The sequence below is a fragment of the Streptosporangium pseudovulgare genome (genome assembly GCF_014648055.1).
Lineage (GTDB): Bacteria > Actinomycetota > Actinomycetes > Streptosporangiales > Streptosporangiaceae > Streptosporangium > Streptosporangium pseudovulgare.
The window spans coordinates 1-57061 of record NZ_BMQJ01000015.1; the positions used below are offsets into that span (position 1 = coordinate 1).

48 protein-coding genes (1 of these 48 cut by a window edge) are annotated in these 57061 nt (G+C 73.4%); 28 read left to right on the forward strand and 20 right to left on the reverse strand.

The window, feature by feature from the left end:
• The 3 genes from IEZ10_RS26645 to IEZ10_RS26655 form a co-directional block, all read left to right on the forward strand.
• A partial coding sequence (locus IEZ10_RS26645) for an FGGY-family carbohydrate kinase (RefSeq protein WP_268246375.1) occupies positions 1–264 on the forward strand: 264 nt, incomplete at its 5' end.
• Positions 265–448: 184 nt separating this feature from the next.
• The gene (locus tag IEZ10_RS26650) at positions 449–2080 is read left to right on the forward strand and encodes a glycerol-3-phosphate dehydrogenase/oxidase (protein ID WP_189249472.1); all 1632 of its coding nucleotides are present in this window, start codon (positions 449–451) and stop codon (positions 2078–2080) included.
• 182 nt (positions 2081–2262) lie between these two features.
• Positions 2263–2493 carry a DUF2277 domain-containing protein gene (locus IEZ10_RS26655; protein WP_189249272.1) on the forward strand — a complete coding sequence of 77 codons (231 nt, stop codon included), beginning with the start codon at positions 2263–2265 and terminating at the stop codon, positions 2491–2493.
• 132 nt (positions 2494–2625) lie between these two features.
• Here the strand turns inward: IEZ10_RS26655 and IEZ10_RS26660 are convergent, their stop codons facing one another.
• On the reverse strand, positions 2626–3513 hold the full coding sequence (locus tag IEZ10_RS26660) for a slipin family protein (protein ID WP_189249273.1): 888 nt from the start codon (positions 3511–3513) through the stop codon (positions 2626–2628).
• A gap of 153 nt (positions 3514–3666) precedes the next feature.
• Between IEZ10_RS26660 and IEZ10_RS26665 the strand changes: the two genes are divergently transcribed.
• The 8 genes from IEZ10_RS26665 to IEZ10_RS26700 all read left to right on the forward strand — a co-directional run bounded on the left by IEZ10_RS26665 (position 3667) and on the right by IEZ10_RS26700 (position 9944).
• Positions 3667–3939: a DUF1876 domain-containing protein gene (locus IEZ10_RS26665; protein ID WP_189249274.1), complete on the forward strand. Its 273-nt coding sequence runs from the start codon at positions 3667–3669 to the stop codon at positions 3937–3939.
• A gap of 161 nt (positions 3940–4100) precedes the next feature.
• The gene (locus tag IEZ10_RS26670) at positions 4101–5399 is read left to right on the forward strand and encodes an extracellular catalytic domain type 1 short-chain-length polyhydroxyalkanoate depolymerase (protein WP_189249275.1); all 1299 of its coding nucleotides are present in this window, start codon (positions 4101–4103) and stop codon (positions 5397–5399) included.
• A 381-nt stretch (positions 5400–5780) separates the two neighbouring features.
• Entirely contained in the window at positions 5781–6035 is a 255-nt protein-coding gene (locus IEZ10_RS26675) for a DUF6400 family protein (protein ID WP_189249276.1), read from the forward strand.
• Positions 6022–6252: a hypothetical protein gene (locus IEZ10_RS26680; protein WP_189249277.1), complete on the forward strand. Its 231-nt coding sequence runs from the start codon at positions 6022–6024 to the stop codon at positions 6250–6252. Before IEZ10_RS26675 ends, IEZ10_RS26680 begins: the two co-directional genes overlap by 14 nt.
• A 111-nt stretch (positions 6253–6363) precedes the next feature.
• Positions 6364–7221 (forward strand): DUF72 domain-containing protein, encoded by an 858-nt coding sequence (locus IEZ10_RS26685; protein WP_189249278.1) that lies wholly within the window; start codon positions 6364–6366, stop codon positions 7219–7221.
• Complete coding sequence (locus IEZ10_RS26690) at positions 7202–8401, forward strand: aminotransferase class V-fold PLP-dependent enzyme (protein WP_189249279.1); 1200 nt, start codon at positions 7202–7204, stop codon at positions 8399–8401. The genes IEZ10_RS26685 and IEZ10_RS26690 overlap by 20 nt, the downstream gene beginning before the upstream one ends.
• A gap of 84 nt (positions 8402–8485) precedes the next feature.
• Positions 8486–9085, forward strand: a complete 600-nt coding sequence (locus tag IEZ10_RS26695) for a hypothetical protein (protein WP_189249280.1) — start codon at positions 8486–8488, stop codon at positions 9083–9085.
• Between the two features lie 181 nt (positions 9086–9266).
• Entirely contained in the window at positions 9267–9944 is a 678-nt protein-coding gene (locus IEZ10_RS26700; RefSeq protein ID WP_189249281.1) for a restriction endonuclease, read from the forward strand.
• A 128-nt stretch (positions 9945–10072) separates the two neighbouring features.
• On the opposite strand, the gene IEZ10_RS26705 is transcribed toward IEZ10_RS26700, so the two are convergent.
• Positions 10073–11776, reverse strand: coding sequence for an AMP-binding protein (locus IEZ10_RS26705; RefSeq protein ID WP_189249282.1), 1704 nt, complete (start codon positions 11774–11776; stop codon positions 10073–10075).
• Between the two features lie 251 nt (positions 11777–12027).
• Between IEZ10_RS26705 and IEZ10_RS26710 the strand changes: the two genes are divergently transcribed.
• The 6 genes from IEZ10_RS26710 to IEZ10_RS26735 all read left to right on the forward strand — a co-directional run bounded on the left by IEZ10_RS26710 (position 12028) and on the right by IEZ10_RS26735 (position 20856).
• Positions 12028–12690, forward strand: coding sequence for a P-loop NTPase family protein (locus IEZ10_RS26710; protein WP_189249283.1), 663 nt, complete (start codon positions 12028–12030; stop codon positions 12688–12690).
• Complete coding sequence (locus tag IEZ10_RS26715; protein ID WP_189249284.1) at positions 12674–13987, forward strand: hypothetical protein; 1314 nt, start codon at positions 12674–12676, stop codon at positions 13985–13987. Before IEZ10_RS26710 ends, IEZ10_RS26715 begins: the two co-directional genes overlap by 17 nt.
• The gene (locus IEZ10_RS26720; protein ID WP_179817860.1) at positions 13984–15762 is read left to right on the forward strand and encodes an ABC transporter permease subunit; all 1779 of its coding nucleotides are present in this window, start codon (positions 13984–13986) and stop codon (positions 15760–15762) included. Before IEZ10_RS26715 ends, IEZ10_RS26720 begins: the two co-directional genes overlap by 4 nt.
• 50 nt (positions 15763–15812) lie before the next feature.
• On the forward strand, positions 15813–18023 hold the full coding sequence (locus IEZ10_RS40055; protein ID WP_189249285.1) for a tetratricopeptide repeat protein: 2211 nt from the start codon (positions 15813–15815) through the stop codon (positions 18021–18023).
• Between the two features lie 147 nt (positions 18024–18170).
• On the forward strand, positions 18171–19607 hold the full coding sequence (locus tag IEZ10_RS26730) for an MBOAT family O-acyltransferase (RefSeq protein WP_189249286.1): 1437 nt from the start codon (positions 18171–18173) through the stop codon (positions 19605–19607).
• 112 nt (positions 19608–19719) lie between these two features.
• Entirely contained in the window at positions 19720–20856 is a 1137-nt protein-coding gene (locus IEZ10_RS26735) for an alginate O-acetyltransferase AlgX-related protein (protein ID WP_189249287.1), read from the forward strand.
• 25 nt (positions 20857–20881) lie between these two features.
• Here IEZ10_RS26735 and IEZ10_RS26740 read toward each other — a convergent pair whose 3' ends face one another.
• Together IEZ10_RS26740 and IEZ10_RS26745 are read right to left on the reverse strand one after the other, a co-directional pair.
• Positions 20882–22510 carry a penicillin-binding transpeptidase domain-containing protein gene (locus tag IEZ10_RS26740; RefSeq protein ID WP_189249288.1) on the reverse strand — a complete coding sequence of 543 codons (1629 nt, stop codon included), beginning with the start codon at positions 22508–22510 and terminating at the stop codon, positions 20882–20884.
• 107 nt (positions 22511–22617) lie between these two features.
• Positions 22618–23220 carry a phosphoribosylanthranilate isomerase gene (locus tag IEZ10_RS26745; RefSeq protein WP_189249289.1) on the reverse strand — a complete coding sequence of 201 codons (603 nt, stop codon included), beginning with the start codon at positions 23218–23220 and terminating at the stop codon, positions 22618–22620.
• Positions 23221–23491: 271 nt separating this feature from the next.
• Between IEZ10_RS26745 and IEZ10_RS26750 the strand changes: the two genes are divergently transcribed.
• The gene (locus IEZ10_RS26750) at positions 23492–24160 is read left to right on the forward strand and encodes a CBS domain-containing protein (RefSeq protein WP_229811674.1); all 669 of its coding nucleotides are present in this window, start codon (positions 23492–23494) and stop codon (positions 24158–24160) included.
• A gap of 27 nt (positions 24161–24187) precedes the next feature.
• Here the strand turns inward: IEZ10_RS26750 and IEZ10_RS26755 are convergent, their stop codons facing one another.
• Positions 24188–24952 carry an SDR family oxidoreductase gene (locus tag IEZ10_RS26755; RefSeq protein WP_189249290.1) on the reverse strand — a complete coding sequence of 255 codons (765 nt, stop codon included), beginning with the start codon at positions 24950–24952 and terminating at the stop codon, positions 24188–24190.
• Between the two features lie 68 nt (positions 24953–25020).
• Here IEZ10_RS26755 and IEZ10_RS26760 point away from each other — a divergent pair, with 68 nt between their 5' ends.
• Positions 25021–25638 (forward strand): TetR/AcrR family transcriptional regulator, encoded by a 618-nt coding sequence (locus tag IEZ10_RS26760; protein ID WP_189249291.1) that lies wholly within the window; start codon positions 25021–25023, stop codon positions 25636–25638.
• 270 nt (positions 25639–25908) lie between these two features.
• Here IEZ10_RS26760 and IEZ10_RS26765 read toward each other — a convergent pair whose 3' ends face one another.
• From IEZ10_RS26765 to IEZ10_RS26780, 4 genes are read right to left on the reverse strand one after another with little or no spacing between them, the layout of a single operon-like run.
• Entirely contained in the window at positions 25909–26709 is an 801-nt protein-coding gene (locus tag IEZ10_RS26765) for an amino acid ABC transporter ATP-binding protein (protein WP_189249292.1), read from the reverse strand.
• Positions 26706–27614: an amino acid ABC transporter permease gene (locus tag IEZ10_RS26770; protein ID WP_229811675.1), complete on the reverse strand. Its 909-nt coding sequence runs from the start codon at positions 27612–27614 to the stop codon at positions 26706–26708. The genes IEZ10_RS26765 and IEZ10_RS26770 overlap by 4 nt, the downstream gene beginning before the upstream one ends.
• 2 nt (positions 27615–27616) lie before the next feature.
• Entirely contained in the window at positions 27617–28573 is a 957-nt protein-coding gene (locus IEZ10_RS26775) for an ABC transporter substrate-binding protein (RefSeq protein WP_189249294.1), read from the reverse strand.
• Between the two features lie 13 nt (positions 28574–28586).
• On the reverse strand, positions 28587–30155 hold the full coding sequence (locus IEZ10_RS26780; RefSeq protein ID WP_189249295.1) for an amidohydrolase: 1569 nt from the start codon (positions 30153–30155) through the stop codon (positions 28587–28589).
• A 114-nt stretch (positions 30156–30269) separates the two neighbouring features.
• On the opposite strand from IEZ10_RS26780, the gene IEZ10_RS26785 reads away from it, so the two are divergent.
• Positions 30270–31145 carry a LysR family transcriptional regulator gene (locus tag IEZ10_RS26785; RefSeq protein ID WP_189249296.1) on the forward strand — a complete coding sequence of 292 codons (876 nt, stop codon included), beginning with the start codon at positions 30270–30272 and terminating at the stop codon, positions 31143–31145.
• A gap of 142 nt (positions 31146–31287) precedes the next feature.
• Positions 31288–32469 (forward strand): amidase, encoded by a 1182-nt coding sequence (locus IEZ10_RS26790; protein ID WP_229811715.1) that lies wholly within the window; start codon positions 31288–31290, stop codon positions 32467–32469.
• Between the two features lie 3 nt (positions 32470–32472).
• On the opposite strand, the gene IEZ10_RS26795 is transcribed toward IEZ10_RS26790, so the two are convergent.
• A complete protein-coding gene (locus IEZ10_RS26795) occupies positions 32473–33513 on the reverse strand; it encodes an Lrp/AsnC family transcriptional regulator (protein WP_229811676.1) in 1041 nt (346 codons plus the stop codon).
• Positions 33514–33759: 246 nt separating this feature from the next.
• On the opposite strand from IEZ10_RS26795, the gene cuyB reads away from it, so the two are divergent.
• Together cuyB and IEZ10_RS26805 are read left to right on the forward strand one after the other, a co-directional pair.
• Positions 33760–34488 carry a cysteate racemase gene (cuyB, locus tag IEZ10_RS26800; RefSeq protein WP_229811677.1) on the forward strand — a complete coding sequence of 243 codons (729 nt, stop codon included), beginning with the start codon at positions 33760–33762 and terminating at the stop codon, positions 34486–34488.
• Positions 34489–34503: 15 nt separating this feature from the next.
• A complete protein-coding gene (locus IEZ10_RS26805; protein WP_189249299.1) occupies positions 34504–36249 on the forward strand; it encodes a sensor histidine kinase in 1746 nt (581 codons plus the stop codon).
• A 131-nt stretch (positions 36250–36380) separates the two neighbouring features.
• Here IEZ10_RS26805 and IEZ10_RS26810 read toward each other — a convergent pair whose 3' ends face one another.
• The 8 genes from IEZ10_RS26810 to IEZ10_RS26845 form a co-directional block, all read right to left on the reverse strand.
• Positions 36381–37193, reverse strand: a complete 813-nt coding sequence (locus IEZ10_RS26810) for a PIG-L family deacetylase (protein ID WP_189249300.1) — start codon at positions 37191–37193, stop codon at positions 36381–36383.
• Positions 37194–37347: 154 nt separating this feature from the next.
• Positions 37348–38370 (reverse strand): ROK family protein, encoded by a 1023-nt coding sequence (locus tag IEZ10_RS26815; protein ID WP_189249301.1) that lies wholly within the window; start codon positions 38368–38370, stop codon positions 37348–37350.
• Positions 38367–40829, reverse strand: a complete 2463-nt coding sequence (locus IEZ10_RS26820) for a glycosyl hydrolase 2 galactose-binding domain-containing protein (protein WP_189249302.1) — start codon at positions 40827–40829, stop codon at positions 38367–38369. The genes IEZ10_RS26815 and IEZ10_RS26820 overlap by 4 nt, the downstream gene beginning before the upstream one ends.
• A gap of 54 nt (positions 40830–40883) precedes the next feature.
• Positions 40884–41855 carry an ABC transporter ATP-binding protein gene (locus IEZ10_RS26825; protein ID WP_189249475.1) on the reverse strand — a complete coding sequence of 324 codons (972 nt, stop codon included), beginning with the start codon at positions 41853–41855 and terminating at the stop codon, positions 40884–40886.
• Positions 41855–42796 carry an ABC transporter ATP-binding protein gene (locus IEZ10_RS26830; protein WP_189249303.1) on the reverse strand — a complete coding sequence of 314 codons (942 nt, stop codon included), beginning with the start codon at positions 42794–42796 and terminating at the stop codon, positions 41855–41857. The genes IEZ10_RS26825 and IEZ10_RS26830 overlap by 1 nt, the downstream gene beginning before the upstream one ends.
• Positions 42793–43704 carry an ABC transporter permease gene (locus tag IEZ10_RS26835; protein WP_189249304.1) on the reverse strand — a complete coding sequence of 304 codons (912 nt, stop codon included), beginning with the start codon at positions 43702–43704 and terminating at the stop codon, positions 42793–42795. The genes IEZ10_RS26830 and IEZ10_RS26835 overlap by 4 nt, the downstream gene beginning before the upstream one ends.
• Positions 43701–44696 (reverse strand): ABC transporter permease, encoded by a 996-nt coding sequence (locus IEZ10_RS26840; RefSeq protein ID WP_189249305.1) that lies wholly within the window; start codon positions 44694–44696, stop codon positions 43701–43703. Before IEZ10_RS26840 ends, IEZ10_RS26835 begins: the two co-directional genes overlap by 4 nt.
• A gap of 72 nt (positions 44697–44768) precedes the next feature.
• Positions 44769–46529, reverse strand: a complete 1761-nt coding sequence (locus IEZ10_RS26845) for an ABC transporter substrate-binding protein (protein ID WP_189249306.1) — start codon at positions 46527–46529, stop codon at positions 44769–44771.
• A 471-nt stretch (positions 46530–47000) separates the two neighbouring features.
• On the opposite strand from IEZ10_RS26845, the gene IEZ10_RS26850 reads away from it, so the two are divergent.
• From IEZ10_RS26850 to metH, 5 genes are all read left to right on the forward strand, one after another.
• Complete coding sequence (locus IEZ10_RS26850; protein WP_189249307.1) at positions 47001–48023, forward strand: LacI family DNA-binding transcriptional regulator; 1023 nt, start codon at positions 47001–47003, stop codon at positions 48021–48023.
• A 58-nt stretch (positions 48024–48081) separates the two neighbouring features.
• Positions 48082–48750 (forward strand): HEAT repeat domain-containing protein, encoded by a 669-nt coding sequence (locus IEZ10_RS26855; protein WP_189249308.1) that lies wholly within the window; start codon positions 48082–48084, stop codon positions 48748–48750.
• Between the two features lie 6 nt (positions 48751–48756).
• Positions 48757–49761: a MerR family transcriptional regulator gene (locus IEZ10_RS26860; protein WP_189249309.1), complete on the forward strand. Its 1005-nt coding sequence runs from the start codon at positions 48757–48759 to the stop codon at positions 49759–49761.
• Between the two features lie 179 nt (positions 49762–49940).
• Positions 49941–52073, forward strand: a complete 2133-nt coding sequence (recD2, locus tag IEZ10_RS26865) for an SF1B family DNA helicase RecD2 (protein ID WP_189249310.1) — start codon at positions 49941–49943, stop codon at positions 52071–52073.
• Between the two features lie 303 nt (positions 52074–52376).
• The gene (gene metH / locus IEZ10_RS26870; RefSeq protein ID WP_189249311.1) at positions 52377–56213 is read left to right on the forward strand and encodes a methionine synthase; all 3837 of its coding nucleotides are present in this window, start codon (positions 52377–52379) and stop codon (positions 56211–56213) included.
• An 80-nt stretch (positions 56214–56293) separates the two neighbouring features.
• Here metH and IEZ10_RS26875 read toward each other — a convergent pair whose 3' ends face one another.
• Positions 56294–56500, reverse strand: coding sequence for a 4-oxalocrotonate tautomerase family protein (locus IEZ10_RS26875; RefSeq protein ID WP_189249312.1), 207 nt, complete (start codon positions 56498–56500; stop codon positions 56294–56296).
• Between the two features lie 59 nt (positions 56501–56559).
• Positions 56560–57061: the 3' portion of an SDR family oxidoreductase gene (locus IEZ10_RS26880; RefSeq protein WP_189249313.1), read on the reverse strand. 233 nt of this gene lie beyond the right edge of the window; 502 of the gene's 735 nt are visible here — the last part of the coding sequence; its start codon lies off the right edge, out of view — the gene reads right to left on this strand; it ends in the stop codon at positions 56560–56562.

Genomic DNA, 57061 nt, shown 5'->3' on the forward strand with positions numbered 1-57061 from the left:
GCCAACGACCTGTGCATGCAGATCCAGGCCGACGTGCTCGGCGTGCCCGTCTCCAAGCCGGTCGTCGCCGAGACCACCGCCCTGGGCGCCGCCTACGCCGCCGGCCTGGCGATGGGCTTCTGGAAGTCCACCGACGGGCTGCGGCAGAACTGGAACGAGGAGCGGCGCTGGGAGCCGAGATGGAGCGACGAGCAGCGCGAGCACGGATACACGGGCTGGAAGAAGGCCGTGGAACGCACGTTCGGCTGGGTGGACGTCGACTGACCGCGCGCCCCGCCGTACCCCGGCCGGGCGCGCCGCCGGACGCGCCGCCCGCCACGGCCGGACCGCCCGGTCCGGGAGGTCCGGGAACCACGCCCGCCCCGCACAGGCGGGGCGACGACACGGGAGGTGCCCGTTGAACGAGCCGGCATTGGGACCGCTGTACCGGGAGTCGGCGCTGCGGCGGATGGGTGAGAAAGAGTACGACGTACTGGTCATCGGCGGTGGGATCGTCGGCGCGGGAACCGCGCTCGACGCCGCGTCGCGTGGCCTGACGGTCGCGCTGGTCGAGGCGGACGACTGGGCGGCCGGCAGCTCCAGCAGGTCCAGCAAGCTGATCCACGGGGGCCTGCGCTATCTGGAGCAGTTCGACTTCGGGCTGGTGCGGGAGGCGCTGAAGGAACGCCACCTGCTGCTGACCCGGCTGGCGCCGCACCTCGTCTGGCCGGTGCCGTTCCTCTACCCGCTCACGCACCGCTTCTGGGAGCGGTTCTACGTCGGTGCGGGCATGACCCTCTACGACTTCCTGGGCGGGCTGCGCGCCGTCATGCCCCGGCACCGGCACCTGACCCGCCGCGGCGCCCTGCGGGAGGCCCCCGCCCTGCGCCCCGACTCGCTGATCGGCGCCCTGCAGTACTTCGACGCCCACACCGACGACGCGCGGCTGGCGGTGGCGATCGTGCGGACCGCCGCCCGGTACGGCGCCGCCGTCGCCAACCGGGTGCGCGCCACCGGCCTGCTCCGCGACGGCGAGCGCGTCGTGGGAGCGCGTGTGACGGATCTGGAGAGCGGCTCGGAGATGAACATCCGCGCCCGCGTGGTGATCGGCGCCACCGGGGTCTGGACCGACGAGATGCTGCGGCTGGCCGGGGCCGGGAAGAGCGCCGTCGTGCGGCCGTCGAAGGGGGTCCACCTGGTGGTCCGCCGCGACCGGCTCGACCTGCGCACGGCGCTGATCCTGCGGACCGAGAAGAGCGTGCTGTTCGTGATCCCCTGGGACGACTACTGGATCATCGGCACCACCGACACGCCGTGGACCCTGGCCCGGGACCACCCGGTGGCCAACCATGCCGACATCGACTACATCCTCGACCACGTCAACGCGGTGCTGACCACCCCCCTGGGCCACGACGACGTCGAGGGCGTCTACGCCGGGCTGCGGCCGCTGATCTCCGGCGCCGCGACCGGCACGGAGAAGCTCTCGCGCGAGCACCTGGTCGCCAACCCGGTGCCGGGCCTGGTGACGGTCAGCGGCGGCAAGTACACCACCTACCGCGTCATGGCCAGGGACGCCGTCGACGCCGCCGCCGACGAGCTGGGTCCCGGCGTGCCGGAGTCGGTCACCGAGCGGCTGCCGCTGCTGGGCGCGACCGGCTACGAGGCCGTGTGGAACGGCCGCCGCAACCTCGCCGAACGGTACGGGCTCAGCGTGAGCCGGATGGAGCGGCTGCTGCGCCGCTACGGGTCGGGCGTCGAGGAGCTGCTGGAGATCGTCGGGGCCGAACCCATGCTCGGGGAGCCGCTGTTCGCGGCGCCGGACTACCTGCGGGCCGAGATCGTCTACGCGGCGTCGCACGAGCAGGCGCTGCACCTTTCGGACGTGCTGGCCCGCCGTACCCACGTCGCCATCGAGCAGCGGGACCGGGGCCTGGCGGTCGCGCCCCAGGCGGCGGCCCTCGTCGCGCCGGTGCTGGGCTGGGACCACGAGACGATCCGGCGCGAGACCGATGAGTACCACCGGCTGGTCCACGCCGAACTGGCCGCCGAGAGGCAGCCGGACGACGAGCACGCCGAGGAGGCCCTGCTCTCCTCCCGCTGACGGCCCCCGGGTCTCCCCCGGCCCGCGCCCGCCCGAGGCGACGGGGTTCCCGCGGCTCCGTCCGGATGGCCGCCCCGGCCGGACCCCGGCCCGCGGGCGGCGGAGGCCCCGCGGTGACGCGAGGGTGCGGTGATGCCGCCGGACGGTGGAACGGCGGGGCGTGGATGGCGTACGGTCCTGTCATGTGCCGGAGCATCAAGACCCTTCGTGAGCCGTACGCCAGCGACGTGACGGACGAGGACGTGCGCGCCGCCGCGCTGCAGTACGTCCGCAAGATCTCCGGGTTCCGGGCCCCGTCGGCGCGCAACGCCGAGGTCTTCGACCGGGCCGTGGAGACCGTCGCCGCCGCGACCCAGGCCCTGCTGGACGAACTGCACCTCAACCGGCCGGCCGCGCGGCAGCCGGGCGCCTGACGGACGGCCGGCTCCCACCGCGGGTCACGTCCCGGCCGTCCCGGTCTGCGGGGCGGCCGGCCGTCCGGCTTCCCGGTGCGGGCCGCGTGAACCAGGCGGGGTCCGCGCGGGCCGGGCGGAGTCCCGCGTGGGTCAGGTGGGATCGGCCGGTTCCCCCTCGCGGGGCCGTACGAGGTCGCGCAGGCTCTCCGGGACGGGCGTGCCGGCGGGGAGGGAGTCCTGCCCCGCCGGCGCGGAGCCCTTCGACACGGCGCTCTTCGACACGGCGCCCGCCATCCGGTCGAAGAAGCGCAGCATCTCGACCGGGAAGGGCATCACCAGTGTGGAGTTGCGCTCCGCCGCGACCTCCACGACGGTCTGCAGCAGGCGCAGCTGCATGGCCCCCGGGGTGTCGTGCATGATGCCCGCCGCGTCGGCGAGCTTCCTGGACGCCTGGAACTCCCCGTCCGCCGTGATGACGCGGGCCCGGCGCTCGCGCTCGGCCTCGGCCTGGCGCGACATCGACCGCTTCATGGTCTCGGGAAGCTGAACGTCCTTGATCTCCACGCGGTCGATGTGGATGCCCCAGCCGATCGCCGGGCTGTCGATCATCAACTCCAGTCCCTCGTGCAGGCGCTCGCGGTTGCACAGCAGGTCGTCCAGCTCGCTCTTGCCGATGATCGAGCGCAGCGACGTCTGGGCCACCTGGCCGACGGCGAACAGGTAGTCCTCCACCTCGATGGCCGCCTTCATGGGGTCCACGACCCGGAAGTAGACGACCGCGTCCACCTTGACCGAGACGTTGTCGCGGGTGATGCCCTCCTGGGCGGGCACCGGCATCGTGACGATCTGGATGTTGACCTTCTTCATCCGGTCCACGACCGGGATGAGGATCGCCAGGCCCGGACGGCGCGGGGCCGGCAGCGCCCTGCCGAACCGGAAGACGATGCCCCGCTCGATCTGGTTGACCACGCGGGCTCCGCCGAGCACGACCCAGGCGATGAGGAAACCAATGATCCCGTACAGGATGTCAACGAACATCTCATACCCCCCTTTTCTTCAGCATTCGCCTGGTTTTTCACCGGCAAGTAGGGCCGAAGGTCCCGAAGGCGTAAGGACCTTTCCGGGCGGGTCCAAGGTCCCTTCCCCGCGTGCCGGGCAGGGGGTGACGCTGTGGCATAGGGGGTGTTCACCATGGAAGGCAAGCAGTGGAACGTGCAGATCTTCATCAGTGAGGACGACAACGACGACGTCACCACGGCCAGGGCCGTGCTGTTCACCGACCGCGGCAAGCGGCACGAGGGCGTCGCGCACGCGCGGCGCAACCCCGTCGACCAGCCGGTGCCGGAGATCGGCGACGAGCTGGCGGTGGGCCGTGCGCTGTCCACCCTGGCCGCCCAGCTCATCCAGGACGGCGCGCAGGACGTCGCCCAGATGGCGGGGTCCGCCCGCGAGTACGGGGGGTAGACGCGTCTCCCGCCGACGACCCCGCCGGACGCCCGGCGGGGCCGCCGTGTGGTCCACATCACAGCGGTGAAGAGTGTGTGCCCGGGACATGTCCGGGAGGTTCCGGCGGATCTACCGTGCGCTGAGAGAACCGGTGAACCCGGTTGCAAAAGGAGCACGTCATGGCCGGATCCCTCTCATCCCCCCGACTCCGCCCGTCACCGCCCTCCGCCGTCCTCACCGCCGCCACGACCGCGCTGCTCGTGCTGCTCGGCCTGCTCGGCGTGTCCCTCGCCGGGCCGCCCGCGCGGGCGGCGTCGCTGACCCAGGTCGGCTCGTTCGGTTCGAACCCCGGCAACCTCGCCATGTACGCCTACCGGCCCGACGGCCTGCCCTCCGGCCGGCCGCTGGTCGTGGCCCTGCACGGCTGCACGCAGGACGCGAACGGCTACTTCACGAACTCCGGCTGGCGCAAGTACGCCGACCAGTGGGGCTTCGCCCTCGTCCTGCCGCAGACCGGCACTTCCAACAACTCCTCGAAGTGCTTCAACTGGTTCGAGCCCGCCGACACCGGCCGGGGCCAGGGCGAGGCCGCCTCGATCCGCGCCATGGTCGCCTACGCGGTCGCCACCTACGGCACCGACCCCGCCCGGGTCTACGTCACCGGCCTGTCGGCGGGCGGCGCCATGTCCGCGGTGATGCTCGCGACCTACCCCGACGTCTTCAGAGCCGGGTCGATCGGGGCCGGGCTCGCCTACCGCTGCGCCACCAGCCTGATCCAGGCCACCTCCTGCCAATACAACGCCACGACCAGGACCCCCCAGCAGTGGGGCGACCTGGTCCGGGCCGCCTACGGCGGCTACTCCGGCCCCTACCCCCGCGTCGCCGTATGGCAGGGCACGTCCGACTACACGGTCACCCCGGCCAACGGCGCCCAGCTGCGCGACCAGTGGACGAACGTGCGGGGCGTCTCCCAGACCCCGGCCTCCACGACGAGCCTCCCCGGCGGCACGTCGATGAAGGTGTACGGCGACGACGACGTGCGCCTGTACGAGATATCCGGGATGGGCCACGGCCTGCCGGTCGACCCGGGCGGCGGCCCCGACCAGTGCGGTAGCAGCGCGGCGTACTTCCTCGACACCATCTGCTCGGCCTACCACGACGCGCGGTTCTTCGGCCTGGACGGCGGCGGACCGACCGCGACCCCGACCGCGACCCCGACGGCCACACCCACCGCGACCCCGACCGCGACCCCGACGGTCACGCCCACCGTCACCCCGACGGCCACGCCGACGATCGCCCCGGTCTGCGTGACGGCGAGCAACTACGCCCACACCACGGCGGGCCGCGCCTACGCCTCCGGCGGATACACCTACGCCAAGGGGTCCAACGACCCCATGGGACTGTGGAACACCTTCACCACCCACACGCTGAAGCAGACCGGTCCCGACCACTGGGTCCTGGCCGACGGCCGGTGCTGACCCGCGCGGGGTCGCGGGCCCCGGCTCGCCGGAGCCCGCGACCCCGCCGTACCGGCGGCCCCGTGACCGCGCATACCCGAACCCACGACCCGCGCCGCCGGGTCCCGCGGCCCGCGCCGTACCGGCGGGAGCCATGCCCCGCACGCCGTACCGACGCTCGTTCCGCCGCGATTACCCACCGAAGTCCATGTTCGGGTAAACAGAGAGTGATCCGCCTTCCTTCCGTGAAGGTCTCCGCGCGACGCGCGGTCACGTGATCGTTGAGTGCCGGGGCGGCGTCCCCCACGGCGTCCCCGCGCCGGCCGTCCCCTCCGGGACACTCCGGCCGCCTTTCTCCGATCACGTCGGCACCTGTCCGCCACCCCATCGGAAAGCCGCCCCATGAGCAACGACAGCACCGGCACGCCCGCCGAATTCGTGATCGCCTTCGACCTGTCCTCCGACGAGACGCGGCGACGAGCCGCGGTCGTCACCGCGCTCGGGGTGGCCTGGGACCCGCCGGCGGTGATGCGCGCCGAGCAGGAGGCCCACGACCTCCTCTACTCCGGCCTCGACCCGCGACAGCAGGAGACCTACGACATGCTCGTGGCGGCCGGGGTCCTCCCCGGAGGAGAGGCCGGCCGTGCTGCCCATTGATCCCAGCGCCGACCTGGGCCGCCGGGCCTGGGTCCCCTGCCCCGGATGCGGCGACCACCGGGACTGCGCCGACTGCGGCGCGGGCCGCAACTGCGCCGACCACTGGCGCTACCTCCTGGGCGTCACCGGCAGCCGCCTGCACCTGCAGTGCCCCGGCTGCACCCATCTGTGGGACCACGAGACCGGCTTCGGCGCGGGCGGCCCGCGCCCGTTCTGACCTCCGCTGATCGGCTCTGATCCGCTCTGACCGGCGGTGTGGCCGTTCGTGTCGGGGCCGCCCCACCGGGCAGACCTGCCGGTGCGGGGCGGCGACCGACGGGAGAGGCCGATGATGTTCGTGGGGACCTCCGGCTGGCAGTACGCCGACTGGCGCGGGAAGCTCTACCCTCCGGGGCTGCCCCAGCGGCTCTGGCTGGAGCACTACGGCGGGTGCTTCGCCACCGTCGAGAACAACAACTGCTTCTACCGGCTCCCGGCCCGCGAGACGTTCGAGGACTGGGCGGCGCGCACCCCCGCCGGATTCGTCATGGCGATCAAGGCGAGCCGCTTCCTCACCCACATCAAACGGCTCAAAGACCCCGAGGAGCCGGTCGGGCGCATGCTGGCGGCGGCCGGCGGCCTGGGCGGCAAACTCGGTCCCGTCCTGCTGCAGCTCCCGCCCACGCTGCGGGCCGACCCCGGGCGGCTCGACGCGTGCCTGCGGGCCTTCCCGGACGGGGTGCGCGTCGCCGTCGAGCCGCGCCACCCGTCCTGGTGGGCCGAGCCCGTCCGCGAGGTGCTGTCGGCGCACGGCGCGGCGCTGTGCTGGGCCGACCGGCTGGGCCGTCCCGTCTCCCCGCTGTGGCGCACCGCCGACTGGGGTTACCTGCGCTTCCACGAGGGACGCGCCCTCCCCCGGCCGTCCTACGGCGACGCCGCGCTCCGCTCCTGGCTGCGCCGTCTGGACCGGGAGTGGGGCCGCGACCGCGACGTCTACGTGTACTTCAACAACGATCCCGGAGGGGCCGCCGTACGGAACGCGGTACGTTACGCCGCGCTCGCGCGGGCCGGGGGCCGGCCCGTGAGCCGCACCCCCGGCGCCGTCCGTGACATCCCGGCCGGGGCGCGAGGCGGCGCCACCGGATACGGTGGCGCCGGAGACGACGGCACCGGAAACGGGAGAGACCATGACCACGACCGCGGGTGACGGCATCGACGTCGAGAAGGTCCGCCTGGAGACGCCGGGCTGCGCGTCCGTCACGCACCTCAACAACGCGGGGGCGGCGCTGCCGCCCGCCCCGGTGCTCGACGCGGTGACCGAGCACCTGCGGCTGGAGGCCCGTACCGGCGGTTACGAGGCCAACGACCTGGCCCGGGAGCTGACCGAGGGGTTCTACGACGCGGTGGCCGGGCTGGTCGGCGCCCACCGCGACGAGATCGCCTACGTGGAGAACGCCACCCGCGCCTGGGACATGGCGTTCTACGCGGTCCCGTTCGCCGCCGGCGACCGGATCCTCACCACCACCAGCGAGTACGCCAGCAACGCCATCGCCTTCCACCAGGTGGCGAAGGCGCGCGGGGTGAGCGTGGAGGTGCTGCCCGACGACGGGGACGGGCAGCTGTCCCTCGACGCGCTCGCCGCGGAGCTGGCCCGGGGCCGGGTGCGGCTCGTCGCGGTCAACCACGTTCCGACCCACAACGGCCTGGTCAACCCGGCCGCCGAGGTGGGCCGCCTGTGTCGGGAGGCGGGCGTGCTGTTCCTGCTGGACGCCTGCCAGTCGGTGGGCCAGCTCACCGTGGACGTCAGGGAGATCGGCTGCGACATGCTGTCGGCGACCGGCCGCAAGTTCCTGCGCGGCCCGCGCGGGACCGGGTTCCTGTACGTGCGGCGCGACCTCCTCCGGGAGCTGGAGCCGCCCTTCCTCGACCTGCACTCGGCCGTCTGGACCGCCCCGGACCGCTACGAGATCCGCGACGACGCCCGCCGGTTCGAGACGTGGGAACGCTACGTCGCGGGCCAGATCGGGCTGGGCGTCGCCGCCGGATACGCCGCCGCCCTGGGCGTGCGGGCCATCGAGGAGCGGGTGACCGGCCTGGCCGCCCGCCTGCGCGAGGAGCTCGCGGCGACGCCCGGCGTGACGGTGCTGGACCGCGGCGCCCGCCGCTGCGGCATCGTCACCTTCACCGTCGCGGGCCGCGAGTCCGCCGAGGTGAAGGGCGTCCTGCGGGAGCGCGGGATCAACGTCAGCGTCACCGACCACACCCACCAGCGTCTCGACCCGAACGCCGTGCCCGCCGCGGTGCGCGCCTCGGCGCACTACTACAACACCGACGAGGAACTGGACCTCCTGGTCTCCGCCGTCCGGGGGATCGCACCGCGACGTTGAGCACCCTCCGTGTCGGAATCGTCACAGCGGGGATAACCGGGAGGTGTCCGCCGATCCCGGCGCCGTGACGTTCCAGGGGGAGATATGGCTGCTCGAAGTGCCGGACCCGCCGCCGTGGCGATGGCGGCGCTCCTGACGGTGACCCTGCTCGGCGGGTGCGGCGGCGACCGGCGGCCGGCCGCCGCGCCGCCCGAGGTCCCGGTGGTCGCCACCTCGACGGCGGCGGCCCCTCCGCCGCACACGGGCCCCGACCTCGCGTACGACGGGGAGTGCCCCACGGGGGCCAACGCCAGGCCGCTCGCCAAGACGCGCTTCGCGCTGCACGCGGGCCTCGCGCTGGGGGCGTTCTACCGCTACATCTACCGGCCGCTGCGCAGCGGCGGGTTCAAGGCCGGGGCGGAGAAGCGCAAGCGCACCTTCGCGAAGGCGGCGGTGGCGGGCCTGTTCACCCTCCACGAGCTGAAGGTGGCCCGCGGCTTCGCGCTCGCCAACCCGGGCCTGTGCCGGAGCGTCAAGGCGGTGAGCGACCGCTTCGACGCGCTGACCGCCAAGCTGCGCAACGGCACGGCCACCGAGGCCGACGTGGCCGCGGGCAGGCAGGCGTTCGGCCAGCTCCAGCAGGGCGCCGCGCAGAACGGCTACGGCTTCAAGGAGAAGAACGTCACCGTCCCCGGCGCGAGCTGACCGGCCCGGCGCGCGCCGCGACGCCGCGGGAGCGCTGTACGGGGCCACCGCGGGAGCGCCGTACGGGCAGACCCGGCCTGGCGGGTTGCGGCCCGGCGGGATTGCGGGCCCCGATCGTGGGGAAACGGTTCCGCCGAGGGCGTGAGCGCCCGACCCCCCTACCCCCGCGGGAGCTGACACGATGCCGAGCCGACGACCGGCCAGGGGACGCCGGACCGGAACGAACCGGACCGGGAGGAGGAAGGGCCGGCGCGGCGGAGGGTTCGGGTGGGCCGACCTGTTCCTGTGGGGCGTGGCCGCCGTGCTCGCCTACGCCGCGCTGCGCAGCGCGCTGCCGTTCGCCCGGTCGCACCTGCCGTGGTTCGTGGCGTCGGCCGTCGCCGTGCTCGCCGCGGCGGCGGCCGTGCCGATCGTCCGGGCCCGGACGGTCGCCGCGCGGCAGCGCCGGTGGTTCGAGGCCAACCTGGAGCTGGAACGGGTCGACCGGCTGACCGGCCCGGAGTTCGAGACGCTCACCGCCGGGCTGCTGCGCCGGGACGGTTTCCGCCAGGTCCGGGAGCTGGGCGGCTCCGGTGACCGGGGCGTGGACCTCACCGCCGTCGGCCCGGACGGCCGGCGCTACGCCTTCCAGTGCAAGCGCTACGCCGGCAGCGTCGGCGCCCCGGAGGTCCGCAACTTCCTGGGCGCCCTGGCCCACGCGTTCGCCGGGCACACCGGCGTGCTGGTCACCTCCGGGCGGCTGACCCGTCAGGCCCTCGCCGAGGCCGGGGAGGCGGGCCTGATCCTCGTCGAGCGCGACCGGCTGGCCGGCTGGCTGCGGGGCGAGCCCCTCCCCCGCGAGCCCCTCCGGTCCGGCTGATCCGCGCCACCGCGGCGGCCCGGGGCCCCGGGCCGCCCGGGGCGTCCCTCGCGACGGACTCCGGGGACGCGATGCCCGCGAGGGCCGGCCCCGACCGCCCGGAGCGTCCGGAGCACGGGAGCGCCCGGTCAGGAGCGCAGCTCGGGGAAGTCCTCGTCGCGCCACTCCGCGGGCCGCCCGCCCGCGGGCACGGCCTCCTCCTCCAGGCCGCGCAGCTCGACCCGGCGGATCTTGCCCGACACCGTCTTCGGCAGCTCGGCGAACTCCAGGCGGCGCACCCGCTGGTACGGCGGCAGCCTCTCGCGGGCGTGGCGCAGGATGGCCAGCGCGGTCCCGCGGTCCGGCTCCCACCCGGCCGCCAGGGCGACGTACGCCTTCGGCACCGCCAGCCGCAGCTCGTCCGGCGCGGGCACCACGGCCGCCTCCGCCACCGCGGGGTGCTCGACGAGCACGCTCTCCAGCTCGAACGGGGAGATCTTGTAGTCGGAGGACTTGAACACGTCGTCGGTGCGGCCGACGTAGAAGACGTAGCCGTCGGCGTCGCGGGTGGCGACGTCGCCCGTGTGGTAGTGGCCGCCGGCGGTCGCCCGGGCGTGACGCTCGTCGTCGCCGCGGTAGCCGGTCATCAGTGAGACGGGCCGGCGGCCGAGGTCGATGCAGATCTCCCCCTCGTCGCCGGGCCGCCCGGTGACCGGGTCGACCAGAACCACCGGCACGCCGGGCAGGGGCAGACCCATCGAACCCGGTTTGACCGGCATGCCGGGGACGTTGCCGACCGACAGGGTGGTCTCGGTCTGGCCGAAGCCGTCGCGCAGGGTCAGCCCCCAGTGACGGCGGACCTGCTCGATCACCTCGGGGTTGAGCGGCTCGCCCGCCGAGACGACCTCCCGCAGCCGGCCAGGTCCGCCGGACAAATCAGCCTTTATCAGCATCCGCCATACCGTGGGCGGGGCGCAGAACGTCGTCACCCCCGCATCGCGGATCCGCTCCAGCAGCGCCCGCGGGTCGAACCGCCGGTAGTCGCAGACGAAGATGGTGGCCTCGGCGATCCAGGGCGCGAAGAAACAGCTCCAGGCGTGTTTGGCCCAGCCGGGCGAGCTGATGTTGAGGTGCACGTCGCCGGGGCGCAGGCCGATCCAGTAGGCCGTCGTCAGGTGGCCCACCGGGTAGGAGACCTGGCTGTGCTCGACCAGTTTGGGCCTGCTGGTGGTGCCGGAGGTGAAGTACAGCAGCAGCGGGTCGTCCGGCGCGGTGCCCGGGTGCGGCGCGGGCGGCGCCGGAGCGGCGTGGGCCTCGGAGTAGTCCGCCCAGCCCGCCGGGGCGCCGCCCACGCTGATCCTCGTGTAGTCACCGCCCACGCCGTCGAACTTGGCGGCGTCGGCGGCGCCGGCGACGACGTGCCGTACGCCGCCCCGCTCCACGCGGTCGGGCAGGTCGGCCGGGCCGAGGGCGGTGGTGGCCGGGAGGATCACCGCCCCGAGCTTCATCACCGCCAGCATCGACTCCCACAGCTCGACCTGGTTGCCGAGCATCAGCATGACCCGGTCGCCCCGGGAGACGCCGTGGGCCGCCAGGAACGCCGCGACCGCGTCGGAGCGGCGGGCCATCTCGTCGAACGTGAGGCGGGTCTCCGAGCCGTCCTCCCGGCTCACCCACAGGGCCGCGCGGTCGTTGCCCCGGGCGATCGCGTCGAACCAGTCCACGGCCCAGTTGAAGGGGCCCTCGAAGCGGGGCCAGGCGAACCGCGCGACCGCCCCGGCGTGGTCGCCGCCCGCGCCCAGCAGCCCGTCGCGGGCCCTGCGGTAGATCTCGGTGTTGCCGGTGGCGCCCATGGCGGCGGCTCCTCTCGACGGTCGCCCATCGGTGATCACCACACGGTACGCCCGCGCCGCCGCCTCCGGCAGCCCTCCACCGGCCGCCGTCCGGCGGCGGCGCGGGCGCACACCCCCGGAAAAAGACCGATTCCGCGTATTCCGCAGGACCGAAAAAGGATTTCCGATGGACTTCCCGATAACCTTCCGTATTCCAATTCCGATGCGTTATAGAAGTAAGTACCCCCGGTGATATATGGAGTGATGAATTCGTGGCGGGACGGCCGCTTCAGCTGGACGGCCTTTCCTGGGAGCACGGAGGAAGGCCCCGCACCCTGAACCCGGGTCTCCTGTCGGTCGCGGCGGGCCGGGTCGGGGTCGTGCTGGCGGAGGACGCCGGTGACGCGGACGCCTTCGCCGACCTGCTGCTGGGCCGGGCGTGGCCGATCCGTGGCCGGATACTGAGCGGGAAAGAGGAGGTCACCTCACTGTCCTCCCGGGAACGCGGAATCGCCCTGGTGCCGGCCGGGGGCGGGTTGCTGCCCCACCTGACGATCGAGCAGAACATCGTTTTCGGGTTGCGCGGCCGCGACGAAAAGGGACACCGGTACGGAAGGGACTTCCTGCGGGGGCAGGTGCGTTTCATCACCGACCGGCTCGACCTGGGCGTGCCGCTCGACCGCCGGCCGTACGACCTGTCCGCGGACCAGCGGCTCTGGGTGGCGCTCGCCCGCGCGATGTGCTACTGGCGGCGGCCGAACGCGGTGCTGGTGGAGGACCGCGCCGGCCACCCGCCCTGCCACTCGGTGGTGGGCAGGAGCCTGGCCGCCCTCCCGCACCTGCCGGTCCTGGTGGTCGGCGACGAGGACGACCGGATCGAGACACTGGGCACCCCCTCGGCCCGATGGGAGGTCGTCGATGCGGATGAACCGTAGGCGGGCCCTGGCCGCGCTGTCCGGACTGGCCGCGGCAGGGCTGACCGGCTGCTCCGCCGAGCGGCCCCTGCGGGTCGCGGTGGTGTGGAGCGGCTGGGAGCTGGCCCGCTTCCGCCGGGTCCTGGAGGGCGAGCCGGTGACCGTTTACTCGGCGGGGAACGACATCGCGGCGCTGCTGCGGAAACCGGTGGCCCCGGCCGCGACCCCCGACGTGGCGATCGTGCCGCAGCCCGGCCTGATCCGCGACCCGGAGATCCGCTCCCGGCTGCAACCGCTCACCTCGCAGGACCCGTCGTTCTGGCGGGACCTGGTGACCGGCCCGGGCGACGGGCAGGCCAAGGGCGTCTGGTTCAAGGTCGCGTACAAGTCGCTCGTGTGGTATCGGCCGGAGGCCGTGGCGTCGCCGCCCACCGGCTGGGAGGCGTGGTGGGCGCTGTGCCGGGACCGCGCCGCCTCGGGCCGCCCGCCGCTCTCCGTGCCCGCGGCCGACGGGTGGGCCCTCACCGACTGGTTCGAGAACGTCCTCCTCGGCCACGCCCCCGACCTGTACGGCAGGCTGCACCTGCTGGACCCGGCGGACTGGGGGGACGAGCGGGTGGCGCAGGCGTTCATCCGGCTGGCGTGTCTGTGGTCCATCCCCGGCCTGGTCCCCGGCGGGGGGCGGCGGGCGCTGGTCACCCAGTTCCACGACGCGATCCTCGACGTCTTCCGGTACGGCCGCGCCGACATGGTGGCCGGCCCCGACTTCGCCTGGCCGGTCATCGACCGCTACCGCTCCCCGGGCCGGGAGGCCCGCTGGTTCCGCTTCCCCTGCTCGGCCGGAGAACGGCCGCCCCTGCTGGTCGGCGGGGACGCCGTGGTCGCACTGGCCTCCTCCGAGGAGCGGGGCGAGCGGTTCGTTGCGCGGCTCACCGGCGGGGAGATGCGCGAACGGCTGGCCCCCTGGGCCAGGGCCGGCGGGTTCCTGTCCCTCGGCGCCGGCCTGCGCGACGACGACTACCCCGCGCCGGTGCGGCCGCTGGCGCGCGAGCTCCGTGAGCTCCGTGAGCTCCGCGGACTCGCGGAGTCCGGGAAGCCCGGCGCCCAGGCGACCGGCCGCTCGATCGCGTTCGACCTGTCCGACCAGCTCGGCGGCGCCCTGGCCGGCGGGGACGGACAGGGGCTCTGGCGCATCCTGACCGACCTGTTCGCCGCGGTCGCGGTGGATCCCTGTCCGCCCGGCAAGGCCGAGGAGGCCGCGCGGACCGCGCACGCCGCGGCGGTGGAAGCGGCGGCCTCGCGGGCGGACGGGTCATGAGCCGCGACGACGCCTTCCTCTTCGAGGCGGCCCCGTACCACGACATGCGCGCGCCGGCGAAGTCACCCGGCCGCGGGCGGTGGAAGGCGTGGCTGCTGTTGCTGCCCGCCGCCGGGCTGGTGGTCGCCGGCCTGCTCGTCCCGCTGGCCGCTACCGTGGTGACGAGCCTCACCGGGAAGGGCGGCCTGGACGCCTACCGGGACGTCGTGAACGACGCGCAGGTCCGGACGGCCCTGCGGAACAACGCCGACTGGCTGGGGCTCGCACTGGTGGTCTGCGCGCTCGGGCTGGGCCTCGCCTGGCTCGCCCGGGGTGTGGGACCGCGCCTGCGGAGGCTGCTGGTGGTCGCGCTGACGCTGCCCACGGTGACGTCCCCGCTGACCGCGGGCGTGATCTTCCGGATGATCTTCGCTCCCGACCCAGGCCTGGGCACGGTGAACGCCCTGCTGCCCGAGCCGGTGCTCTTCACCGGCCGCGGCTGGATCTGGCTGGTGCTGGGCCTGGCGTTCGCCTGGCAGTGGACGGGGCTGGCGTTCCTCGTCTTCCACGTGGGCCTGGCCAACCTTCCCGAGGACCTGCTGCGGGTGGCCGGGGCCTTCGGCGCGGGGCCGCTGCGACGCCTGCGCGCGGTGACGGCGCCCGCGCTGTTCCCCACGGCGGCGGTGGCGCTGCTGATCGTCCTCACCGCCGCGGCCCGGGTGTTCGACCTGGTCCTGGTGGGGGCGCCGGGTTCGGTCCAGCCTGAGGTGGACGTCGCCGGGCTGCTGTGGTGGCGCCGCCGTACCGTCCTCGGGGACGAGCGGGCGGCGGCGCTGGCGGTCCTGCTGACCGTGACGGCCGTCGCGGTGGCGCTGGTCGTGCTGGGGCGGCTGCGCCAGGACTGGCCCCATGCCGAGCGTCCGTGGCGGTGGCCGCCGCAGCCCGCGCCGGGCGGCCCCCGCGGGCCGCGGCGGACGGCGGCCGGGGCGGGAGACGCCCGATGGCCGCGGCGGGTGGCGGCCGGGGCGGTCACCGGCCTCTGGGCGTTCCCCTTCGTCGTCCTGCTGCTCACCTCGTTCCGGTCGCCGGACGCCGTGGCCACCTCCGGGTGGTGGACCGGCGGCTACGGGGCCGGCTCGTACGGCGAGGCGCTCGACGGCGGCTTCTTCGCGGACGCGCTGTGGGCCACGGCGCAGCGCGGGCTGCTGGCCGCCCTCCTCGTCGTGGTACCGGCGGTGATGGCCGCCTACGCCCTGACCCACGCGGCCCTCCCCCGCCGCGCGCGGCGGGCCGCCACCGCGGCGGCGGTCGTGCTGGCCGTCCTGCCGCCGCAGGCGCTGGCCGCGCCGCTGGGGTGGGCGCTGGGCGGGGTGCTGGGCAGCACGCTCGCCCTCAGCCCGGTGCACGCCGCGCTGCTGCTGCCCCTGGGGGTGCTGCTGCTGCGCAACGCGTTCATGTCGGTGCCGCGGCCTCCGGTGACCCGGCCGGTGGCGCCGCGCCGCACCGCGCGACGCTCGGCGCTGGCGCGGGTGGTGGGCGAGGCGGCCCCCGCGGTGGCGACGGTGGCGGTGCTGTCGTTCGTGCTGGTCTGGAACGACCTGGTCGTCAGCCTGCTGCTCAACTGGCCGGCCGCCGACCAGGCGCCGCTGACCATGCGGCAGGCGTCCCGGTACTTCACGACCTCGGCCGGGGAACTCGCCGCGCAGGGGGTGCTGATGACGGCGGTGCCCGCGGTGTTGCTGCTGGTGACCGGCGGGTGGCTGGTGCGGGGGCTGACGCAGGGGGTCCGCCGATGAGGCCGCGCGGGGCGCCGCGGCCCCGGGACAGGGCGCCGGCGGACAGGGTGATGGAGTTCTTCGGGTGGTTCGGCGGGGCCACCGTCATCGAGATCTTCTTCAACACCTTCCTGGACGTGGTCCCCCGGTGGGTGGCGTTCGCCGGGGGGATGGCGCTGTACGGCGTGGTGTCCGTCGTGCGGCGGCTGCGCCGGCCCAAGCCGCTCCCGTCGCCGAAGGCGCAGCCCCGGGGCCTCCCCGCGCCCGTCGAGCCGCTGTTCGGACGGGACGCGGAGATCGCCGAGGTGACCGGCAGGGCGGGGGAGCACCGGACGGTCGTCGTGCGGGGGGTGGCCGGGATCGGCACCAGCGCCCTGGCCGTCGCCGCCGGGTGGGCCCTGGTGCCCGACCCCGAGCGCCAGCACTACGTGGACCTGCGGGGACAGAACCGGTCCAGTCCGGAGAGCAGGCGAAGCGTGGCCGAGCGCGTGCTGCGCACGCTCGGCCGTCCGCTGGAGACGGCGACGAGCCTGGAGGCGGCGGCGCGGGAGGTGGCCGCCGCCCTCCGGGACCCCGGCCACCTGCTGCTCCTCGACAACGTCTCCCGGTGGCGGCAGGTCGGCTGGCTTCCGCGCGACGTACCGGAAAGCATGATCATCATCGCGGGCGCCCTCGACGCGGACGCGGACGACCCGCTCCCGGGGGACGTGGCGGTCGTCCGGCTCGGCCCCCTGGAACCCGCCGACGGCGTGGCGCTGCTGCGCTCGATGGTCCCGGACGCGTGGATCGAGGCCGACCCGGCGGCGACGCGGGAGCTGGCCGTCCGGTTCCTGGGCACCCCCGAGACCGCGGTCGGGATCGGCCGCTGGCTCGTCGACAACCCGATGGTCCCGATCGCGACGCTGGTGACCGATCTGGCGGGGCAGGGAGCCCACGACCTCGCCCTCCAGCGAGTGCTCGGCATGCGGGTGGCGCGGATGAACGCGGCGGCGCGGCGGTTGCTGGCGCTGCTGGCGCACGCGCCGGTCGCCGAGCTCGGCATCGACGAGATCGTCGCGCTCACCGGCCGGCCGGAACGCGACGCCGCCCAGGCCATGGAGGAGCTGTGCCGGCACGGCCTGGTGGACAAGGTGCGGGAGTCGCGGTACCGGGTGACGGACTCCGCCCGCCCCGCCGTACGGGCGCCGGAGGGCCGGGAGCGGGCGGCGTGGCAGGACCTGGCCGAACACCTCGCCGACCGGGCCGACTCCTTCGTCGAACGGCTTCCCGCGAAGGACGCCCGCGACTGGTTCGCCCTGGAGGACAGAACGCTGCTGCAGATGCTGGGAGAGTACCGGCCCAACCGGGGCAAGGGCGGTCCCCTGTGGCGGATCGCGGACGCCCTGGAGGCGTGGTTCGCCTTCGAGCAGCGCACCGAGGAGCGGCGGGAGACCGCCCTGGCCCTGGCGAAGGCGGCATCGAACCTGGGGAACCAGGCGGTCCAGGCGACCGCCGAGCTGCGGCTGTGCCTGATCGCCCTGATGCTCGGTGACCCCGGCGCCGCCGAGCGGCATCTCGGCCGGGCCGAACGGCTGCTGACGGACCCGGATTCCTGGCCCGCCCAGCTGCACCTGGCGCGCGCGGTGACGCTGCTGGCCAGGGGCGACGAGTACACCGCGGTGGAGTCGTCACTGGTGCGGTACGGCCAGGCCCTGCCCGGCGGGGACGTCACCGGCCGGGCGGTCCTGCGGCTCGACATGGCCGTCCTGCATGTGCGCTGGGGGCAGGTCTGCGACTCCCAGGGGCGGAGGAAGGAGGCGCGGCACCTGTACGAGGGGGCGGAGGAGCTGCTCATGCGGGCCCTCGGCGGCCCCGCGTCCGCGGGTGACACGCACGTCGAGGCGCACGTCGAGGCGCACGTCCGGGAGGTCCTCGCGCTCGTCCACCGGTACCAGGGTCAGGAGGACGAGGCCCTGGAGGGCTGGGCGAGGGCCGCCGAGCTGTACGAACGGTCCGGCGACGGGTCCGGCCGGCTCCGCTGCCAGGTGCACCGGGCGGCGGCGCTCCCCGGGAAACGGCATGAGGAGGCCGCCGGGCTGCTGCGTTCGGCGCTGCGGCGGCTGCCGCCGACCGGGGTCACCACCGCGCTGGCGAACCTGCACCTCGCCCGGCTCGACCCCGCGGGAGCGCCCGAGCGGCGCGGGGCGGGGCTGGCGGCGCTGGCGCCGTGGAACGGGATCTCCGAGCCGCTCCAGGTGGCCGAGATCCGGCGGCGGCTGGAGCGCCTGCCGTCCTCTCCCTGAGAGGCGGCGGCCGGGGCCGCCCGCGAGGCCCGGCGGGGACGGGGGCCACGGCGTCGGGCGAGGCCGTTTCGGCCACCCGTGAAACATTCCGGCCTGACGCGACAAGTAGGGGTGACCGCAAGAGACCCGGAAACCGTCTGGACACCGATGTCATTCGCCTCCCCCCTGTTCCTCTGGTTCTTCATGCCGGTCACGCTGCTGGCCTACCTGCTGTTCCCGCCGCGCCACCGCAACGCGGTCGTCGCCGTGGCCAGCCTGTCCTTCTACGCCTGGGGCGCCGGAGCGCACACCCCGCTGCTGCTGTCGGCCATCGCCGTCAACTACGGGGCCGGCCTCGCGCTCGGCGGGGCGCGGCTGCGGGACCGGCCCCGGGCCCGCCGCGGTGTGCTGCTGGCCGCCGCCGGGTGGAACGTGGCGGTGCTCGCGGTGTGGAAGTACGCCGGTTTCGCCACCGAGCAGATCGATGTCCTGGCGGGCGCGCTGGGGCTGGGCCACAGCCCGATCGTGACCCTGGCCCTGCCGGTCGGGATATCGTTCTTCACCTTCCACCACCTCTCGTACGTGGTGGACGTCTACCGCGGCAGCACGCCCGCCCAGCGAAGCCCCGTCCGGTTCATCACCTACATCGCGATGTTCCCCCAGCTCGTCGCCGGGCCGATCGTCCGCTACCGCGAGATCTCCGGGCAGCTCGGCGAGGTCCCCCGGGACCGCCTCGGCGACCTCGCCGCGGGCTTCCCCCGCTTCGCCCTGGGCCTGGCCAAGAAGGTGATCGTCGCCGACTCGCTCGCCGCCGTCGCGGACGCGGCGTTCACGCACGCCGGCGGTCCCGTCAACACCCCGACGGCGTGGCTGGGTGCGTCGGCCTACACCCTGCAGATCTACTTCGACTTCTCCGGCTACTCGGACATGGCCGTCGGACTGGGCCTGATGTTCGGGTTCCGGCTCCCGGAGAACTTCGACCGGCCGTACTCGGCGTACTCCGTCACCGACTTCTGGCGGCGCTGGCACATGTCGCTGTCCCGCTGGTTCCGCGACTACGTCTACATCCCGCTGGGCGGCAACCGCGGCGGCGCGGCGAAGACCCACCGTAACCTGCTGGCCGTCTTCGTGCTCTGCGGCTTCTGGCACGGCGCCGACTGGACCTTCCTGGTGTGGGGGCTGTACCACGGCGCCCTGCTGGTGGCCGAACGGCTGCTCGGCTGGGATCGCCCGCCGGGCGGCGTCCCCGCCCTGGTGCTGCGCCGCGGCGTGACCCTGCTGCTGGTCGTGGTCGGCTGGGTGTTCTTCCGGGCGGAGAGCATGGCCGAGGCGTGGGACATGCTGGGGGCGATGTTCGTCTGGCGGCCGGGTGAGCTCGACGAGTTCGTCGCGTTCGCCGCCAACCACCAGCGGATGGCCGTCTTCGCGCTGGCGCTGGTCGTGGTGGGGCTGCCGGCCTCGCCGGCGCTCGGTCCGCTGATCCAGGCGGGGCGGGGACGGATGGCACGGCCGGCACGCGCCGCGGTGACGTGGGTGGCCGCTCCCTACGCGGCGACGCTCGTCGCCGCCGGCACCTTCAGCCCCTTCCTGTACTACCGGTTCTGACGTTCCGGCGAGTTTCCGAGTGAGGACACCGATGATCGCTGTACGGACCGAACCCGTGCCGTCCGAGAGGGAGCGCCGTCCGGCGGCGCGGCGGCCGATGACGCGGCGACCGATGACGCGGCGACCGATGGCGTTACTGGCCGCGGTGCTGTTCTTCGCCGGTCCCGCCCTGGCCTTCGCCGCGGGCGACCGGGCGGTGGAGATCGAGAACCGGAGGCTGCCGGAGTTCCCGGCGCTGTCGCGCGGCTGGGACGCCGTTCCGGAGGTGGAGGCGTGGGCGACGGCCCACCTGCCGCTGCGGCGGTACGCGGTCCGCGGCAACGCCGCCCTGTCGGAGTTCCTGTTCGGGGAGGCGCCGTCGTACGGCACGGCGGACGCGTCGGGCTATCCGCGGGTGATCGAGGGGCGCGAGGGCTGGCTCTACTTCGGCGACGACGTGACGGAGGCGTGCCGGCCGCGCCGGCCGGTCGGCGAGACCCTGGACCGCCTGCGCCGCCTGGCCGGGATCGTACGGGGATCCGGCAGGCGGTTCGTGTTCACCGTGGCCCCCGACAAGACCACGGTCAGCCCGGACCGGCTGCCGGAGCGCTTCCCCGGCCGGGACTGCCTCCGGGAACGCAAGCGGGAGTTCTGGGCGGCGCTGCGGGCGGCGAACCTGCCCGGTTACGTGGATCTCCGGCTCCCGCTGGAGCGGGCGCAGCGGGAGTCCGGCACGCCGGCGTACTGGCGGACCGACAGCCACTGGAACGAGCGTTCCGCCGGACTGTACGGCGCGGAGCTGGCCCGGGCGCTCCAGCCCGGCCTGTCCCGGGACACCCGGCTGGTGAAGGACGGGCGGGCGCCGCGAAACGGCGATCTCGGCGGGCTGCTGGGCATCCCCGTCGAGGAGACCGTCGACCGGTGGCGGCTGGTCCGGGACGGCGTGCGGCGGGTCCGGCAGGACGACCGCGAACTGCCCGTGTCGTTCGGCGCCGTCAACGCCTCGGACCGGGCGCCGCTGTTCCGGCCCCGGACCCTGCTCATCGGGGACTCCTTCACCCGCAATTCGCTGCCGTGGGTGCTGCCGTACTTCGCCGACGTCACCTACCTGCGCGACGACGCACCCGCCACGGCGGGGCCGGACCGCGTCGCGGACAAGGTGGCCCGGAGCGAGACGGTGGTGCTGGAGATCGTGGAGCGTCACCTCGTGGGCGGCCGCGCCGAGATGCTGGACGACGCCGTGCTGGCCGCTCTGGAGCGGGCGCTCTGAACGGCCCGGCCGGGGGCCGGGCCGTTCAGAGCGCCCTGAGGAACCGGGCGGCGATGGGCGCGGCCACCGCGCCGCCACCACCGCCGTGCCGGACGAACACCGCGAAGGCCACCGAGTCGCGGTAGCCGACGAACCAGGCGTGCGACGCCCCGTCGCCCACCTCGGCGGTGCCCGTCTTGCCGGCCGTGCCGGGGGGCAGGCCGGCCCGCGCGGCGGTGCCCTCGGTGACCACGGCCGCCATCATCGCGCGCAGCGCGGCGGCCACGCCGTCGTCGAGCGGGACGGCGGCCGGCAGACCGGGGGCCGGCCGGTCCGTCATGACGGCGGGCTGCCACACGCCGCTCGCCGCGGCGGCGGCGACCTCCGCCATGCACAGCGGGCTGGCCAGCACCGAGTTCTGGCCGATGGCGTCGGTGGTGAGCTCGTCCCGGGTCTCGCCCCGGCCGATCCGGCACGTGCTCAGGCCGGGCTTGACCCGGAAGCCGAACCGGTCGGCGGCCTCGGCGGCCAGCCGTCCGTCGCCCAGCCGCTCGTAGGTCTGCTGGGCGAACGTCGTGTTGCACGAGAACGCGAAGGCCGCGGTGAGGGTCACCGTGCCGTGGTCGACGCCGCCGTCGTTGCTGAAGGTCTTGCCGTTGGGGACGGTGTAGGCCGCCGGGCACGGCAGCGGCGTGTCCGGGGTGAGGCCGCCGCGCAGCAGCGCGGCGGCGGTGACGATCTTGAAGGTCGAGCCGGGCGGGTAGAGGCCGGTGAACGCGGCCTGGCCTTCGTCCAGGGTGTCGGCCACCGCGAGCACCTGGCGGCTCCGGACGTCGAGGGCCACGATCGCGGCGGGCCGGTCGACGCCGTCCAGGGCCCGGGCCGCGGCGGCCTGCACCGGCCGGGAGATCGTGCTGCGCCTGCCGTCCAGCGGGGGCACCGGGGCGGCCAGCAGTTCGCGGCCCGAGGGCCGCTCCACCAGGGCGGGCACCGTCACCGTGCCCTCCAGCCCGGAGACGTAGCGGTCGGCCCTGCTGCGCCTGGGGAACGGCTCGCCCTCCCGGGTGAGGGTGGCGGGCCGGCGGAACGCGGTCTCGGTGCGCTGGACGGAGCCGCCGTCCCTGAGCGACGGGTGCATCGTCTCGGGGGTCCACATCACCTTCCAGGCGTCGTCCCGCCGCGTCAGGTGAAGCACCGAGGCGAACTCCCAGGGGTCGTCGAAGCCCTCCATCTGCCGGACCCCGTGGAAGGCGAACTCGGCCGTCGCCGCGTCCTCGCGCAACGTCTCACCGAGGGTGAGGGACAGCGAGGAGACCCTCAGGTCGCGGTCGAAGCCCAGGTGCCGCCCGGCGAAGTCGGCCGGCGGGTCGGCGACCAGCGCGGCCATCGCGGTCAGATCCCCGTCCTGCCACGCCTCGACGTACCGCGCCGCCGCCGCCTCGGGGGTGGCCGGGACGGCGGGCGCCGAGGTCGCCGGGGTCACGGGGGTCGCCGGGGCCGGGGTGGGGGCCTGGCCGGGCGGCTCCTCGTCGGTGAGGGTGATCTCCCTCGTCGGGCCGGGCGACCGCGCCGGGGAGGCTCGCCCGGCGTCCGGCGCGGTCAGCAGGCCGTACACGCTGACGACGACGATCGTCACCGCCGTGCCGATCAGCGCCAGAAGCCGTTTCCTGCGCATGCCTCACCCCCTGGGGTTTCCAGGGGTGTATACCACCGGTGATCCTCCCGGGTCACCCGAACACGCATGAAACGGGCGCTCTCCCCCCGATCTGACCCGGCGCGGGGTCAGCGCGCGGGGACGGCTCCGCGGGCGGCGGCGACGAACTCGCGGATGAGCCCGGCGTCCTTCATCCCGGGCGCGGTCTCCACCCCGCTCGACACGTCCACCCCCCACGGCCGGGCGGCGTCGATCGCCTCGGCCACGTTCGCCGGGTCCAGGCCGCCGGCCAGCATCCACCGGCCGGTGGGGCGCCCGCGCACCGCGGCCCAGTCCCACGGCTCCCCGGAGCCGGGCCTGGGCGCGTCCACGATGAGCAGGTCCTCGCCGAAGGCGCCACAGTGCGGGTCGGCGCTCGCCGACCCGGCGCGGACCAGGGTGAGCCCGAGGTCCCGCAGCGCGGCGAAGTCCTCGCGCGGATGGTCGCCGTGCAGCTGTACGGCGCGCACCCCCGCCTCCAGCGCGGCGGCCCGCACCTCGTCCGGGGACTCCCCGGCGAAGACCGCCACGGTCAGCACGTGCGGCGGCACCGCCGCGGCCAGCTCCCGCGCCAGGGCGGGGGCGATCCGCCGGGGACTCCGGGTGAGGACGAAGCCGACCGCGTCCGCGCCCGCCTCGACGGCGGCCGCCACATGCCCGGGCTCGCGCAGCCCGCAGATCTTCACGTACACCCTCGGCACCCTAGTACAGCGGTGACGCCCGGCGGCGAGGGCGGACGCCGGACCGGGCCGCGGCGCGCGGCCTCCCGGGGACTCCACCCGGCGGCGAGGGGCCGCCCCCTGGGCCGGGAGGCCGGATCCGGTGTCCGGTGTCCGGTTCGCGAGGTGCGGGCCGATCGGCCGGGGACGGCGAGGATGAACGTCCCTCTCCCCGGGGACCTTCGTCGCTGCCCCCGGCCCGCCCCGGGGCGGCACGATTGAGCCGGACACGAGGAGGTCAGCGATGACGATGCAGGTGAAGGACATCATGGGCAAGGTGGCCATCGCCGTCCGGCAGGACGCGCCGTTCGCCGAACTGGTCGCCACCATGCAGCGGTTCAAGGTCGGCGCGGTGACGGTGATCGACGCCGACCGGCGACCGGTGGGCGTGGTGGCGGACGACGACCTCCTGCTCAAGGAGACGACCGGCAACCGGTACGGCGCGGCCCTGTTCGAGGGCCGCGAGCAGCGCCGGGAACGTCGCAAGGCCGCGGGGACCATCGCGGCCGCGATCATGACCAGCCCGGCGATCACCGTCACGATCGGCACGCCGGTGCGGGACGCGGCCCGGCTGATGCACACCGCCAGGATCAAGCAGCTCCCGGTGATCGACCCGGTGACCGGCAGGATGGTGGGAACCGTCCACCAGCGCGACCTGCTGAAGGTCTTCCTGCGGCCGCCGCAGGACGTCCGGCGGGAGGTCGAGGACGTTCTGGCCGGGCTCGGCGTGCCGGTCGAGGACGTCACCGTGGAGGTCGAGGCGGGCGTGGTCACGCTGACCGGCCAGGTCCCCCGCAGCTCGCAGGTCGCCGCGGCCTCCGCCGCCGTCCACGAGGTGGACGGGGTGGTGGACGTCAGGGGCGACCTGACCTACCAGACGGACGACCTGCTGCTCGTCCCGCCGATGTACTAGGGCGTGTACCGGCGGCAGGGGTTCGCGTCATGTGCGCGGCCCCAGGAACAGTCCGCCGCTGGCGTCGATGACCTGGCCGGTGATCCAGCGGGCGGCGTCGGAGGCGAGGAACGCCACCACGTCCGCGACGTCGCCGGCGTCGCCGAGGCGGTCGAGCGCCGTCGATCCGGCGATGAACGCGGCCAGGCCGGGTGCTTCGAAGACGGCCGCGTTGGTGGGCGTCCGGGTGGCGCCGGGGGCGACCGCGTTCACCGTGATGCCCCGGACTCCGAGTTCGTTGGCCAGGGTCAGGCTCATCGTCTCGATCGCGCCCTTGGTCATGGCGAAGGACGTCTGGGCGGGGTTGGCCATGCGGGTCGCGACGGAGGAGATCGTGATGATGCGGCCGCCGTCGCGCAGCAGGGGCAGTGCCCGCTGGATGATGAAGTACGGCGCCCGTACGTTCACCGCGAAGAGGTGGTCGAACTCGGCCCGGGTCGTGGCGCCGAGCGGGCCGGTGGGCTGTGCCGCCGCGTTGTTGACGACGATGTCGAGGGGCCGTCCGGCCAGGCCCGCCTCGATTCCGGCGAAGAGCGTGTCGACGTCGCCGTCGACGCCCAGTTCCGCCTGGACGGCGAGGGCGGCGCCGCCGGCGCGCTCGATCTCGCCGACCGTCGCCGTCGCGCCGTCCTCGTCCGTGCCGTAGTGCACGATCACCATCGCTCCTTTGGCTGCCAGCCGGGTCGCGATCACCTGGCCGATGCCGCGCGAGGCTCCGGTCACCAGGGCCGTCCTGCCGGTCAGATCGTTCATGTCCAACACTCCCAACTGTTAGCAACTACCTACTTGGTAGTCTCTATCACGGTGGTAGTGTCTACCATATGGCTGAGCGGCACTCAACCCTGCGAGCGCGACGACGAGCCCAGACGCAGCGCACGATCCAGGCACACGCGATACGGCTGTTCAGCGAGCGCGGATACGACGCCACGACCATGAACGACGTCGCCGAGGCGGCCGGCGTGTCACCCATGACCGTCTACCGGCACTTCCCCACCAAGGAAGATCTCGTGCTGGTCGACCAGCACGGCGAGCTCATCGCCGAGCGGATCGCCGCCTCACCCGCCGGCCAGCCCCTGGTACGCCGCATCGGCGGCGCGCTCGTCGACGCGGCCGCCGCCCTGACCGGCGACGACGTGGCGGCGGACCGGCGGTTTCTGCTCGTCCGCCTTCAGCTCATGATCTCCACGCCCGCGCTGCGGGCCAGGCACCTGGACAACCAGTACGCCCTCCAGCAGGCCATCATCGGCGCTCTGGAGGGCGACGCCGCCGACCCCGACGCGGCGTTCCAGGCCCAGGCGGCGGCCAGCGCCTGCCTGGCCGCCCTGCACACGGCGATGGTGCACTGGGCCGAGGACGACGGGCGGGCCGATCTGCCCCGCCTGATCGGCAAAGCCCTCGCGGCCGTCTTCGGCGACGACGTCCTCGGACCCGCGCGATGACCGGCCGCGCGCCGCCGGAGCCGGTGGAGCGGCGTGCGCGGCCCGGCGCCCTACGGGAAGCCCCGGATTCGGCGGCGCACAAGCAGCCTTGGTCCCTCGAACCCTGAGGGGCCTCCGGCGGGGACCTCTCAGGAGGCCGGTTTCAGCAGGTACCCGATGTCCCGGCCGAAGGTGATCCCGGTGCGGGATCGTGGTCGGCCGCTCTCCCGCACGACCCGCCGATCGACCGGTGCCTGGTATACGAGCCCGCCGGGCCGCCCGGCGGGGCGCCTACCGGGACTCCTCGCGCTCCTTCGGGTCGAGCACGCTGGACAGGAAGGCCCTGGTCCGCTGGTGGCCCGGGTTGGCCAGGAGTTCGCGGGGCCGGCCCCGTTCGACGACCACGCCGTCGGCGAAGAAGGTCAGCCAGTCGCCGACCTCCCTGGCGAAGGCGATCTCGTGGGTGACCACGACCATCGTCATCCCCTCGACGGCCAGGCCCTTCATGACCTCCAGCACCTCGTCGACCAGCTCCGGGTCCAGGGCGGAGGTGGGTTCGTCGAACAGCATCAGCGCCGGGTTCATCGCCAGCGCCCTGGCGATGGCCACCCGCTGCTGCTGGCCGCCGGAGAGCTGGTGGGGCCGCTTGTGCGCGTGGTCGGCCAGGCCCACCCGGTCCAGGTGCTCCATGGCCAGCGTCCGCGCCCGGTCCGCGGGGGTGCCGAGGACGTGGACGGGGCCGCAGGCGACGTTCTCCAGTGCGCTGTGGTGGGCGAACAGGTTGAAGCGCTGGAACACCATGCCGATGTTCCTGCGGAAGGCGGCGAACTCCTTGGGGGTCCAGGGGTGGTACCTGTCGCCGCGCAGGGTGTGGCCGACCTCCTCGCCGAGCACCCGCAGGCTGCCGCCGAGCACCGGCTCCAGGCCGTTGATGCACCGCAGGAACGTGGACTTGCCCGAGCCCGACGGGCCGATGACGCAGCTCACCTCGCCGGAGGCGACGGTGAAATCGACGCCGTTGAGCACCTGCACGTCGCCGTAGCCCATCCGGACGCCCGAGGCCTGCACGATCTGCTCGCCCGCCGCGTTCATGCGGTCACCTTCGGCAGGATCCTGGCGGCCAGGCCGCCGCCGCGCACCAGCCGTACGGCCTCGGAGCCGAAGCGGCGCTCCAGCCTGCCCTGCAGGAAGGTCGCCACGGCTGTCATGAGCATGTACCAGAGGCTCGCCACGATCAGCAGCTCCATGATCAGATTGTTCGCCTTGTAGATCTGGCTGGCGTTGGTCATCAGGTCGTGCCCGGCGACCACGTAGACCAGCGAGGTGGTCTTCAGCATGGAGATGAACTCGTTGCCGGTGGGCGGGATGATGATGCGCAGCGCCTGCGGCAGCACGATGACCCGCATCCGCTTGGCCGGCGTCATGCCCAGCGCGTACGCCGCCTCGGTCTGGCCGTGGTCGACGGCCTGGATCCCGGCGCGCACGGTCTCGGCGAAGTAGGCGGCCAGGTTCAGCCCCAGCCCCAGCATGGCCGAGGTGAAGCCGGTCATCACCAGGTTGGTGTCCCACTTGACGCCGATCATGGTGAACGGGATCTTGAGCACCAGCTCGGGGAACAGGAACGCCAGGTTGTACCAGAAGATGAGCTGCACGAGCACCGGCGTACCGCGGAAGAACCAGATGTAGAACGTGGCCAGCCCGCTCAGCACCGGGTTGTGCGCCAGCCGCATGATCGCGACGAGCACGCCCAGGACCAGCCCGAGGACCGTGGCCAGGACCGAGATCTCGATGGTGACCCAGACCCCGCTCAGGATCCGCTCGTGGAACAGGTACTCGGCGACCTTGCCCCAGTCCAGGTTCGGGTTGCCCACCATGAGGTAGGCCAGGCGGGCCGCGACCGCCAGCGCGACCGCCGCGGCCAGCCAGCGGCCCCAGTGCCAGGTCCGCGCGACGGGGATCGGCCTGCCCGACGCGTCGGTGATCGGTTCGGTCCGCATGGTCACTTACCGCCGTTGACCACGGCGGACTGGACGGCCAGCTTGTCGAGGTTCCACGCCGCGAGCAGCTTGCCGTACTCCCCGCTCTGGATGAGCGAGTCCAGCGCGCCCTTGACGGACTCGATGAGCTCCTTGTTGTCGGGCTTCATCCCGATGCCCCACGGGCTCTCGGTGCCTTCGAGGGCGATCGCCTCCATGGCGAGCTTGGGGTCCGCGGCCTTGTAGGCGGCCACCACGTAGTCGGTGACGATGGCCTGCGCGCGGCCGTTGCCCACCTGGAGCATGGCCTCCGTGTCGCCGGGGAACTTCAGGATGTCCACCGCGGCCTTGCCGTCCTTCTTGCAGTCGGCGTCGTAGCGCTCGGCCAGCTCCATCGAGGAGCCGTTGTCGACGACGGAGACCGTCTTGCCGCACAGGTCCTTCGGCCCGGTGACGCCGGCCGGGTTGCCGGCCTTGACCAGCATCCCCGAGCCCGCCTGCACGTAGTCGACGAAGGTGATCTGGCCCTGCCGCTCCGGGTTGTCGGTCATCGAGGAGATGACGAAGTCGTAGCGGCCGGTGAGCACGCCGGGGATCTGCGAGTTGAACTCCTCGTCGGTGATGGTCACCTTGACGCCGAGCTTCCTGGCGATGGCCCTGGCCAGGGCGGGGTCGAAGCCGATCGGGGTCTTGCCGTCGCTGGCGAACAGCTCCATCGGCGGGTAGCCGATGGAGGAGACGACCTTCAGTCCGTCGGACTTCAGTTTCGCCGGCGCCTTGGCGGCGAGGTCCTTGTCGGGGGTGATGGCGTTGATGACGTCGGCCGCCTTCTCCTCGGCGGGGGCCTGGTCGAGGACGACGTCCGGCGCGGCGGCCGGCGCCGCGGCGGACGCGCCGTCGTCGAGGGACTGGGCGCCGCAGGCCGCGGTGGCGGCCAGCAGCGCGCCGGCGGCGAGCGTGGTGAGGATCCGGGTGTTCAAGGGGGGTGCTCCTTCAGGAGTGCTGCCAGCGGACTTCGCCGCCGACGACGGTGGTCATGACCTTGGTACGCAGCACCGCGGCCGGCGACTCCACGAAGGGGTCGGTGTCCACCGCGATGAAGTCGGCGAGCTTGCCGGGTGCGAGGACGCCCTTGCGGTCCTCCTCGCCCGCGGCGTAGGCCGCGCCGAGGGTGTGGGCGGTGAGGGCCTCGCCCATGCTCAGCCGCTGCTCGGGCTGCCAGCCGCCGGCGGGCGTGCCGTCGGCGCGGGTACGGGTCACCGCGGCGTACAGCGCGGCGAAGGGGTTGGGGTGCTCGACCGGGGCGTCGGAGCCGAAGGCCAGCGCGACGCCGACGTTCAGCATTCCGCGCCAGGCGTAGGAGGCCAGCTCGCGCCCGGCCAGCAGGGTGTCGACCAGGTCGATGTCGCTGGTGCAGTGCACGGGCTGCATCGAGGCGACGATGCCCAGCCTGGCCATCCTGGCCAGGTCGCCGATCCGCAGGTGCTGGGCGTGCTCGATGCGGTGCCGCAGCCCGGCCGTGGGGCCGAGGGCCTCGTAGGCGTCGATGACCAGGTGGTTGGCCTGGTCTCCGATGGCGTGCGTGGCCACCGCGATGCCGGCCCCGGCGGCCGTGCCGAACAGCCTGACCAGGTCCTCGTACGGCGTGACCGCGATGCCCACGTTGCCCTGCTCGCCGGCGAAGGACTCGCCCATGTGGCAGGTGTGCGAGCCCAGCGCCCCGTCGCTGAAGATCTTCACGGGTCCGGTGCGGAACCAGTCGTCGCCCTGCCCGGTGCGGCGCCCCTCGGCGATGGCCGCCTCCAGGTGGGTCATCGGGATCGCCTTGTGCACGCGTATCTTCAGCTCACCGGTCTCGCGCAGCTCCAGGTAGGCGGCCCGGCAGTCCTCGCCGTCGATGTCGTGCACGCTGGTCAGGCCGAGGGCGAGCAGCTCCTCCTGCGCGGCGCGGAGCTGGTCGCGCAGGTCGGCGGAGACCATGAGGTTGCGCAGCGGGTAGGAGGCCGACTCGCGCAGGATGCCGGTGGGCTCCCCGCTCGCGTCCCTGACGATCTCCCCGCCCACCGGGTCGGGGGTGCCGGCGTCGATGCCGGCCAGCCGCAGGGCCGCGGAGTTGGCCCACACCGTGTGGCCGTCCACGCTGGGCAGCGCGACCGGCAGCTCGGGGCAGACCGAGTCCAGCGCGTACCGGTCGGGCTGCGCCGGCGGGTCCCAGGTGTTGCTGTTCCACCGGCCGCCGAACAGCCAGGCGCCGGGTCGCAGCCGCGCCGCGTGCGCGGCCACCTTGCTCAGCGCGTCGTCCAGGGAGCGCACGTCGCGCAGGTCCACCGCGTCCAGGCTCTGGGCGTACTGCGCGGTGTGGATGTGGGCGTCGTAGAGCCCGGGGAGCACCGCGGCGCCCTCCAGGTCGATCAGCTCCGCTCCCGGGCCCGCGGCCTCGCGCACCTCCGCCTCTCCGCCGACGGCCAGTAGCCGCTCACCGTCCACGGCCATGGCCTGGGCCAACGGGTTGCCGCTGTCTCCTGTGCGGATGGCGGCGTTGCGGTATACGCGGATGCTCATGTGACTCTCTAGGGCTCGGCTCGATTGACGGTGGCCATCACTGTAGGAGTGGCGGAAAGAAGTCGGAAGCGCTATAAACACGACATTCAGCACCTCTGAGCGTAAGGAGCTCTAATGCTGAAGCCGGAACACCTGCGCACTCTCCGTGAAGTCGTTGAGCTGGGGTCCTTCGCCGCCGCCGCCAACCGGCTCGGTTACACCGCGTCGGCCGTCTCCCAGCAGATGGCCGCGCTGGAACGGGAGATCGGCGTCAGGCTGTTCGCCCGCTCCGCCCACAGCGCGCTGCCCACCAGCGCCGCCGAGGTGCTGGCCAGGCAGGCCGAGACCGTGCTCATCGACATCGAGCGCATGGTCGCCACCGTGCAGGCCGTGCACCGGAACAGCGAGCGGCAGATCCGCCTGGGCGTCTTCCCCAGCTTCACCGACGTGCTGACCGGCGTGCTGCGGCGGATGGAGCCCGAGGAACGCGCCGGCATCAGGGTCTCCGTCGCCGAGTCCTCCCAGCTCATCCCGCGCCTGGGCGCCGGCGGCGAGATGGACGCGGCGATCATCTACCAGGTGGGGAACTCCGGCCTGTCGTGGCCGTCGGCACTGGGCCGGCGCTGGATCGCCGAGGACCGCTACAAGCTCGTCCTCCCGCGCAGCTGGCCCGACCTGGCGCCCTACCGGGTCGAGCACCTCGTCGACCTGCCGTGGATCATGCACCACCCGGCGACCAGCGACGCCGCCATCTTCGAGGGCCTGTTCGCCCACTGGGGGCTGCACCCCCGGGTGGCCTGCCACTCCGACGACTTCAAGATCACCATAGCCATGATCGGGGCGGGGATGGGCGCGGCGCTCGTCCCCGAGCTCGCGCTGCGCGGGCACGGCCCCGACATCGTGGTCGCCGACGTGCCGTGGCTGAACATCAGTCGCAGCATCTTCACCCTCGTCCATCCCGACCGCGAGACCGCCCGGCTGCAGTCCCTGCTGGACGCGCTGACGCTCTGACCGCTCCCGCGCACTCGACGGGGCACGGCGGATCTGCCAGCATGTGCCGGATCACGGGCGCGGCCGGCGACGGACCCGGCGCGCCGATCGTCACCGGCCGGACTCCCCTGTGGCCGGAGCGGGTGTTAGGAGATCCTTGACTGTGGAACACGAGGCGGCGATCGCCAGGTCCGCCGAGGCCATACGCCTCCACCGCGGGCACAACATCCTCATCGAGGCCGGCGCCGAGCCGGTCATCGACCGGCTCGCACGTCGCGACCGGCCGGTGCCCGCCACGCCACCCGAGCTGTGGGCCTGGACGTTCGTGGTCAAGGACATGATCGACGTCGCCGGGCTCCGCACCACCCGGGGGTCCGTCCTGTACGGGAGCGAGGAGGCGCTGACCACCGCGCCGTGCGTCGAACTGCTGGAGCGCGCCGGGGCCCTCCTGGTCGGCAAGGCCAACCAGCACGAGTTCGCCTGGGGCGTCACGAGCGAGAACCCGCACTGGGGCGATGTGCGCAACCCGCGCCACGAGCATCTGGCTCCCGGCGGGTCGAGCGGCGGCACGGCCGCGGCGCTCGCCGCCGGGATCGCCCGGTTCGGCCTCGGCACCGACACCGGCGGCTCGGTGCGGATCCCGGCGGCCTGCTGCGGCGTGGTCGGCCTGCGCCCGAGGGCCGGCGTCATCTCCTCCGAGGGGGTCGCGCCCCTCGCCCCGATGTTCGACGTGGTCGGGCCGATGGCCACCTCGGTCGCCGACTGCGCGCGCGTGTGGCGGGTGCTCTCCGGAGAGGCCGTCGAGCCGCCGCGCTCGCTGTCGGGGCTGGTCGTCGGCGTCGCCGAGGGATGCGCGCAGGCCGGGGAGTTCGCGGACCTGGGCGCCGAGGTCCGCGAGATCGCCCTGCCGTACGGGATCCTGTCCCCGTACTGGACGATCGTGGGCGCGCAGGCCCGGCGCACCCACGAGGCCACCTATCCGGCGAACGCCGCGAGCTACAGCGCGGGCGTGCGGCGGAAGCTGGACGACGCCGGCGGGATCGGCCATCGGGAGTACCGCCGGGCGGTGGAGGAGCTCTCGGCCGTCCGGGCCGGATTCTCGGCGGAGACGGCCGGCGTCGACGTCCTGGTCATGCCGACGCTCGGCGGCCCCGCGCCGCGGGCCGGCTGCGACGAGGCCGCCGTCCGCGGCGAGGTCGGCCGGATCACCTCCGTCGTGTCCGCGCTCGGCCTGCCCGCGCTGGCCATCGGAGATCTGCAGGTGGTGGGGCGCCGCGAGGCCGACGTGCTGCGGGCCGGCCTGTGCCGGGAGGCCCGCGGAGGCGCGATCCCCGCGCCGCGCTGAACGTCAGACGCGCGGCGACAGGCTCCACGGGTCGACCGGGACGACGCCCGTGCAGCGGCCGGAGGGGTCGAGGAGCCGCCCGTAGAGCTTCGACTGCCGCAGGACGATCTGCCGGTCGGCGATGCCCGCGTACGGGAAGCGCTCCTCAAGGCGCATCACCAGCGGATGCAGGTCGGAGACCCCGTGCAGGCCGACGGTGAGGAGCATGTTGCGGGCGCCCGCGAGCGCCGCGCACGTCCGCGTCTCCGGCCAGTCGAGCAGCGCCCGGCCCGTCTCCTCCAGCAGGCCGTCCGGCATCCGCAGCCACAGCACCGCCGAGGAGTGCCAGCCCGCGTGCGAGCGCGCCAGGTCGCAGCGGAAGTCGATGTCGCCGGTCGCGACCAGGCGTGACAGCCTGCGCTGCACCGTGCGCTCGGACTTGCCGACGGCCTGCGCGAGCTCGGAGTAGCCGGCGCGGCCGTCGGCGAGCAGGGCCTTGAACAGCAGCCGGTCGATCTCGTCCATCTGCCTGGTGGACTCCGCCGGCCCCGGCCGCCTGGCCAGTGCGCCCGCGGACCGCGGCGGCAGCACCCGCAGCCGCCAGCGGCACGAGGCCTCGAAGACGCGCGTGGCGACATGGGTGCGCACCTTCGCCACGCCGGGCACCCGCGGCAGGTCTGTGAGCAGGTAGTCCGCCAGCGCCGGCATCGACGCGGCGACGGCGATCACGAACAGGTCGTGACCGGCGGCGACGTGCTGCACGGTGATGAGGTGGCCCTCCGCCGCGAGCGTGCCGGCGACCTCGACCGCCGCCCCGGCCTCGCAGTCGATCTCCAGGAAGGCCATGCTCATCGCGTGCATCTGGCGCTGCCCCAGGGCGACGGTGGTCCATGCCTCCCCCGTGCTGTTCAGCCGCTGCCAGCGCCGTGCCGCCGTCACCGGGTCCGCGCGGGTCGCCTCCCCGATCTCCACCCAGCTCGCTCGCGGGTTGATCTGGAGGGCGTCGATGAGTTCGAGGTCGGTCTCCGACAGCAACCGCCGGGGCTCGATGCCGGAATCCTGCATCATTGATCCTTCAGTGTCACATTGCTGCGTTTAGAGACCAGATGCACCTTATACCTCGATCCTTGTGCGGGTAGCCGCCCCGGGCCCGCCCCGGGCCCACCCCCCGCTCACCCCCGCTCACCCCGGCTCACCGCATGGAAGAGGACGCCCCCAGATGACTCAGTTCCACGATCGCGCCCCGGTACCGGCCGGGGGGCGGGTCGCCGATCCCGGGTCCGGACCGCACGCCGCCGCCGGCGGCGCCCGGTGAGCAGGGCCCGGCTGGTCGGCGTCCTCGGCGGCATGGGCCCGGCGGCCACCGTCGACTTCTACGGCAAGCTCGTGGAGGAGACGGCGGCCACCTGCGACCAGGGACACGTGCCCGTCGTCATCTGGGGCGACCCCCGCGTCCCCGACCGTTCCCTGAGCCTGCTCGGCGGCGGTGAGGACCCGACCCCGTATCTGCGGCGCGGCGTCGAGGGTCTGAAGCAGGCGGGGTGCGAGGTGCTCGCCGTGCCCTGCAACACCGCCCACGCCTTCGTCCCCCGCCTGGCGGAGGAGGCCGGGCTGGAGCTGGTGAGCATCATCGAGGTCACGGCCGACGCCCTCGCGGCCGACGGCGTCCGCGCGGCGGGCGTGCTGGCCACCTCGGGCACCCTGCGCGCCGGCCTGTACGCGGACGCTCTGCGACGGCGCGGCGTGGCGGTGATCGAGCCGGACGAGCCCGGTCAGCGGCAGGTCACGGCGGCCATCGGCGCCGTCAAGGGCGGCGGCGTCCAACCGGCCCACCGGCGGGCGCTGGCGGAGCTGTCCCGTTCCCTCGCCGATCGCGGCGCGGAACGGGTCGTCACCGCGTGCACCGAGCTCGTCCTGGCCCTGGACCGCTCCCGCGTCCCCGTCCCGGTTCTCGACCCCGCCCGCCTGCTGGCCCGCCGGCTCGTCGAGGTGGCGCTCGGCGCTCCGGTGTCCACCGCGGTGGGCACCGGCGCTCCCTGATGCCACACTTCCCATATGACGCAGAAGGAGCCCCGTTCCCTGATGCCCAGCATGCGGCTGGACGAGCTGCTGGCGGAGCTGCAGGTGCGGCTGGAGGCGGTGCTGGCCACCCGTGACCGCGTGCACGCCCTCCTGGAGGCGGTCGTGTCGGTGGGCAGCGACCTGGACCTGGAGACGGTGCTGCGGCGGATCGTGGAGACCGCCACCACCCTGGTCGACGCCGGCTACGGCGCGCTGGGCGTCATCGGGGAGGAGAACACGCTCGTCCAGTTCGTCCCGGTGGGGCTGAGCGAGGAGGAGATCGCCCGGATCGAGCACTGGCCGCACGGCCTGGGCCTGCTGGGCCTGCTCATCAAGGAGCCGCAGACGCTGCGCCTGTCCGACCTGTCCCAGCACCCGGAGTCGTACGGCTTCCCGCCCGGCCACCCGCCGATGGGCTCCTTCCTCGGGGTGCCGGTCCGGGTCCGCGAGGAGGTGTTCGGCAACCTCTACCTCACCGAGAAGCGCGGCGGCGGGGAGTTCGACGAGGAGGACGAGGCGATCGTGGTGGCGCTGGCCACCGCGGCCGGCGTCGCCATCGAGAACGCCCGCCTGTACGAGGAGACCCGCCGCCGGGAGGTGTGGCTGCAGGCGTCCTCCGACGTCACCACCGCCCTGCTGTCGGGCGCCGAGCCCACCGAGGTGCTGACGCTGGTGGCGCGCCGGGCCCGGGAGATGGCCGGCGCCGACGTCGTGGCGGTCATGCTCCCGGGCCCCTCCGGGGAGACGCTGCGGTGGGAGATCAGCGACGGCGCGCCCGGCGTCCGGCCCGCCGAGAGCGAGGTCCCCGTCTCCGGCACCCTCGCCGGCCGGGCCTTCCTCAGCGGCGAGCCGGTGACGGCGAGCGAACGCGACGCCGCCGCCTTCCCCATCGTCGGTTGCGCCGCCGATTCCGCCACCGACGTCACCGCCGGCCTCACCGCCGACGGGGAGACGCCGATCGGCCCGGTGGCCGCCGTGCCGCTGGGCCGGGCCGGGGCCGTCCGCGGGGTGCTGAAGCTCGGCAAGCGCACCGGCCGGATCCCGTTCAGCACCGGCGAGCTGCACACCCTGCGGTCCTTCGCCGGTCAGGCCGCGCTCGCCCTGGAGCTGGCCGAGGCCAGACGGGACGCCGAGCGCCTCGGCCTGCTGGAGGACCGCGACCGCATCGCCAAGGACCTGCACGACGTCGTCATCCAGCGGCTCTTCGCCGTCGCCATGACGCTGATGAGCATCGTCCGCCTCGTCGAGCACCCCGAGGCGGCGTCCCGGCTGCGGCACGGGATCGACGAGCTGGACGAGACCATCCGGCAGATCCGCTCCACCATCTTCGCCCTGCAGGCTCCCCGCGACGCCGCCCCCGGCCTGCGCGCGCAGGTCGTGGAGCTGGTGGAGGGCGCGCGCGGGCACCTGGGGTTCATGCCGGGACTGCGCATGGAGGGCCGCCTCGACAACGGCGTTCCGGCCCCGGTCGCCGAGCAGCTCACCGCCGTGCTGCGCGAGGCCCTGTCCAACATCGTGCGCCACGCCAGGGCCTCCAAGGCCGACGTGCTGGTCGAGGCGACCGACGACGAACTGCTCCTCCGCGTCCGCGACGACGGCGTGGGGCTGCCCGGCGAGGGCAGGCGCAGCGGCCTGCGCAACATGGAGGACCGCGCCCGGCAGCTCGGCGGCTCCTTCGAGACGGGCGCGGCCCCCGGCGGCGGAACCCTGCTGACCTGGCGCGTACCGCTCGGCGGCTGACCGCGCCCGGCGGCCGGTCCGGCCGCCGGGCCGCCGCCGGCGCGAGCCCCCGTCGGCGCGGACCCTCGTCGGTACGGGCACCGCCGGCGCGGGTGGCCGCCGGCGCGGGTGACCGCCGGTGCGGGCCGTCCTCAGCGCAGGCCGTCGAAGAGGTGCTCCTCGCGGCCCGGGGCGGGGACGCGGCTGAAGACGCGGATGAACGCCTCGTGGGAGAAGGCCCGGTGCTGGGCGTCGGCGGGCATGCGCAGCAGGAAGATGTTCTCGCCCTGGCTGGCGTGCGCCTCCAGCGCCTTGCGCTTGCGCTCGACGTAGGGGGCGACGTCCACCATCGCGGTGATCTGCTCCTCGGGGACGCCGAAGTCGTCGGGCAGCTCGAAGTCCTCCGGGGCCGCGCCGGTCGAACGGAGGAACTCGAACAGCTCGGCGATCCGCTCGCGGGGCACGGCGGTGTAGTAGAGCTTGGCGGGGACGCCGCTCGCCTCGGCCGCCGCCACGGTGATCCGGTGAGCCTGGATGTGGTCGGGGTGACCGTACCCGCCGTTCTCGTCGTAGGTGACCACGACCTGCGGGCGGTAACGCTCCATCAGCTCGGCCAGCCGCGCGGCGGCCCGCTCGACGGGGACGTTGGCGAAGGCGTCCGGCGCCTGGTTGGCGGCCCAGCCCTCCATGCCGGAGTCGTGGTAGCCGAGCAGCTCCAGGTGGTCGATCCCGAGGTGGGCCACGGACTCGCGCAGCTCCGCCAGCCGCAGGGCGCTCACCTCCGCCTCGTCGTGACCGTCCTCGCCGGGCTTGATCCCTCCGGGGGCGTCGCCCTGCTCGCCGTTGGTGCAGGTGACCAGGACGGTGCGGATGCCCTCGTCCGCGCACCTGGCCAGGATCCCGCCGGTCCCGATCACCTCGTCGTCGGGATGGGCGTGTACGGCCATCAGCGTCAGCTGATCCATCAGTCTTTCTACCCTTCCGTCTCCGTCACAGGCGGCCCGCGAGGCCGGGGGCGGCCTCTTCGAGCTCTTTCCGAGCCCTCTTCGAGCCCGGCCCACTCTACGGCGGCGCGCGGGACGGCGGACGGCGGCCCGGAGGGGACGCCGTCCCGCGGGATCACTCCGGGACGGCGGGCGCGGCTCCGGGCCGGACGTCCGGGGGACGCCGGGGCAGGACGAGGGCGGCGGCGCCGAGCAGGCCGGCGTCGCGGCCCAGGGAGGTGGCGTCCACCCGCAGGCGGCGGGTGAAACCGAGCCCGGCGTTCTCCGCCATCGCCTGCCGGAGCGGGTCGAACAGGATCGGCCCGGCGGCGGCCACGCCCCCGCCGACGACGACGCGGTCGAGGTCGAGCAGGGCCGCGGCGGTGTGGAAGGCGGTGGCCAGCGCGTCGGCGGCGCGGCGGAAGGCGGCCTGCGCGATCGCGGACCCGGCGCGGGCGCTCGCGGCGAGCGCCCGCGCGTCCGCCCCGGTCCAGCCGCCCGCGCGGGCCCAGCGGACCATGGCGGGCCCGCTGGCGACGGTCTCCACGCATCCGGACGCGCCGCACGGGCAGGGGTCGCCGCCGGGATCGACGGTGATGTGCCCGATGTGGCCGGCGTTGCCCGTCGGACCGAGGTACGGCACGCCGTCCAGGACGAAGCCGCCGCCGACGCCGGTGGAGACCACCACGCCCAGCACGGCGCGGGAGGCCGCCCGCCGCGGCTCCTCCCCCGGCCCCGGCGCGACCTCGGCGGACGATCCGGGCGCCGCGGCTCCCGGCTCCTCCGGTCCCTCCGGGAAGGCCCCCCGCCACCACTCCCCCAGTGCCATGCACTGGGCGTCGCCGGCCAGCCGTACCGGGCGGCCGGGCAGCATCCGGCCGACGGCGGCGGTCAGCGGGAAGTCACGCCAGCGGGGGATGTTGACCGGGCTGACCGTCCCGGCGCGCGGGTCGAGGGGGCCGGCCGAGCCGATGCCGATCCCCTCGATCGCATCGGCCGGCACCCGGGCGGTGACCTGCTCGACGACCTGGGCGAGTGCCCGGTCCGGCGAGCCGGCGCGGTTCAGCGGCACCTCGGCGCGGGCGGTCACGTCTCCGGCGGCGGTGACCGCCGCGGCGGCGAACTTGGTGCCGCCGATGTCCAGGGCGAGGACGGTCACCGGCGGGGCTCGTTCACGCAGCGCAGCACCGGGAAGGCGGTCAGCGCGTCCGGGTCGGGGAGGTCGCCGGCGGTGACATGGAAGACGGCGGTCTCCCCCGGCAGCAGCGTCACCGGCAGGTCGTCCACCCGGGCGTCGGGGTCGAGCCGGTCGGGGAAGAGGGCCAGTTCGCGCAGGAGGGTCCGGGCGGTGACCGTCACCCGGTGGCCGTCCCCCGCCGGTTCGGCGCGCGCGTCCCACCTGGCCTCGGGGAAGGCCACCCGGGTGTCCTCGGCGTAGAAGGACACCGTGCGCGTCCCGCCGAGGCGGGCGACGAGCAGTTCGGCGGCCGGGTCGCCGGGGGCCGCCACGGCGGCGGGCAGCGGGAGGCGGGTGACGGAGCGGGGGGCGACGGTCACCCCGGCGGTCTCCTCGGCCAGGATCTTCCCCGCCAGGTCGTGCCGGACCAGCGACAGCTCGCCGTGCCACGGCTCGGCCGAGTCGTTGACCAGCGCGGCCTCGCCGTCGATGACGGCGAGCAGCCGGTCGGCGTAGACGCGGCGCAGCGCGTACCACAGGGGTTTGCGGCGGCCGTCGCCGTCGACGGCGGCCCAGGAGGTGACCGGCCAGCAGTCGTTGAGCTGCCAGACGATGCTGCCGGTGCAGTGCGGGGCCAGCGCGCGGAAGCGGGAGACGCCGAACTCGATGGCCCGCGCCTGGTTCAGCTGGGTCAGGTAGTGCCAGTCGTCGAAGTCCTCCGGCCGGGGCAGGTGCTCGCCCAGGCCGCGCAGCAGCTTGCCGTTGCCGTCGATCGCCTTCTGGTGGTGCAGCACCAGGGGCGCGTCGGGGGCCAGCTCACCGCCGATCGCCCTGCGCATCGTGGCGTACGTGGCCGGGCCCTGGAAGCCGAACTCGGCGGCGAAGCGGGGGCGGTAGGCGGCGTAGCGGGTGTAGTCCTCGCGGTTCCACACGTCCCAGATGTGCACCGTGCCGCGTGCGGGGTCGTTGGGCGGCAGGCCGGGGGCGCCGGAGTAGGGGCTGCCGGGCCAGTAGGGCCGGGTCGGGTCGAGCTCGGCGACCACCCGCGGCAGCAGGTCGTAGTAGAAGCCCGCGCCCCAGCTGCGGCCCGCCAGGTCCTCCTGCCAGCCCCAGTCGGCGTGGCCCTCGATGTTCTCGTTGTTGCCGCACCACAGCACCAGGCTGGGGTGGCTCGCCAGCCGGGTGACGTTCTCCCTGGCCTCGGCCTCCACCTCCGAGCGGAACGGCTCCTCCTCGGGGTAGGCGGCGCAGGCGAACGGGAAGTCCTGCCAGACGAGCAGGCCCAGCTCGTCGGCCAGGTCGTAGAAGTCGTCGCTCTCGTACAGGCCGCCGCCCCAGACCCGCAGCAGGTTCACGTTCGCCTCGACGGCCTGGGTGAGGCGTTCCCGGAGGCGGTCGCGGGTGACGCGGTTCGGGAAGCAGTCGTCGGGGATCCAGTTGACGCCGCGCACGAACACCGGCTCGCCGTTGACCCGCAGGCCGAACGCCTCGGGGCCCTCCAGCTCCACCGCGCGGAAACCGATCTCCCGGCTCCACTCCTGGTCGCCCAGGCGCACGGTGAGGTCATGGCGCGGCCGCTCGCCGTACCCGCGCGGCCACCAGAGGTCCGGCTCGGGCACGGTGAGCGTCACCGCGGTTTCCCGCTCACCGGCCGCGAGCCACGCCTGCGCCGCGACGCCCGCCACGGCGATGTCCACCGCGAGCGGCTCCTCACCGACGCGCTCGACCCTGACGTGCACGTCCACCCGGCCGTCGCGGCCGTCGAGGGTGACCAGCGGGCGCACCTCGGCCAGCCGCGCGCCGCTCCAGCTCTCCAGCCCGATCGGCCGCCAGATCCCGGCGGTGACCACGGCCGGCCCCCAGTCCCAGCCGAAGTTGCACGCCATCTTCCGGATGAACTGGTACGGCTCGGCGTAGGCCCCCGGCCGGTCGCCCAGGGCCGCCCGCCGCTCCTCGGCGTAGTCGTAGGCGGAGCCGAACACCACGGTGAGGGTGTTGTCCCCCTCGCGCAGCAGGTGCCGTACGGGAAAGCGGTAGGAGCGGTGCTGGTTGGCGGTGGTGCCGACCGTGACGCCGTTGAGTATGACCGTGGCGACGGTGTCGAGGCCCTCGCAGACGAGGTCGGTCCGCTCGTGGCCGTCCGGCGTCCAGGTGAAGGCGGTCTCGTACCGCCACGCGGTGCGGCCGATCCAGGTGAGCCGGGTCTCGTTGTCGTCCAGGTAGGGGTCGTCGATGATCCCGGCGGCCAGCAGGTCGGTGTGCACGCAGCCGGGCACGGTCGCCGGCACCCCGGCCACCTCGACGCCGGACGGCACCCCGGCCGTCCCGGCCGTCCCGGTCACCTCGGTCGCCTCGGGGCCGGACGGTACGGCGTTCACCTCGACGTCACGCGGGACGGCGGTGAGGGTCCAGCCGTCGTGCAGCGGACGGTAGATGCTCAAGTGGTTCTCCTTCTCGCGGCGGCCCCGGCTTGCGGCGGCCGCCGGGCGTTCTTCTCAGCGGCCTTCGAGGCGGCCTTTGAGGCGGCCTTCGAGGCGGCCTTTGAGGACGCCTTCGGGGCGGCCTCCGGGACGGCCTTCGAGGCGTTCCTCGCGGCAGCCTTCGAGCCGGGCGCACGCCACGAAGTGGTCCTCCTCGGCCTCCGCGAGGCCGCCGGCGGCGCCGCTGTCGTGGTACAGGCAGGAGGTGACCGGCTCGGCGTCCTCCCAGGGGTCGTGCAGGCGCGGCACGGCCGACAGCAGCTGCCGGGTGTAGGGGTGCAGCGGCCGGCCGAAGACCTTGTCGGTCGCGCCCATCTCGACGACGGTCCCGTGCCGGAGCACGACGGTCCGCTCGGCCAGGTAGTTGCCCAGGGACAGGTCGTGGGTGATGTACAGCACGCCCAGTCCCCGGCCCTTGATCTCGGCGAGCAGGTTGAGCACGTCGATGCGGGTGGAGGCGTCGAGCATGCTGGTGATCTCGTCGGCGACCAGCAGCTTGAGGTCCAGCAGCAGCGCCCGGGCGATGAGGACGCGCTGGAGCTGGCCGCCGCTGAGCTGGTGGGGATACTTGCCGAGGACCTGGTCGGGGTCGAGGCGCACGTCCCGCAGGGCGGCGCGCACCCGCTCGTCCCACTCGGCGGCGGTCGCCGCGGGGAAGTACGCCTCTCTGATCAGCTGGAACACCCGGTCGGCCTTGAACACCGGGTTGAACGTGCTGAAGGGGTCCTGGAAGACGCCCTGGACGTGCCGGTAGTACTCCTTGCCGGGCCGTACCGGGGCGCCGTCGAGGGTGATCGAGCCGGCGGTGACCGGGACGAGGCCGAGGATCATCCTGCCGAGGGTGCTCTTGCCGCTGCCGCTCTCGCCGATCAGTGAGACGACCTGGCCCTCCGGCACGTCGAAGCTCACCCTGTCGACCGCGGTCAGGGTCTTGCCGCCGAAGGCTCCGACCTTGTAGACCTTCGTGACGTTGTCGAGTCTGAGCATCATGCCTTCCAGCAGGCGACGAAGTGGCCGGGTGCGACCTCGGCGGCCGGCGGCTCCTCGGCGCACCGGTCGAAGGCGAGCGGGCAGCGGTCCCGGAAGCGGCAGCCCGCGGGCGGGTCGAGCAGCGACGGCGGACTGCCCGCGATGCCCGACAGCCTGCGGTCGGTGTGGCGCACGCCGACCTCGGGCAGCGAGTCGATGAGCATCCGGGTGTAGGGGTGCCGGGGCGCCTCGACGATCGTCCTGGCCGGCGCCTTCTCGGCCAGCTTCCCGGCGTACATGACCATGATCGTGTCGGCGATCTGGTACGTGAGCGAGATGTCGTGCGTGATGAAGATCATGCTCTTGACGAACCCGTCGTCGCGGAAGCCGGCCAGCGCCTTGGCCACCGCCTTCTGGGTGGAGACGTCGAGGGCGGAGGTGACCTCGTCGGCGATGAGCAGCGAGGGGTCCAGGAGGGTGGAGACGACCATGACCATGCGCTGCTTCATGCCGCCGGACAGCTCGATCGGGTAGCGGTCCAGCACCTCGTGGGGCAGGCCCACCGCGTCCAGGCGGCCGAGCAGCTTGGCGGTGTCGGGGGTGACGCCGCGGGAACGCAGCAGCTCGCCCACCATCTTGCCGATCTTACGGGTCGGGTTCAGCGCGCTCATCGAGTACTGCGGGACGAGCGAGACCTCGTGGAAGCGGAAGTCGTTCATCCGCCGGTCGTCGCCGATGGGCAGCTCCGTGCCGTCGAGCTCGACGGTGCCGCCGACGTGGCGCATGCGGCCGTCCATCCGGATGAGGCTCTTGCCGAGGGTGGTCTTGCCGCAGCCCGACTCCCCGGCCAGGCCGAGGATCTCGGCGTCCCCCAGCTCGAAGGAGACGCCGTCGAGCGCCCGCACGTCGCCCCGCAGGGTCCGGTAGTGCACTTTCAGATCGCTGACCCGCAGGCTCATGTCTCCCTCAGCTTCGGGTTGAAGACCTCGTCGAGGCCGACGTTGGCGACGTACAGGGCTCCGACGATCGCGGTGATCCCGGCGCCCGGCGGGATGAACCACCACCACATGCCGAGCTGCATGGCGCTCCACTGGCTGGCGTTCTGCAGCATCAGGCCCAGCGAGACGCCCTCGGTGGGGCCGAGGCCGATGAAGTCCAGCGACGAGGCGATCAGGATCGAGTTGCCGAACAGCAGGATGAACGTCAGCAGCAGGTAGGAGCTCATGTTCGGCGCGATCTCCCGGGTGATGATCTTCCAGGTGTTCGAGCCGCTCAGCCTGGCCAGGTCCACGAAGTCCCGGCCGCGCAGCGAGAAGGTCTGCGCCCGGATGGCCCGCGCCGCCCACGGCCACGAGGTCAGGCCGATGAAGATCGCCTGCGCGGCGACGCTGCGGATGCCGAGGTAGGCGTTGATGATGAGCAGTACGGCCAGCGTCGGGATGACCAGGACGATGTTGGTCAGCATGTTCAGGATCTCGTCGAGGAGCCCGCCGCGGAAGCCGGCCAGGAACCCGACGACCATCCCGATGAGGGAGGCGACCACGCCGCCCAGCAGGCCCGCCGCGAAGGTGGTGCGCAGGCCGTACACGAACTGGGCGAAGACGTCCTGGCCGAAGGTGGTGGTGCCGAACCAGTACTCCGGCGAGGGGCCCTGCATGGGCGGGCCGACGTACTCGTTGGGCGGGGCGTCGATGGTCAGGGGCCCGATCAGGCCCAGCAGCAGCAGGACGAGGACCACGCCGGCGCCGGCGAGGAGCTTGCCGTTGCGCAGCGCGAAGTGCAGCGCCTCGCGGCGCCCGCTGACCGGTGCGGCGGCGTCGCGGGGGTCGCGGGGGTCGCGGGGGGCGGCTTCCTGGAGCGCGGTCATGCCTGGGCACCCGCCATTCCCGCCCGCGTCCGCGGATCGACCACGACGTAGACGATGTCGATGATGAAGTTCGCGGCGAGGACGCCGAGGACGATGAACATGAACGTGCCCTGCAGCAGGAAGAAGTCCTGGTTCTGGATGGCCTTGAGGATGAGGCTGCCCAGGCCCGGATAGGAGAAGACGATCTCCGTCACCAGGGCTCCGGCCACCAGCACGCCGAGCTGGAGCGCCAGGCCGGTGATCTGCGGCAGCACCGCGTTGCGGAAGGCGTAGCGCCGGATCAGCCGGTGCGGCGCGCCGAGCGCGGCGAGGTAGGTGGAGTAGTCGGACTCCAGCTCATAGATGATCATGTTGCGCATGCCGATCGCCCAGCCGCCGAGCGCGACGAGGAACAGCGAGGCGAACGGCAGCGCCCAGTGGTGCAGCAGGTCGAGCAGGAACTCCGCCGACCAGTTGGGCTGCATGGAGAAGCTGTAGCCGCCGGCGATCGGGAAGAGGCCCGCGACCACGCCCAGCCCCCAGGCGAGCAGGACCGCCAGCCACATGTACGGCATCGCGGTCAGAACGTAGCCGATCGGCAGGACGGTGTTGTCCATCAGCTTGCGCCGGGCCGCGTACGCCCCGAGCCGGTTGCCGACGACCCAGCTCAGCAGCACCGACGGGATCATCAGCCCCAGCGTGTACGGCACGGCGCCCATGATGACGTCGCTCACCGGGGTGGGGAACACCCAGATGCTGATGCCGAAGTCGCCGTGCAGCAGCGCCCCCCAGAAGTTGAGGTACTGCCGCCACAGCGGCTGGTCGAAGCCGAAGAGGCCGGTGTAGTACTGCTTCATCGCCTCGACGGCCGCGGGCTGGCTGACGTTGGCCCGGGCGACCATGCCGGCGACCGGGTCGCCGGGCATGAACCGCGGGATCATCCAGTTGACCGTGACGGCGACGACGAACGTCAGCCCGTAGACCAGTAGCTTCCTGCCGAAGTATCGACGCACGAGAGAACTCCCGAAAAGGGCCCCTCCTCCCCCCGGAAGGAGGGAAGGGGGAGGAGGGGGCGGAACCGACGGTCAGGAGGCGGGCTGGAGCTGGGTGAGCGTCTCGAAGCCGCCCAGTTCCATCCAGTTGCGCCACATGGCCGGCGCGTACTTGGGAGCGTTCGGGGCCGAGGAGGGCCAGTTCTTCCAGACGCTGGTGCTCGACTGGGCCCACAGGCCGTTGTACCAGAGCGGGATGACCGGCAGCTCCTCCAGATGGATCTTCTGGAGTTCGGCGATCTTCGCCTTCATGCCGGCGATGTCGTCGGTCTTGACCCGGTCGAGCTCCTGCACCAGCTTCCAGGCCTTCTCGTTCTCGTAGCGGCCGAAGTTGACGGTGTTCTGCAGCTTGCGGACCGGGAGCTGGAAGACGTACTCGTAGTACGTCCACGGGGTGTTGGACAGCTGACGCTCGTTGTTGAGCACCAGGTCGAAGTCTCCCTTGCCGCGCTTCTCCACCAGGGCGTTGAAGTCGGGGAAGTCGGCGGTGACGTCGATGCCGGCGGCCTTGGCGCTGGAGGCGATGACGCGGGCGGCCTCCATCCAGTCGGTCCAGCCGGACGGCACGATGAGGGTCAGCTTGATCTTCGAGCCGTCCTTGTTCTCCACCAGCCCGTCGCCGTCGCTGTCCTTGTAGCCGGCGTCGGCGAGGAGCTTCTTGGCCTTGCCGGTGTCGAAGGAGAACCCGGCCGACGACACCGTGGCCTGGTCGACGAACTGCTCCCACTGCGGCAGCAGGCCGGTGGGGCTGGCGGCCTTGACGAGATTGCCGTAGACGCCCTCGACGATCTTCTTGGTGTCGACCGAGGAGGCGAGGGCCTTGCGGAAGGCCGGGTCGTCCATCGGCTTCTTCGTGGTGTTGGGGACCAGCCAGGCGGTGTTGGCCGAGAGCATGTACGGCGGCTCGTTGTAGAAGGAGGTGATGCCGAAGTCGCCCTTGACGAGGTTGGCCACGCCCGGCAGGAAGTTGTTGCTGAGGTCCAGGCCCTTCTGCAGCAGCATGCCCATCGCGACCTCGTTGCTGGGGGTGGCGATGTCGACGATGTACTTGGGCTTGGGCTCCATGTTCAGGGCGGTCTTGCCCCACCAGTCGTCGCGGCGCTGCCAGACGACACGGTCCTGGCTGTGGCTCTTGTAGGTGTAGGCGCCGGTGCCGACGGGGTTCTCGTTGACCCCGTTGAGCACGTCCTCCTCGGACCTGCCGTTCCAGACGTGCTCGGGGACGATGGCGCGGCCGTAGAGGTTGAAATCCCACTCCTGGTAGTTGGCCTCGGAGAAGGTGAAGCGCGCGGTCCGGTCGTCAACCGCCTCGACGCTCTTCAGCCAGTCCCACATGTTGTGGAACGGGATGGTCTCCATCTTGCCGAGCTCGTAGGAGTAGACCACGTCCTTGGCGGTCAGCGGCTTGCCGTCCGACCAGTTCACCCCGGAGCGGAGCTTGACCTCGTAGGTCTTGTCGCCGGTCCAGCTTCCGCTCTCGGCCAGCCAGGGGACGAGCTTGGCGGCGTTGGGGTCGTAGTGGAACAGCGTCTCGTAGACCAGGCCCTTGGTGCCGGTGGCGTAGTCCCACTCGCGGATCGGGTTGAAGTTGGCCGGCGGCCCCCACTGGGAGCCGGTGGTGTAGAGCGTCTCGTTGCGGGGCAGCGAGCCGCCGTCTCCGCCACCGGGGGCCGCGGCGGGCGCGCTCGCCGCCCCGGAGCCCTGGGCGGGCGGCGTGGTCCCGCCACCGGAGCACGCGGCGACGGCCAGGCCCGTCGCCAGGAGCGGGAGGATGATCCGCACCCGGTTTCGCATCTGTCTCTCCTTCCCCCGCCGCCCGGCGGAGGTCTGAACGTCGTTCCAGGCCCCCGATGGATCGGCCCGCGGGAGCATGGCTCCCGCGGGCCTTGTGGGAGCGCTCCCAGTGCGCCGCGAAAGCACGCTCCCCGTCTTCGGGCCGGTGGATGGTGTCGCAACCCGCGCCACACCTCTGACGCGCCGGCACGGGGCCGGATCGCTCCGGGATGCGACTGAACCGGATAAGTACCGAGAACGTAAATTCCGCGTGTACGACGTGTCAATAGCCGTGACTCCTTCGAGACGTCCCGCCGCGCGGCCCGGCCCGCGCTCCGGCGAGGCCACCCGCGCCGAACAGCGGTGACATCGCAGGATCCGCCGCCCGCCCGCGCGTCCGGGCGGCGGGTGCTCCCGGCTGTGGGCGTGCGCGGGCAGGTAGTAGGGTGCGCGTGGACATCGAGAACCGAACCGATTCAGTCAGGGGGCGTCGTGAAGCGGCCGACGATCGCCGACATCGCCCGGCGGGCGGGCGTCTCCAAGGTGGCGGTCTCCTACGCGCTGAACGACCGCCCCGGGGTGTCGGAGGCCAAGCGGGCGGTGATCAAGGCGATCGCCCAGGAGATCGGGTGGCGACCCAACAGCGCCGCGCGGGCGCTGAACGGCGCGCGGGCGCGCAGCGTGGGGCTGGCCGTGTGCCGCCCGGCGCGCGTCCTCGGCATGGAACCGTTCTTCATGGAGTTGATCAGCGGGATCGAGAGTGAGCTGTCGGCCCGCTCCTACGGGCTGATGCTGCAGGTGGTGACCGACCACGAGCAGGAGATGGAGACCTACCGCCGCTGGTGGGGCGAGGGCCGCGTCGACGGCGCCATCCTGGTCGACCTGCACTTCGCCGACCCGCGCGTCACCGAGCTGGAGACGCTCGGCATGCCCGCCGTGGTGCTCGGCCACCCCTCGGAGGCGGGCTCGCTGGTCCCCGTCTGGTCCGACGACGACGCCCCCGTCCAGGAGACCGTCCGGTATCTCGCCGCGCTCGGCCACCGCCGCGTCGCCCGCGTCGCCGGACTGCCCCGGCTGGTCCACACCGTCCTGCGCGACCGGGCGTTCACCGCCGTCTGCGCGGAACTGGACCTGGACGGCCAGGTCATCGTGCACACCGACTACACCGGCGAGGAGGGCGCCCGCGCCACCCGCCGCCTGCTCAGCTCCCGCGACAGGCCCACCGCGGTCATCTACGACAACGACATCATGGCCGTCGCCGGCCTGTCCGTCGCCCAGGAGATGCGCCTGGACGTGCCCGCCGACCTGTCGATCGTGGCCTGGGACGACTCTCCCCTGTCCCAGGTCGTACGGCCCGCGCTGACCGCGCTGACCCGCGACATCCCGGCCTACGGCGCCCACGCCGCGCGCACCCTGCTGTCGCTGATCGCCGGCGAGGGCGTCCCGGGGGTCGAGGACGAGGCGGCCCGGCTCGCCCCCCGGGCCAGCACCGCCCCTCCCCCGCCCACGGCGTGACCCCGCTTGACCTTGACACGGTGACAAGGTCTTCAGTGGTGCCGAGGAGGTGGTCCCGATGGCCATGGCGGAACAGGACACGGACACGATTAGGGCTTCGCGGGGGCTGGAGGACGGCGACCCGTCGGTGCGACTGCGGGCGGCGCTGGCGGTCGGCACGGCCCCTGATCCGCGGTTCGTCGACACGCTCGTCGAACGATGCGCGATCGAGCCCGAATTCCATGTGCGCGACATGCTGACGTGGGCGCTCACCCGCCACCCGGCGTCGATGACGGTCCCGAGGCTCCTCGATGAACTCCGCTCGGAGCGCGCGCAGGCACGAAGCCAGGCGTTGCACACGCTGTCCAAGATCGGGGATCGGCAGGCGTGGCCGGCGATCACACGAGCGCTGCTGACCGACGCCGACGACGAGGTGGCGCGGAGCGCCTGGCGGGCGGCGGTCGTGCTCGTGCCCGAAGGTGAGGAGACCGGGCTGGCCGCGGTGCTGGCGACACAGTTCGGACGCGGCGGGCATGAGACGCGGCTGAGCCTCAGCCGGGCGCTGGTCGCGCTCGGCGAGGTGATCATGCCGGCCCTGCGCGCCGCCATGACGGATCCCGACCCTCGCGTGCGCGCTCACGCGATCGCCACGGAGCGGCTGTCGCGCGACCCGGATGCCGGGTTCGAGTTCGCGATCGAGGAGGCGAAGCGCGTCGTGGCCCTGGGCGGCCCCGGCCAGGAGGAGTGATGGGCAGTGTTGATCGGTGACGTGGCACGGCGGTCCGGGGTCAGTGCCCGCATGCTCAGGCATTACGACTCGCTCGGCCTGGTGCGGCCGACGGGTCGTACCGGGGCCGGCTATCGGGAGTACTCCGACGAGGACATCCGGCGGATCTTCCATATCGAGAGCCTGCGGTCGTTGGGGCTGTCGCTGCGTGAGGTCGGGCGCGCGCTCGACGATCCCGGATTCACACCCTCGGAGCTCGTCGACGACCTCATCCGTCAGACGCGGGAACGCATCGCGGCCGAGACGGATCTGCTCACCCGGCTCCGCCGGATCGGCGCCGCGGAACCCGCGGGCTGGGAGGACGTCCTCCAGACCGTCGCGCTCCTCCGGGACCTGGGGGCGAAGAGCGCCGGCGAGCGCCAGCGCGCGGCCCTGTCCGCGGCCGGAGAGGTCCCGGTGCCGGTGGAAGCGCTGGTCGAGGCGGTGCTGAGTGAGACGGACCCGAACGTCGCCGGGGCCCTCCGGTGGGCTCTGGCGCGATCGGGCGACGACGGACTGGCGCTGCTGGCGGAGGGCCTCGGCTCACCGGCGGCCGAGGTGCGCGAACGTGCCGTCCGGTCCATCGCCGAGATTCCGGGCGGGAAGGCGACCGCGCTGCTGCGGAAGACCCTCACGAACCCCGACATAGTGGTCCGCGGGTACGCGGCTCTGGCCCTCGGGGAACGCGGAGTGGCCGACGCGGTCCCGACGCTCATCGACATGGTCGTCGAGGGGACGAACGACGCCGACGCGGCCGACGCGCTGAGCGCGCTGGCGGGTCGTCCCGCGTCGGCGGACCGGATCGCCGCCATGCTCGTCGATCGCCTCGCCCACGGCGCCGTCGAACCGTCCGCACGCCCCCGGCTGACACAGGCGCTCGCGGACATCCCGGGAGCCACGGCGTCACGGGCCCTCGCGGATCTGTCACATGACGAAGACCGTGTCGTCGCGCTCACCGCGGCGTACGTTCTCGGGATACGCGACGCGCGATGACGGATCCCTCCCGGGGCGCCGCGCGCCCCGGATGACCCTGATCCCCGAAGCCGCACCGGCGTGGGCCCCGCGCCCGCACGCCGTACCCGGTGCGGGCCGTACCGGGTACGGGCCCCGGCGCGGGTCCTCCGCCCGCGCCGGCGGCGGCCTGTCGGTCCCGTTGCCTACAGTGTCTCCTCATGGAGGCATCCGTCGAGCAGTTGGTGTACGTCCGCGAGGACGAGTACACCGTCGCCCGGATGAGCGCTGACGACGGCCCGGGTTTCGTCGCCTCGGGCCGCGCCCTGGCCGGGGTGCAGCCCGGAGAGACGCTCCGGCTCGCCGGGCGGTGGGACGAGCACCCCCGGCACGGCAGGCGCTTCGTGGTCGACGGCTGCGAGCGGATCGTGCCGTCCACCGTCCGGGCCATCCGCCTCTACCTCGGCTCGGGCCTGATCCGCGGCATCGGCCCGAGGCTGGCCCACGCCATCGTCGACCACTTCGGCGAGGAGACGCTGAAGATCATCGACGCCGAGCCGGAACGGCTCCGCGAGGTCATCAACATCGGCCCGACCCGGCAGGGCCAGATCACCGAGGCGTGGCGCGAGCAGAAGGCGATCGCCGCGCTCATGGTCGTCCTGCAGGGCTTCGGGATCAGCCCGCTGCTGGCCGCCAAGGTCTACCAGGCGTTCGGCTCCGACTCCGCCGCCATCCTGTCCGCCGACCCCTACCAGCTCATCGGCCAGGTCAGGGGAGTCGCGTTCGCCACCGCCGACAAGATCGCCCTGCAGTCGGGGGTGCCGGAGTGCAGCCCGCAGCGGGTCAGGGCGGCGATCCTCGACCGGCTGGAGGCGGCCGCGGCCGGCGGCGGGCACTGCTACCTGTCGCTGACCGCCCTGGTCACCCAGACGATGGAGCTGGTCGGCCAGGACGAGGAGGTCATCCGGCGGATGGTCGACGCCCTGGTGGCCGACCGCCGGGTGGTGGTCGAGGCGGCCCTCGACGGCACCGGCCGGACCGTCGCCTACCTCGCCTACCTCCACGACCGCGAGCTGCGGCTGACCACCCACCTGACACGGCTCTGGCAGGCGCCCTCGGAGCTCCCCCTGCGCGCCTTCCACGAGGACCCCGCGCTGCACGAGGACCAGCGGATCGCGGTGAACATGGCGCTGACCAGCACCGTGTCGATCATCACCGGCGGCCCCGGCTGCGGCAAGAGCCACACCGTCAGGACCATCGCCCGGGTGGTGCGCGCCGCGGGCGGCTCGGTGACCCTCACCGCGCCGACCGGCAAGGCCGCCAAGCGGTTGTCGGAGCTGGTCGGCGTGCCCGCGATGACCGTGCACCGGATGCTGGCCCACCGGCCCGACGAGGAGGAGGGCACGCTGTTCCAGGAGACGCCCGCGCGGGCCGACCTGATCGTGGTCGACGAGGCGTCCATGCTGGACCTGCACCTGGCCACCCGCCTGGCCGCGGCCATCCCCTCGGGCAGCCACCTGCTGCTGGTCGGCGACAGCGACCAGCTCCCCAGCATCGGCCCCGGCAGCGTGCTGGCCGACCTGCTGCGCGTCGAGGAGATCCCGCGGGTCCGGCTGACGCACGTCTTCCGCCAGGCCGAGGGCAGCGGGATCATCGAGGCCGCCCACCGGATCCGGGCCGGCGAGGTCCCGGCGGTCCCCGGCGGCGGGGGCTTCTGGTTCGAGGAGCTCGACGACCCCGAGCGGGTCGCCGAGCGGGTGGTCCACCTGGCGACGGTGGCGATCCCCCGCAAACAGCAGGTGGACCCGGGCGAGGTGCAGGTGCTGTGCCCGATGCGCAGGGGTCCCACCGGCACCGTCGAGCTGGGCCGGATGATCCAGGAGCGGCTCAACCCCGCCCGCGACGACGCGGCCGAGCACTGGGCGGGCTCCACGGTCTTCCGCGTCGGCGACCGCGTCATGCCGATCCGCAACAACTACGACAAGGGCGTCTTCAACGGCGAGACCGGCACGGTCACCGCGGTCGTCCCGGAGAGCCGGGTCGTCGAGATCCGCACCGACGACGGCCAGGTCGTCGAGTACGGCTTCGACGAGCTCGACGAGCTGACCCACGCCTACGCCGTCAGCGTGCACCGCTCACAGGGCAGCGAGTACCCGTTCGTGGTGGCGCCGATCGTCGCCGAGGCCGGCGGCGTCATGCTGCGCCGCCGGCTGCTCTACACCCTGGTCACCCGGGCGAAGGCGTGGGTGGTCCTGGTCGGCCGGCGCGAGGCCCTGGAGACGGCGGTCCACCGGCTCGGCGGGCGCCGCAACACCGGCCTCGCCCGCCGCCTCGCCCTGGCGCTCCAGGGCTGAACGCCCCGGCGCGTCCCGCGCGGGTTCCGAGCCGCACAGGTTCCGGGCCGCACGGATTCCGGGCCGCGCGGGTTCCGGGCCGCGCGGGGTTCGAAGCGGCCCGTGCCCGCCGTACGGCGTCGCCGGGTTTCCGGTACCGTGCTCACCTCGTCCCGAAGGCCGGAACGAGTTGGCCCGGACGGGGGCGGCCGGGTTAACCTTGATCCGGAAAGGCCGAGAGGCGCTGCAACGGGCCCAAGACCCGCCACGCTCGGTCCCCTACCTGTTCGACAAGGGCGCCTCCGACAAACGGAGGTGAGCCGAATGAACACGTCTTCCGCCCGCACGACCATCCGCGACACCGCCCCCGCGCCGGACGGCGCGCCGCAGGAGACCGCGACCCGGGCGGCCGGCCGGACCCGCGCGCTGCGGGAACTGCTGGACCGGCGGATCGCGGTGCTCGACGGGGCGTGGGGCACGATGCTGCAGGGCGCCGGGCTCACCCCGGCCGACTACCGCGGCGAGATCCTGGGCGACCACCCGCTCGACGTGACCGGCGACCCCGACCTGCTGAACCTCACCCGCCCCGACCTCATCCTCGACGTCCACCGCCGCTACCTCGCCGCGGGCGCGGACATCACCACGACCAACACCTTCACCGCGACGAGCATCGGCCAGGCCGACTACGGCCTGCAGTCACTGGTGCGGGAGATGAACCTGCGGGGCGCGCAGATCGCCCGCCAGGCCGCCGACGAGGCCGGCGGCCGGTTCGTGGCCGGCTCGGTCGGCCCGCTGAACGTCACGCTCTCGCTGTCGCCGCGCGTGGAGGACCCGGCCTACCGGGCGGTCACGTTCGACGAGGTGTACGCCGCCTACGCCGAGCAGATCGGCGCGCTGGCCGAGGGCGGCGTCGACCTGCTGCTGATCGAGACGATCTTCGACACGCTCAACGCCAAGGCGGCGGTCGCCGCGGCCCGCGACGTCGCCCCGCACCTGCCGCTGTGGATCTCGGTGACGATCGTGGACCTGAGCGGGCGCACGCTGTCGGGCCAGACCGTGGAGGCGTTCTGGACCTCGGTCGCGCACGCCTCCCCCCTGGTCGTGGGGGTGAACTGCTCGCTGGGCGCCGAGGAGATGCGCCCGCACGTCGCCGAGCTGTCGCGCCTGGCCGGCACCTACGTGGCCTGCCACCCCAACGCGGGGCTGCCGAACGCCTTCGGCGGCTACGACCAGACACCCGAGGAGACCGCCGGGCTGCTCGGCGAGTTCGCCGCGGCCGGGACGGTGAACGTCGTGGGCGGCTGCTGCGGGACCACGCCCGGCCACATCGAGCGGATCGCCGGCGCGGTGTCCGGGCTCGAACCGCGCCGGGTCCCGGCGCCGCCCGAGCGGACCCGCCTCAGCGGGCTGGAGCCGTTCGAGATCGGCGCCGACACCGGTTTCGTGATGATCGGCGAGCGCACCAACGTCACCGGCTCGGCCCGGTTCCGCCGCCTCATCGAGGCGGGCGACCACCAGGCCGCCGTGGACGTCGCGCTGGAGCAGGTGCGCGGCGGCGCCAACCTCCTCGACGTCAACATGGACGCCGACCTGCTCGACAGCGAGCGGGCCATGACGACGTTCCTGAACCTGATCGCGACCGAGCCGGAGGTCGCCCGCGTCCCGATCATGATCGACAGCTCGCGGTGGAGCGTGCTGGAGGCCGGGCTCAGGTGCGTGCAGGGCAAGGGCATGGTCAACTCGATCAGCCTCAAGGAGGGCGAGGAGCCGTTCCTGGCGCAGGCGCGGCACATCCGCGACCACGGCGCCGGAGTGGTGGTCATGGCCTTCGACGAGCGGGGGCAGGCCGACACCGTCGAGCGCAAGGTGGAGATCTGCGCCCGCGCCTACGACCTGCTGACGCAGAAGGCGGGCTTCCCCGCCGAGGACATCGTGTTCGACCCGAACGTGCTGGCGGTCGCCACCGGCATCTCCGAGCACAACGGCTACGCCAAGGCGTTCATCGAGGCGCTGCCGCTCATCAAGGAGCGCTGCCCCGGGGTGCGGACCAGCGGCGGCATCTCCAACCTGTCGTTCTCCTTCCGCGGCAACGACGTCGTGCGGGAGGCGATGCACTCGGCGTTCCTCTTCCACGCCGTGCGCGCCGGGCTGGACATGGGCATCGTCAACGCCGGCCAGCTCGCCGTCTACCAGGACATCCCCGCCGAGCTGCTGGAACTCGTCGAGGACGTCATCTTCGACCGGCGTCCCGACGCCACCGACCGGCTGGTCGCGTTCGCCGAGACGGTCAGCGGGAGCGGCACCCGCCGTACGGTGGACCTGTCCTGGCGCGACGCGCCGGTGGAGAAGCGCCTGGCGCACGCGCTCGTGCACGGCGTGGCCGACTTCGTCGAGGAGGACACCGAGGAGGCGCGGCGGCAGGCGGCGCGGCCCCTCGACGTGATCGAGGGCCCGCTCATGGACGGCATGAAGATCGTGGGCGACCTGTTCGGCTCGGGCAAGATGTTCCTGCCGCAGGTGGTCAAGAGCGCGCGGGTGATGAAGCGCTCGGTCGCCTACCTGGAACCGTTCATGGAGGCGGAGAAGGAGCGGGCGCGGCTCGCGGCGGCCGGAGCGGACGACGCGAACGACACAGGCGGCGCGGACGGGACCGCGGCGGGCGGTGCGGAGGGCACGGCGGGTGACGCGGCCGGCGCCGTGACCGGCGACGCGGCGGACCGCGCGGCCGACACGGACCGCGCGAACGGCGCCCGGCGGGGCGGCGGCAAGGTGGTGCTCGCGACCGTCAAGGGCGACGTGCACGACATCGGCAAGAACATCGTGGGCGTCGTCCTGGGCTGCAACAATTACGAGGTCGTCGACCTCGGCGTGATGGTGCCCGCCTCGCGCATCCTCGACACCGCGGTCGCCGAGGGCGCCGACGCCGTCGGCCTGTCGGGGCTGATCACCCCGTCGCTGGACGAGATGGTCTCGGTCGCCGCCGAGATGGAGCGCCGCGGGATGAGGCTGCCGCTGCTGATCGGCGGCGCCACGACCTCGCGCCAGCACACCGCGGTCCGCATCGCCCCCGCCTACGGCGGCCCGGTGGTCCACGTGCTCGACGCCTCCCGGGTCGTCGGCGTGGTCTCCGACCTGCTGGACCCGGGCCGCGCCGAGGAACTGGACACGGCCAACCGCGCCGAGCAGGAGCGGCTGCGCGAGCAGCACGCCTCCCGGGAGCGCAGCCCGATGCTGACGCTGGCGCGGGCCCGCGCCAACCCCGAGCGGGTCTCCTTCGACGACCTGCCCGTGCCCGCCTTCACCGGCGTCCGCGTCGTCGAGCCCGGTCTGACCGAGCTCCGCGAGATGATCGACTGGCAGTTCTTCTTCCTGGCCTGGGAGCTGAAGGGCAAGTATCCGGCGATCCTCGACCAGCCGGTGGCCCGCGAGCTGTTCGACGAGGCCAACGCGCTGCTCGACGAGATCGTCGCCGCGGGCACGCTGCGGGCGCGGGGTGTCTACGGCTTCTGGCCGGCCCGTTCCGAGGGCGACGACCTCGTGGTGGACGCCGGTGACGCCGCGGGCGGTGCCGTACGGCTGCCGATGCTGCGTCAGCAGACCGCCAAGCCCGAGGGGCGGCCCAACCGGTGCCTCGCCGACTACGTGGCCCCGGCCGGCGACCACCTCGGCGGCTTCGCGGTGACCGTGCACGGCGCCGAGGAGCTCGCCGCCGGGTTCGAGGCCGGCAACGACGACTACCGGTCGATCATGGTCAAGGCCCTCGCCGACCGGCTCGCCGAGGCGTTCGCCGAGTGGATCCACCTGCGGGCGCGGCGCGAGTGGTACGAGCCGGACGCCGCCCCGTCGCTCACCGACCTGCACGCCGAGCGCTTCCGGGGCATCCGCCCCGCGTTCGGCTACCCGGCGAGCCCCGACCACAGCCAGAAGCGTGACCTGTTCGACCTGCTGGGCGCCCGGCGGATCGGCATGGACCTGACGGAGTCCTTCGCGATGACCCCGGCCGCCAGCGTCAGCGGGCTGATGTTCGCCCACCCGGCGTCGCGGTACTTCACCGTCGGAAGGCTCGGCCGGGACCAGATCGAGGACTACGCGCTGCGGCGCGGCCTGCCGGTCGCCGAGATCGAACGCTGGCTGCGCCCCAACCTCGCCTACGGCGACTGACCTCCCGGTCCCCCTCCGCCGCCGTTTCCCGGGCGATCCTCCCCCGGGCGGCGGCGGCGTCCGGGCCGGCCGCGGACCGGTCAGCTCCGGCCGAGCATCTCGGCGGTGAGGACGTCGCCGCCCAGGCCCCAGCCGCCGTCGGGGACCTCCTCCAGGAGGACCAGGGTGGTGGCCCTGGCCCGCTCCCCGTAGACGCCGGCGAAGGCGTCGGTGACGGCGTCGATGAGCTTCTTCTTGGATTCAGGGGTCAGGGTGCCGGCGGGCACCTTGAGGTTGGCGAAGGGCATGTCGTCTTCCTTTCGTGTCGTGGATCCGGAGTGGGGCGGCGGACGCCGGGAGGCGCTCGTCAGACGATTCCGCCGTTCGCGCGGACGACCTGCCCGTTGACCCAGTGCCCCGCCCGGCTCGCCAGGAAGGCGACGACCTCGGCGATGTCCTCGGGGGTGCCGAGCCGCTCCAGAGGGGGCTGCTTGGCGAGCCGTTCGATCGTGGCCTCGTCCTTGCCGTCGAGGAACAGGTCGGTGGCGGTCGGGCCGGGCGCGACCGCGTTGACCGTGATGTCCCGCCCGCGCAGCTCGCGGGCGAGCACGAGCGTCATCGCCTCGACGGCGCCCTTGCTGGCGACGTACGCCCCGTAGTTCGGCAACTGCAGCCCGACCACGGAGGTGGAGAAGGTGACGATCGCACCCCCGTCGCGCACGCGACGCGCGGCCTCTCGCGCCATGACGAACGTGCCGCGGATGTTGGTGCGGTGCAGGGCGTCCAGGTCGTCGAGATCGAGGTCGGCGATCGGGGACAGCGACAGCCGCCCCGCCGCGTTGACGACCACGTCGACCCCGCCGAAGGCC

Excerpts from the sequence above, each read along its gene's own strand:
- IEZ10_RS26650 (WP_189249472.1), top strand. The coding sequence starts at position 449 with ATGGGTGAGAAAGAGTACGACGTACTGGTCATCGGCGGTGGGATCGTC.
- IEZ10_RS26655 (WP_189249272.1), top strand. The coding sequence starts at position 2,263 with ATGTGCCGGAGCATCAAGACCCTTCGTGAGCCGTACGCCAGCGACGTG.
- IEZ10_RS26660 (WP_189249273.1), bottom strand. The coding sequence starts at position 3,513 with ATGTTCGTTGACATCCTGTACGGGATCATTGGTTTCCTCATCGCCTGG.
- IEZ10_RS26665 (WP_189249274.1), top strand. The coding sequence starts at position 3,667 with ATGGAAGGCAAGCAGTGGAACGTGCAGATCTTCATCAGTGAGGACGAC.
- IEZ10_RS26670 (WP_189249275.1), top strand. The coding sequence starts at position 4,101 with ATGGCCGGATCCCTCTCATCCCCCCGACTCCGCCCGTCACCGCCCTCC.
- IEZ10_RS26675 (WP_189249276.1), top strand. The coding sequence starts at position 5,781 with ATGAGCAACGACAGCACCGGCACGCCCGCCGAATTCGTGATCGCCTTC.
- IEZ10_RS26685 (WP_189249278.1), top strand. The coding sequence starts at position 6,364 with ATGATGTTCGTGGGGACCTCCGGCTGGCAGTACGCCGACTGGCGCGGG.
- IEZ10_RS26690 (WP_189249279.1), top strand. The coding sequence starts at position 7,202 with ATGACCACGACCGCGGGTGACGGCATCGACGTCGAGAAGGTCCGCCTG.
- IEZ10_RS26695 (WP_189249280.1), top strand. The coding sequence starts at position 8,486 with ATGGCTGCTCGAAGTGCCGGACCCGCCGCCGTGGCGATGGCGGCGCTC.
- IEZ10_RS26700 (WP_189249281.1), top strand. The coding sequence starts at position 9,267 with ATGCCGAGCCGACGACCGGCCAGGGGACGCCGGACCGGAACGAACCGG.
- IEZ10_RS26705 (WP_189249282.1), bottom strand. The coding sequence starts at position 11,776 with ATGGGCGCCACCGGCAACACCGAGATCTACCGCAGGGCCCGCGACGGG.
- IEZ10_RS26715 (WP_189249284.1), top strand. The coding sequence starts at position 12,674 with ATGCGGATGAACCGTAGGCGGGCCCTGGCCGCGCTGTCCGGACTGGCC.
- IEZ10_RS26720 (WP_179817860.1), top strand. The coding sequence starts at position 13,984 with ATGAGCCGCGACGACGCCTTCCTCTTCGAGGCGGCCCCGTACCACGAC.
- IEZ10_RS40055 (WP_189249285.1), top strand. The coding sequence starts at position 15,813 with ATGGAGTTCTTCGGGTGGTTCGGCGGGGCCACCGTCATCGAGATCTTC.
- IEZ10_RS26730 (WP_189249286.1), top strand. The coding sequence starts at position 18,171 with ATGTCATTCGCCTCCCCCCTGTTCCTCTGGTTCTTCATGCCGGTCACG.
- IEZ10_RS26735 (WP_189249287.1), top strand. The coding sequence starts at position 19,720 with ATGACGCGGCGACCGATGGCGTTACTGGCCGCGGTGCTGTTCTTCGCC.
- IEZ10_RS26740 (WP_189249288.1), bottom strand. The coding sequence starts at position 22,510 with ATGCGCAGGAAACGGCTTCTGGCGCTGATCGGCACGGCGGTGACGATC.
- IEZ10_RS26750 (WP_229811674.1), top strand. The coding sequence starts at position 23,492 with ATGACGATGCAGGTGAAGGACATCATGGGCAAGGTGGCCATCGCCGTC.
- IEZ10_RS26755 (WP_189249290.1), bottom strand. The coding sequence starts at position 24,952 with ATGAACGATCTGACCGGCAGGACGGCCCTGGTGACCGGAGCCTCGCGC.
- IEZ10_RS26760 (WP_189249291.1), top strand. The coding sequence starts at position 25,021 with ATGGCTGAGCGGCACTCAACCCTGCGAGCGCGACGACGAGCCCAGACG.
- IEZ10_RS26765 (WP_189249292.1), bottom strand. The coding sequence starts at position 26,709 with ATGAACGCGGCGGGCGAGCAGATCGTGCAGGCCTCGGGCGTCCGGATG.
- IEZ10_RS26770 (WP_229811675.1), bottom strand. The coding sequence starts at position 27,614 with ATGCGGACCGAACCGATCACCGACGCGTCGGGCAGGCCGATCCCCGTC.
- IEZ10_RS26780 (WP_189249295.1), bottom strand. The coding sequence starts at position 30,155 with ATGAGCATCCGCGTATACCGCAACGCCGCCATCCGCACAGGAGACAGC.
- IEZ10_RS26785 (WP_189249296.1), top strand. The coding sequence starts at position 30,270 with ATGCTGAAGCCGGAACACCTGCGCACTCTCCGTGAAGTCGTTGAGCTG.
- IEZ10_RS26795 (WP_229811676.1), bottom strand. The coding sequence starts at position 33,513 with ATGCAGGATTCCGGCATCGAGCCCCGGCGGTTGCTGTCGGAGACCGAC.
- IEZ10_RS26805 (WP_189249299.1), top strand. The coding sequence starts at position 34,504 with ATGACGCAGAAGGAGCCCCGTTCCCTGATGCCCAGCATGCGGCTGGAC.
- IEZ10_RS26810 (WP_189249300.1), bottom strand. The coding sequence starts at position 37,193 with ATGGATCAGCTGACGCTGATGGCCGTACACGCCCATCCCGACGACGAG.
- IEZ10_RS26825 (WP_189249475.1), bottom strand. The coding sequence starts at position 41,855 with ATGCTCAGACTCGACAACGTCACGAAGGTCTACAAGGTCGGAGCCTTC.
- IEZ10_RS26830 (WP_189249303.1), bottom strand. The coding sequence starts at position 42,796 with ATGAGCCTGCGGGTCAGCGATCTGAAAGTGCACTACCGGACCCTGCGG.
- IEZ10_RS26835 (WP_189249304.1), bottom strand. The coding sequence starts at position 43,704 with ATGACCGCGCTCCAGGAAGCCGCCCCCCGCGACCCCCGCGACCCCCGC.
- IEZ10_RS26845 (WP_189249306.1), bottom strand. The coding sequence starts at position 46,529 with ATGCGAAACCGGGTGCGGATCATCCTCCCGCTCCTGGCGACGGGCCTG.
- IEZ10_RS26855 (WP_189249308.1), top strand. The coding sequence starts at position 48,082 with ATGGCCATGGCGGAACAGGACACGGACACGATTAGGGCTTCGCGGGGG.
- recD2 (WP_189249310.1), top strand. The coding sequence starts at position 49,941 with ATGGAGGCATCCGTCGAGCAGTTGGTGTACGTCCGCGAGGACGAGTAC.
- metH (WP_189249311.1), top strand. The coding sequence starts at position 52,377 with ATGAACACGTCTTCCGCCCGCACGACCATCCGCGACACCGCCCCCGCG.
- IEZ10_RS26875 (WP_189249312.1), bottom strand. The coding sequence starts at position 56,500 with ATGCCCTTCGCCAACCTCAAGGTGCCCGCCGGCACCCTGACCCCTGAA.